At 48.3% G+C, this 57,671-nt stretch carries 47 protein-coding genes and 1 pseudogene (2 of these 48 running past the window's edge); 11 read left to right on the top strand and 37 right to left on the bottom strand.

What is annotated here, in order from left to right:
* The 21 genes from GC097_RS14040 to GC097_RS13940 form a co-directional block, all read right to left on the bottom strand.
* On the bottom strand, positions 1–770 hold the 5' portion of the coding sequence (locus GC097_RS14040; protein WP_171683919.1) for an ABC transporter permease. It extends 229 nt beyond the left edge of the window; only the first 770 of its 999 coding nucleotides appear in the window; it begins with the start codon at positions 768–770; its stop codon lies off the left edge, out of view.
* Positions 771–786: 16 nt separating this feature from the next.
* Positions 787–2,286, bottom strand: a complete 1,500-nt coding sequence (locus GC097_RS14035) for a sugar ABC transporter ATP-binding protein (RefSeq protein WP_312875666.1) — start codon at positions 2,284–2,286, stop codon at positions 787–789.
* Positions 2,287–2,718: 432 nt separating this feature from the next.
* Complete coding sequence (locus tag GC097_RS14030; RefSeq protein ID WP_171683918.1) at positions 2,719–2,859, bottom strand: hypothetical protein; 141 nt, start codon at positions 2,857–2,859, stop codon at positions 2,719–2,721.
* Positions 2,860–3,320: 461 nt separating this feature from the next.
* The gene (locus GC097_RS14025) at positions 3,321–4,106 is read right to left on the bottom strand and encodes a DeoR/GlpR family DNA-binding transcription regulator (protein ID WP_171683917.1); all 786 of its coding nucleotides are present in this window, start codon (positions 4,104–4,106) and stop codon (positions 3,321–3,323) included.
* A gap of 78 nt (positions 4,107–4,184) precedes the next feature.
* Positions 4,185–5,807 carry an extracellular solute-binding protein gene (locus GC097_RS14020; protein WP_171683916.1) on the bottom strand — a complete coding sequence of 541 codons (1,623 nt, stop codon included), beginning with the start codon at positions 5,805–5,807 and terminating at the stop codon, positions 4,185–4,187.
* A 38-nt stretch (positions 5,808–5,845) separates the two neighbouring features.
* On the bottom strand, positions 5,846–8,203 hold the full coding sequence (locus GC097_RS14015) for a helix-turn-helix domain-containing protein (protein ID WP_246294223.1): 2,358 nt from the start codon (positions 8,201–8,203) through the stop codon (positions 5,846–5,848).
* A 147-nt stretch (positions 8,204–8,350) separates the two neighbouring features.
* A complete protein-coding gene (locus GC097_RS14010) occupies positions 8,351–9,232 on the bottom strand; it encodes a carbohydrate ABC transporter permease (protein WP_171683915.1) in 882 nt (293 codons plus the stop codon).
* Between the two features lie 10 nt (positions 9,233–9,242).
* Complete coding sequence (locus GC097_RS14005; RefSeq protein WP_376768387.1) at positions 9,243–10,199, bottom strand: ABC transporter permease; 957 nt, start codon at positions 10,197–10,199, stop codon at positions 9,243–9,245.
* 76 nt (positions 10,200–10,275) lie between these two features.
* Positions 10,276–11,895: an extracellular solute-binding protein gene (locus GC097_RS14000; protein ID WP_171683913.1), complete on the bottom strand. Its 1,620-nt coding sequence runs from the start codon at positions 11,893–11,895 to the stop codon at positions 10,276–10,278.
* A 221-nt stretch (positions 11,896–12,116) separates the two neighbouring features.
* Positions 12,117–12,545, bottom strand: coding sequence for a cell wall hydrolase (locus GC097_RS13995; RefSeq protein WP_171683912.1), 429 nt, complete (start codon positions 12,543–12,545; stop codon positions 12,117–12,119).
* Between the two features lie 73 nt (positions 12,546–12,618).
* Positions 12,619–13,266 carry a carboxylesterase family protein gene (locus GC097_RS13990; RefSeq protein ID WP_171683911.1) on the bottom strand — a complete coding sequence of 216 codons (648 nt, stop codon included), beginning with the start codon at positions 13,264–13,266 and terminating at the stop codon, positions 12,619–12,621.
* Positions 13,267–13,346: 80 nt separating this feature from the next.
* Positions 13,347–15,095 (bottom strand): DUF4352 domain-containing protein, encoded by a 1,749-nt coding sequence (locus GC097_RS13985; protein WP_171683910.1) that lies wholly within the window; start codon positions 15,093–15,095, stop codon positions 13,347–13,349.
* 19 nt (positions 15,096–15,114) lie between these two features.
* Positions 15,115–16,740: a DHA2 family efflux MFS transporter permease subunit gene (locus GC097_RS13980; RefSeq protein WP_171683909.1), complete on the bottom strand. Its 1,626-nt coding sequence runs from the start codon at positions 16,738–16,740 to the stop codon at positions 15,115–15,117.
* Between the two features lie 14 nt (positions 16,741–16,754).
* Positions 16,755–18,071: an efflux RND transporter periplasmic adaptor subunit gene (locus GC097_RS13975; protein ID WP_171683908.1), complete on the bottom strand. Its 1,317-nt coding sequence runs from the start codon at positions 18,069–18,071 to the stop codon at positions 16,755–16,757.
* A gap of 9 nt (positions 18,072–18,080) precedes the next feature.
* Positions 18,081–18,740 carry an HlyD family secretion protein gene (locus GC097_RS13970; protein ID WP_171683907.1) on the bottom strand — a complete coding sequence of 220 codons (660 nt, stop codon included), beginning with the start codon at positions 18,738–18,740 and terminating at the stop codon, positions 18,081–18,083.
* A complete protein-coding gene (locus GC097_RS13965; RefSeq protein ID WP_171683906.1) occupies positions 18,737–19,180 on the bottom strand; it encodes a MarR family winged helix-turn-helix transcriptional regulator in 444 nt (147 codons plus the stop codon). Before GC097_RS13965 ends, GC097_RS13970 begins: the two co-directional genes overlap by 4 nt.
* Positions 19,181–20,626: 1,446 nt before the next feature.
* On the bottom strand, positions 20,627–21,574 hold the full coding sequence (locus GC097_RS13960; RefSeq protein ID WP_312875665.1) for a nucleoside hydrolase: 948 nt from the start codon (positions 21,572–21,574) through the stop codon (positions 20,627–20,629).
* 2 nt (positions 21,575–21,576) lie between these two features.
* The gene (glpK, locus tag GC097_RS13955; RefSeq protein WP_171683905.1) at positions 21,577–23,091 is read right to left on the bottom strand and encodes a glycerol kinase GlpK; all 1,515 of its coding nucleotides are present in this window, start codon (positions 23,089–23,091) and stop codon (positions 21,577–21,579) included.
* 5 nt (positions 23,092–23,096) lie between these two features.
* Complete coding sequence (locus GC097_RS13950) at positions 23,097–24,038, bottom strand: transketolase family protein (protein ID WP_171683904.1); 942 nt, start codon at positions 24,036–24,038, stop codon at positions 23,097–23,099.
* Positions 24,035–24,883: a transketolase gene (locus GC097_RS13945; protein ID WP_171683903.1), complete on the bottom strand. Its 849-nt coding sequence runs from the start codon at positions 24,881–24,883 to the stop codon at positions 24,035–24,037. Before GC097_RS13945 ends, GC097_RS13950 begins: the two co-directional genes overlap by 4 nt.
* Before the next feature lie 13 nt (positions 24,884–24,896).
* The gene (locus tag GC097_RS13940; RefSeq protein ID WP_171683902.1) at positions 24,897–26,330 is read right to left on the bottom strand and encodes an L-fucose/L-arabinose isomerase family protein; all 1,434 of its coding nucleotides are present in this window, start codon (positions 26,328–26,330) and stop codon (positions 24,897–24,899) included.
* 273 nt (positions 26,331–26,603) lie between these two features.
* Here GC097_RS13940 and GC097_RS13935 point away from each other — a divergent pair, with 273 nt between their 5' ends.
* Entirely contained in the window at positions 26,604–27,653 is a 1,050-nt protein-coding gene (locus tag GC097_RS13935; RefSeq protein WP_171683901.1) for a LacI family DNA-binding transcriptional regulator, read from the top strand.
* Positions 27,654–28,073: 420 nt separating this feature from the next.
* On the opposite strand, the gene GC097_RS13930 is transcribed toward GC097_RS13935, so the two are convergent.
* Positions 28,074–28,496, bottom strand: a complete 423-nt coding sequence (locus GC097_RS13930) for a universal stress protein (RefSeq protein WP_171683900.1) — start codon at positions 28,494–28,496, stop codon at positions 28,074–28,076.
* A gap of 180 nt (positions 28,497–28,676) precedes the next feature.
* Here GC097_RS13930 and GC097_RS13925 point away from each other — a divergent pair, with 180 nt between their 5' ends.
* From GC097_RS13925 to GC097_RS13905, 5 genes are read left to right on the top strand one after another with little or no spacing between them, the layout of a single operon-like run.
* A complete protein-coding gene (locus tag GC097_RS13925) occupies positions 28,677–30,236 on the top strand; it encodes a spore germination protein (protein WP_171683899.1) in 1,560 nt (519 codons plus the stop codon).
* A 31-nt stretch (positions 30,237–30,267) separates the two neighbouring features.
* Positions 30,268–31,449 (top strand): Ger(x)C family spore germination protein, encoded by a 1,182-nt coding sequence (locus GC097_RS13920; protein ID WP_171683898.1) that lies wholly within the window; start codon positions 30,268–30,270, stop codon positions 31,447–31,449.
* Positions 31,450–31,454: 5 nt separating this feature from the next.
* On the top strand, positions 31,455–31,697 hold the full coding sequence (locus GC097_RS13915) for a hypothetical protein (RefSeq protein WP_171683897.1): 243 nt from the start codon (positions 31,455–31,457) through the stop codon (positions 31,695–31,697).
* 27 nt (positions 31,698–31,724) lie between these two features.
* Positions 31,725–32,828 carry a GerAB/ArcD/ProY family transporter gene (locus GC097_RS13910; protein WP_171683896.1) on the top strand — a complete coding sequence of 368 codons (1,104 nt, stop codon included), beginning with the start codon at positions 31,725–31,727 and terminating at the stop codon, positions 32,826–32,828.
* Positions 32,829–32,844: 16 nt separating this feature from the next.
* A complete protein-coding gene (locus GC097_RS13905) occupies positions 32,845–33,948 on the top strand; it encodes a GerAB/ArcD/ProY family transporter (protein ID WP_281364295.1) in 1,104 nt (367 codons plus the stop codon).
* Between the two features lie 1,319 nt (positions 33,949–35,267).
* On the opposite strand, the gene GC097_RS13900 is transcribed toward GC097_RS13905, so the two are convergent.
* The 7 genes from GC097_RS13900 to GC097_RS13870 all read right to left on the bottom strand — a co-directional run bounded on the left by GC097_RS13900 (position 35,268) and on the right by GC097_RS13870 (position 43,898).
* Positions 35,268–36,236, bottom strand: a complete 969-nt coding sequence (locus GC097_RS13900) for a 2-hydroxyacid dehydrogenase (RefSeq protein WP_171683894.1) — start codon at positions 36,234–36,236, stop codon at positions 35,268–35,270.
* Between the two features lie 70 nt (positions 36,237–36,306).
* Positions 36,307–36,963 (bottom strand): hypothetical protein, encoded by a 657-nt coding sequence (locus tag GC097_RS13895; protein WP_171683893.1) that lies wholly within the window; start codon positions 36,961–36,963, stop codon positions 36,307–36,309.
* Positions 36,960–38,582 carry a sensor domain-containing diguanylate cyclase gene (locus GC097_RS13890; RefSeq protein ID WP_171683892.1) on the bottom strand — a complete coding sequence of 541 codons (1,623 nt, stop codon included), beginning with the start codon at positions 38,580–38,582 and terminating at the stop codon, positions 36,960–36,962. The genes GC097_RS13895 and GC097_RS13890 overlap by 4 nt, the downstream gene beginning before the upstream one ends.
* 120 nt (positions 38,583–38,702) lie before the next feature.
* On the bottom strand, positions 38,703–39,935 hold the full coding sequence (locus tag GC097_RS13885) for a TolB family protein (protein ID WP_171683891.1): 1,233 nt from the start codon (positions 39,933–39,935) through the stop codon (positions 38,703–38,705).
* A 585-nt stretch (positions 39,936–40,520) separates the two neighbouring features.
* A complete protein-coding gene (locus GC097_RS13880) occupies positions 40,521–41,018 on the bottom strand; it encodes a hypothetical protein (protein ID WP_171683890.1) in 498 nt (165 codons plus the stop codon).
* 180 nt (positions 41,019–41,198) lie between these two features.
* Positions 41,199–41,717 (bottom strand): hypothetical protein, encoded by a 519-nt coding sequence (locus tag GC097_RS13875; RefSeq protein WP_171683889.1) that lies wholly within the window; start codon positions 41,715–41,717, stop codon positions 41,199–41,201.
* Between the two features lie 33 nt (positions 41,718–41,750).
* Positions 41,751–43,898, bottom strand: coding sequence for an ABC transporter transmembrane domain-containing protein (locus tag GC097_RS13870; RefSeq protein WP_171683888.1), 2,148 nt, complete (start codon positions 43,896–43,898; stop codon positions 41,751–41,753).
* A 227-nt stretch (positions 43,899–44,125) separates the two neighbouring features.
* On the opposite strand from GC097_RS13870, the gene GC097_RS13865 reads away from it, so the two are divergent.
* Positions 44,126–44,542, top strand: coding sequence for a GNAT family N-acetyltransferase (locus GC097_RS13865; RefSeq protein WP_171683887.1), 417 nt, complete (start codon positions 44,126–44,128; stop codon positions 44,540–44,542).
* A gap of 68 nt (positions 44,543–44,610) precedes the next feature.
* Here the strand turns inward: GC097_RS13865 and GC097_RS13860 are convergent, their stop codons facing one another.
* The 7 genes from GC097_RS13860 to GC097_RS13830 form a co-directional block, all read right to left on the bottom strand.
* The gene (locus GC097_RS13860; protein ID WP_171683886.1) at positions 44,611–45,075 is read right to left on the bottom strand and encodes a GNAT family N-acetyltransferase; all 465 of its coding nucleotides are present in this window, start codon (positions 45,073–45,075) and stop codon (positions 44,611–44,613) included.
* 233 nt (positions 45,076–45,308) lie between these two features.
* Entirely contained in the window at positions 45,309–45,818 is a 510-nt protein-coding gene (locus GC097_RS13855) for a GrpB family protein (protein ID WP_171683885.1), read from the bottom strand.
* A 422-nt stretch (positions 45,819–46,240) separates the two neighbouring features.
* On the bottom strand, positions 46,241–47,077 hold the full coding sequence (locus tag GC097_RS13850) for a nucleotidyltransferase domain-containing protein (RefSeq protein WP_171683884.1): 837 nt from the start codon (positions 47,075–47,077) through the stop codon (positions 46,241–46,243).
* A gap of 61 nt (positions 47,078–47,138) precedes the next feature.
* Positions 47,139–49,754 (bottom strand): GH116 family glycosyl-hydrolase, encoded by a 2,616-nt coding sequence (locus tag GC097_RS13845; protein WP_171683883.1) that lies wholly within the window; start codon positions 49,752–49,754, stop codon positions 47,139–47,141.
* Between the two features lie 52 nt (positions 49,755–49,806).
* Positions 49,807–50,685, bottom strand: coding sequence for a carbohydrate ABC transporter permease (locus GC097_RS34965; protein WP_171683882.1), 879 nt, complete (start codon positions 50,683–50,685; stop codon positions 49,807–49,809).
* Between the two features lie 17 nt (positions 50,686–50,702).
* Positions 50,703–51,596: a carbohydrate ABC transporter permease gene (locus tag GC097_RS13835; protein ID WP_216625764.1), complete on the bottom strand. Its 894-nt coding sequence runs from the start codon at positions 51,594–51,596 to the stop codon at positions 50,703–50,705.
* An 89-nt stretch (positions 51,597–51,685) separates the two neighbouring features.
* Positions 51,686–52,954 carry an ABC transporter substrate-binding protein gene (locus GC097_RS13830; protein ID WP_171683881.1) on the bottom strand — a complete coding sequence of 423 codons (1,269 nt, stop codon included), beginning with the start codon at positions 52,952–52,954 and terminating at the stop codon, positions 51,686–51,688.
* 396 nt (positions 52,955–53,350) lie between these two features.
* Between GC097_RS13830 and GC097_RS13825 the strand changes: the two genes are divergently transcribed.
* Positions 53,351–54,352: a LacI family DNA-binding transcriptional regulator gene (locus tag GC097_RS13825; protein WP_171683880.1), complete on the top strand. Its 1,002-nt coding sequence runs from the start codon at positions 53,351–53,353 to the stop codon at positions 54,350–54,352.
* Positions 54,353–54,400: 48 nt separating this feature from the next.
* Here the strand turns inward: GC097_RS13825 and GC097_RS13820 are convergent, their stop codons facing one another.
* Positions 54,401–55,192, bottom strand: coding sequence for a glycoside hydrolase family 2 TIM barrel-domain containing protein (locus GC097_RS13820; RefSeq protein ID WP_171683879.1), 792 nt, complete (start codon positions 55,190–55,192; stop codon positions 54,401–54,403).
* 79 nt (positions 55,193–55,271) lie between these two features.
* On the opposite strand from GC097_RS13820, the gene GC097_RS13815 reads away from it, so the two are divergent.
* The 3 genes and pseudogenes from GC097_RS13815 to GC097_RS13805 form a co-directional block, all read left to right on the top strand.
* Complete coding sequence (locus GC097_RS13815) at positions 55,272–55,715, top strand: helix-turn-helix transcriptional regulator (RefSeq protein WP_171683878.1); 444 nt, start codon at positions 55,272–55,274, stop codon at positions 55,713–55,715.
* Between the two features lie 218 nt (positions 55,716–55,933).
* A pseudogene (locus GC097_RS13810) lies at positions 55,934–56,056 on the top strand (transposase); the annotation flags it as partial.
* Between the two features lie 136 nt (positions 56,057–56,192).
* Positions 56,193–57,671: the 5' portion of an S-layer homology domain-containing protein gene (locus GC097_RS13805; protein WP_171683877.1), read on the top strand. The gene runs 2,469 nt beyond the window's last position; 1,479 of the gene's 3,948 nt are visible here — the first part of the coding sequence; the start codon lies at positions 56,193–56,195; the stop codon falls past the right edge of the window.

The raw sequence follows: 57,671 nt of genomic DNA, 5'->3' as shown, positions 1-57,671 counted from the left end.
CCAAGCGCCGGCTGAGCCGAGTCTAATCTTGAAGCAATCATGACTCCCGCAATCCCGCTGAATAAGCCTGTCAACACATAAATAGCAATTTTCCAAAAATGAATATGAACACCGGATAACCGGGTTGCTTCTTCATTGCTGCCTAATGCGAAGTTGTAGCGTCCGATGACCGTCTTGGTCAGCACCAAGCTCGAAATAATCGCCAGTCCAAAGAAAATGAGGATGGCATTCGGCACTGCGAATCCCGGAATCACCTTCTCCAGCACCGACCCCATCGCAATTTGACGAAAAGCCGGCGTTTCATTAAAATAAATCGGTTTGGCATGGGAAATGACGAGTGACAGCCCTTTGGTCATCATCATAACGGCAAGCGTTGCAATAAACGGTGGAATGCCCATCTTGGCTACTGCAAAACCGCTGAACAATCCGCAGAGGACACCAGTTAAAATCCCCGCCACAATTCCGATTGGAATCGGCAAATGCCATTCGGTGATGAATACACCCGTCATCACAGCGGAGAAGGTCATCACCGTACCGACACTTAGATCGATGCCTCCTGCGATAATGACGAATGTCGAACCTAGTGCCAGTACGCCGATAACGGCCGTAGATAAGAGAATCCCGACGATATTGGTAAATTGCAGGAAATTGCTGGAGGATACGGAGAAAATGACAACTAAAAGCGCCAAACTCGCGAAAGCTAATAGTTTCTGTGTCGCGGCTGTCTTTCGCAGGGGTGGCCTCGAAATTTTCAAAGAGCTTAACTGCATAGATGACCTTCCTTTCTTAATTACGGCTTGTCGCCAGTCTCATAATCTCTTCTTGATTGGCTAGTTCCCCCGGAAGCTCGCCGGTAATTCGGCCCTCGCACATCACCAGAACGCGGTGGCTTAAGCGCAAAATTTCGGGCAGCTCCGAGGAAATCATGAGAATGGCTTTCCCTTGCTTGGCCAAATCCTCAAGCAGCGCGTAAATCTCCGATTTCGCCCCTACGTCGATGCCTCTTGTCGGCTCATCGAAGATGAGCACCTGACAATCCCGGTGCAGCCATTTTCCAATGACGACCTTTTGCTGATTGCCGCCTGACAGAAACTTGGCTTTCTGCTGCACACTCGGCGTCTTTATTTTCAATGCTTCCACATATTGTCCCGATATCCGTTCGATAGAGCCATCTCTCATCCATCCGAAGCTGTTGCGGAATTTCTTCAGGGAAGGCAGCGCGATATTGGCTCCGAGCTCCATATCCACGACCAGCCCATAGCGCTTGCGGTCCTCCGATAAGTAACCGATTCCGTGTTTCACCGCATCGTGGGTGCCACGAATACTTACTTTCTTACCGTTCATGTAGACGTCGCCAGTGTCCATTCGATCTGCGCCGAAGATCGCTCTAGCCACCTCGGTTCGTCCAGCCCCCATCAAACCGGCAACCCCGACAATTTCACCGGCATGCACCGTAAAGCTAATCTCCTTAAAAACGTTCCCTCTGCCGAGATTTCTGACTTCCAGGACATTTTGCTTCGATCCGGCTTGCAGGCGCGGGCTCTTCTCTACCTGGATTTCTCTGCCTACCATCATCGAGATGATCGTGTCCATGGAGGTTTCCCTCGTTGGGACAGTGGCAATATAACGGCCATCCCGCATGACCGTGATGCGGTCGCTAATCCTTCTAAGCTCCTCCATGCGATGGGAAATGTAAACAATTCCCACGCCGTTTCGGCGCAGCTTCTCAATCATCCGGAACAATTCGTTAATTTCCGTTTCCGTCAAAGCCGCTGTGGGTTCGTCCATGATGAGCACCTCGGAATTGAACGACAATGCTTTGGCGATCTCAATCATCTGCTGCTTCGCTACGCTAAGCTCCGATATTTTCATACGCGGATCCAAGTTCAAATTCAGATGTTTCAGGAGCTCCGCCGTATCGTCGTTCATTTTCTTCTCATGCAGTAAAAATCGCAGTGATTTGCGCGGCTCCCGGCCAATGAACATATTTTGCGCGATCGTCAAATCGGGGATTAAATTAAGCTCTTGATGAATGATGCTGATGCCGAGCAATTGGGCTGATTTCGTATCCGGGATATGAACTTCTTGTCCTTTCAACAGGAGGCGTCCTCCGTCTTTCTGGTAAATACCGGTTAAAATCTTCATCATCGTCGATTTGCCGGCCCCATTCTCGCCGACTAAGGCGTGAACTTCACCCGGGTTCAGTTCAAATTGGCAGCTTGAAAGTGCTTGAACGCCGGGAAAATGCTTGTCAATCCCTTCCATTTGCACGAGTGGTTGTATCACTGCTTGTGTTCACCTCGATATCGTTTACTGTTATCATCTTAGCTGTAAACGGTTCATTTGAGAGTGGAGTATTTTCTTGAAAAAGTCGAATAATTTCCGATATTAGGTAAAAATGCCTGCAACTACCCCGTGTGCTTGGGACAGATTCAAGTTCGCCTTATTGAAGGGGAACTACAGGGCTTTATTTAGGCAAAAAAACGGAATTCCGGGGATCGAAGGGAACTCCAGGGTCTTATTTCACCTTGATCCTCCAAATATGTATGGGAATTGGCGAAATAGCGGACCGTAGTTCCCCCTTCCTCGCCCAAAGAGCTATTTGGGGAAAAATAGCGCCCTGTAGTTCCCCTACCTGCCTGCGGGGAGCGTTTGGGCAAAAAGAAAAACCCAGCCTGCGGCGGCTAGGTCCTTGTCTAAACCTATACATTTGTCTCATCACCCTTCGGACACAGCAGCCGTTATATTCGCGAAGAGCGACGTGTCTCTCTGCTGACGGACACCGGAGTCCTTATTTGCCAATTTCGGGGAGAAATCAGTCCCCAAGTGTGCAAGTAACAGCGCTGATGTCCGTTGCATGTTAGAAGAGGTTCTTTTCCATCGAATAAGGGCTACTCCGTCCGTTAGCGAGGACAAAACTGCGCTACCGCTATTACGTCTGCTCGACTAACTGAGCAAACATGCCACAATAGCGGCCCTCAGTTCCCTCTCCCTCACGTTTTTAGCTTGTTTTACAGCGTTAACTTCAACCTTTTCCCCACTCCGCCTGCTTTACGCTGAAAAACGACGTCTCAGCTGGAAAAACGAGGGGAGCAGCGCCTGTTCCCCAACTTTAAGCTCCTTTTACAGCGTTAACTTCAAACTTTTTCCCTCTCCGCCTACTTTAACGCTGAAAAGCGACGTCTCAGCTGACACATCGGAGGGGGAGGGGGGCATGGATTGAAAACTGCGTTTTGAAGATGCTGATTTTGATGTACTTTCCGCAGTCCGCATAAAAAAAGAACCCGAGGAGCACATCTCCACAGGTTCTTATCTATCTTTTATTCCGCTTGAAGCCATGTAATATCTTTGTGTTCCAATTGATCTTTCCATTCCTTCGGAGCGCCCACATTGCTGACGATAATATCGATCTTGTTCAAATCCGCAATTTTGTAGAATTGAACTTGTCCGAATTTCGAGTGGTCCGTTACGACAATGCTGATCTTCGATTGCTCAATCAGTTTTTTCGCAAATTGCCCCCGGTCTTCGTCGAAAGCGGTGATCCCTTTATCCAACATAATCCCGTCTATCGAAATAAAAGCTTTATCCACATAAAAGTTCTCGATCATTTTTTCAGCCATTGAACCAACGACGCGCGACTGCAGAGGGCTTACTTTGCCCCCGATAAAGAAAATATCACCTGTAAGCAGTTCCTTGTTCTTATAATCGATTAGCAGGTAAAGGGCCGGAACGGAATTCGTGAGCACAGTAATGTTCTTCTTATTCAGCAAATAATCAATTATATGCAGTGTCGTTGAACCGTCATCGATGAAAATGACCTCATTGTCTTCTACTAACGTAGCCGCTTTCCGGCCTATCATTTTCTTTTCATCGGCATGCAAAATTTCCCGCTTTAAATGGGACGGCTCCTCGCGCGAAATATTAATTTTCACTGCTCCGCCGTAAACCCGCTTCAATTTGTTCTCTTCTTCCAATTCCTCGAGATATCTGCGGACCGATTCAGACGAGACATTCAGACTTTCAACTAACTCTGTCGTCTTTACTTTGCCCTCAAGATTAAGAAGGTTTAATATGTAGTCTTTGCGCTCTTCTCCGATTAATGACATGCTACCTTCCTCCTGGTCAATTCACTAACTCATATGGTAGCAATATTAAGCAAGCGGTGTCAACATTTTCAATCGTATCTAACGTTTTTCATGGCGGTCGATGGCCAGCTTCTGTATCTGCAGCGCCCGATCTATTTTGGAAGATTTCATTTTGCTCACATAGCTGTCAAACGTATCCACGGATTCCACGCCAAGAATAATTTTCAAAGACATCTCGTCAACCAGTGTCGTGACATCGTTCATTATGGAGGACAGTTCCGCGTTCTCGAGCTCCGTTCTCGGAATTTGCGGCATCGTGTGTTGATCCACATTCGTGTTCGACCACTCCAGAACCGCCTTCCGTTGCTGGGGCAAGGTGTAATATTGCTCCATATACCGAACATCCTGGACGAAGGGGCCAAAATAGCTCGCCCGCGAATACATCGCAAGCGCTTGAGCCGGCGCCAGCTTATCGCGGTTGCGCAAAATGAAATCGGTATACGTCGGATATCCGTCTTCCATCGTATAGCTGGTTCCCTCGATGCCGAAGTTGAACAGCATGTGTCCTTCCTCGCTGTATCCGTAATCGAGCAGTTTGGCGGCCGCTTCCGCATGTTTGCTTTTGCTCGAAATCGCCACGCCGCCTGTTCCTACATAGGCATAACTGCGTTGGCCGAACTCCGGCTTGTCGCCTTTATTCAGCACCGGATAAGGAGCCGCTGCGAACATGACGCCTTTGTTCTTCTCTTCCACGATGGGCTGCCATTTTCCGAGCCCTGCGCCGGCATTCCAGATCGTGGCCCCGCTTCGTCCTGTTATCATGTTGGAGTCCATCGTTTTGGTGTCTACCGTGGCAATATTTCTATCCAGCAGCCCCTCGGCATACCATTTATGAAAGGTCGCCAGAAATTGTTTATAGCCTTGTTCCATCGGACCGAATTTCACTTGTCCCTTATCCAGATAGAACCCTTTTTTGATCCCGAATGCGCCAACGAAAGCACCGCCGTCAATACCGAATAGCGGATTTGGAACGCCTAGAAACGTTAAAGGGGCCTCGACGCCTTTCTTTTCCTTAAAAGCCTTTAATACGGTGTACCACTCATCCATAGTCGTCGGTATCTGAAGACCCAGCTCATCCAGCCAGTCCTTCCGGATAATGGGACCTTGATACGTGCGCAGCAAATTGTCGCCCCGAATGAACGGAAATACATAATAGCTGCCGTTGTCGGTTTTGACCTGTTTGTCTACGTCCGGATGCTCCGCTAAATATTTCTTAAGATTAGGCGCGTAGTTGTCGATAAGCTCATTTAATCTCAAAATATACCCGTCGCCGATCGCCTTTTCAGGGCCTCCTGGATAACTGTCCCATTCATATTCCATCATATCCGGCAAATCCCCGGACGCGAGCAGCACATTCATCGCTTCTTTGGCTTGATTCGCCGGAGGCTGGATGAATTTGAGGCGGACCCCCGTCCGTTTTTGCCATTCTTGAAAAAAGGGCACATCTTGCGTATTCGGCTTCACGCTTGCCGCATTGCCGTTAAGCTCCGCCCAATACGTCATCGTGTTCTTGGCTGTATCCGGTTGATCCTGTCCCTGTCCCGCTTCTTTTGGCGGGGCGGTTCCCGTCGGCGATGCAGAGGGAGCGGCAGCGCTGCAGGCTGTTAGCGCGAGGACGCCGACCGCCAAGATCAGGGATATTAATGGTTTGCGTAATATCATCGGGTGAACCTCCATAAGCTGGGATCTTGCAGCGAAAATCAGGGCATTTCCTTGTATTTCCCGGGCGTAATCCCCTCATATTTTTTGAAAACACGAATAAACGTAGCCGCTTCATTATAGCCAACGGACTTGGCGATTTCCGAAATGGAGCCCTGCTTGTGAACGATCATTCGCTTGGCCTGTCCTATTCGGAATTTCGTAATATAGTCCAGCAATCCTTCGCCGGTACCATCCTTAAACAGCTTTGAAACGTAGCTGCCCTTGAGCTCAAAACGCTCACCGATCGTATTGACATTGAGATTGGCGTCCTGATAATGTTCCTCAATATAACGGATCACATTCGTGATCAGCTCGCGCAGCGTCTCGGCGCGTTCCTTCGTTACATTCGTTTCCATTTTGGCGGCTGCATGCGCACAAACTTCTTTGAGCAAGCTCAGGAGCTCCTGCTGCATTTCAAGGATCGTATCGCATGCGATAATGGAATCCATCCATCGCGGATTGTCTCCCAGCAACCGGCTTTCCCCATCCCCAAGCTCATTAATCGCCTTCACCATCGTACCGACCAGATTAAAAATCAAACATCTGGCCAACGTCAGCGAGACCAGAGGTTTGTTAAAATTTCGTTCCATGATCTCGTTCATACTGGCAGACGCCTGCTCGAAATCGCCAATTTTAATCATATTAATAATTTGCTGCTCCACTTGAAGCGGATAATAGTAGCCAAGCGGCAGCTTATCCGCGGAATCAATCCGAATTTCATCGTAAGTAATAATTTCTCTTTTTCCCCGAACCATTTTATACTCCATCGCGTCCAATGCCTCGCTATAGGCTTTGGCCACGCCAAACAGCGAGGAATGAATGCCGCCGATCGAGATCGTGAGATCCATGTGAAAACGCATCAGAAACCGCTGGGCTTCGGTTGCAATCCAGTTCAGGTCTTCCTTCCGCTCGGCCGCTTCGTCTGCAGCAAAATTGACTAAACAAACCATCATGTCGTCGACTTCCGCGACGTAACCGGCATGATGACGGTGTCCAACAAGCTCTTCTACCACATTGGTGATAATGAATTGAATCAGCTTCCGCCTTTCGTTCATATCCATGCCCGGCAAATTGGCGGAAAGCTTCTCATTATTTTCAACGGCAAATAAAACAACCGCAAATTCATTGGAAATGAGTTCCATATGGAACGATTTGAATGCCTCTTCATACGAAATAAGCGTATCGCTCTTGCCTTTCAGGAGCCGGTTCAACATATTCGAGCGCAGCACATATTGATGAGACTGCAATTGCAGCGCGATTTGATCCTTTTCGCTTCGGGTATCCGAGATCGCCCGCTGAATAAAACTCAGCTCGTTCCCGTCTGTCCGCTCCTCTGCCGAATGCTTGTCCGAAACCGACTGAACAAGCCGTTGAATCGGCGAATAGTTGCGGCGCATGAAAAACCATGTTAACACACCTGCTCCAATGAGCGAGATGAGGATGCTGACATAAGTGAATTTACGGACATACTCCGCTTTCTCCCAATAAATCCGGCTGGGGATGACCAGCACGTACTTCAAGTCAGAAACTGCCGATTGCATATAAAAGAGTTCTGAATCCCCGTTCTTTGCCGGCGAATATGCCACATGATCCCGATCGAGCGCTTGCTCCAGATTGAGATTTGTATAGACCGACACAGGAAGATTGGAAAGCAGAACTTGATTGTCATGGTTAAGAATTAATAATTGCCCGCCGCTAAACCCGGAAATCGTTTCCATCGCCTTCTGGAATCTCGCCAAGTCCGCCATCACGACGACAGTCCCCGTTTGTTTCCCATTCAAATCTTTGGGCAGATGCGCAATATATGCAATAGAGGTTTGGGGACTGCCGGCATCTGAATGAGGCAGCAATAGAAACTGGTTATTAGCCGCGTTGTTGATCGTGTCGAGCCACTGCTCATAACGAAGCGTGCCCGTGTTGTGAAGCGTATCGAAAGCCGTTTTCATATCTCTGACATTGCCGGGCCGCAGAATCGAAGAGGATTGGTCCCAAGTGACGTAGAACTCATCAATCGCCGCATACGAGGTTTGGTACATTCTAAACTCTTTGACCAGTTGATAAGCAAGGAATTGATCATCGCTCTGCCCAATGTTGGAGTACATCAAGGATTGCAGCTTCGTATTCCATGTGATTTCCATATTCAATCGTTTCATCAAATCGATTTGGGTGTCAATCGTATACCGCACTTGTTTGAGCAAAGAATCGTTCGCCCGGTGAATCTCGCTTTTTAACGCGTCGCTGGATTGTGAATAAATAATTAAGCTCATCATCATGGGGATGAACAAAACGGCGCTGTAGGATATTAACCAGGTAAAAATAATGCTTTTTCTTTTTCGCCATAGAAATCCGATGTTCAATATGGATCTCCTCCCATTGGATGTTCGATATAGTCTGAAGGGATTGTCTCCACTTCCCTATATTATACCGCTATATGCAAGGGGAGGAATGTCCAAAATGACAAATTCGATTGACAAAAGCTCGATTCCGACCGGATTCGAAGCGGTTTATCCTTTTAAAGAACCGACCATGACCCCTTTGACAAAGAATCGTTGAACGAACGGATAAATGCAAAGCACCGGCAATGTGGCCACAACAATCGTGGCATATTTAATGGTTTCACCGATCTGAAAGCGGTCGCCCGCATCCGCGCCGACGGACATGCCATCCGTTGAATTCGCGATCAGAATCTCCCGGAGGACGAGCTGCAGCGGGAACAGATCCCGGCTTTTAATAAACACAGAGGCATAGAACCAGCCGTTCCATTTATCCACCGCATAATACAAAATCATAACGGCAATGACCGGCATGGAAAGCGGGATAATTATCCGGAACAGAATCGTGAAATGGTTGGCGCCGTCGATTTTGGCCGACTCCTCCAAGCTGTCCGGGATCGACATAAACGCTGTGCGCATAATGATCAGATTGAATGTGCCGATGGAGAAAGGGATGATCGTCGCCCAGAGAGAATCGAGCAGACCGATATTTTTGACAACCAGATATAAAGGAATTAAGCCCCCATTGAAAAACATGGTGAATACAATAATGAGCATGAACGCCTTGTTCCAGATGACATTTTTGCGGGAAAGCACATACGCGCCCAGCGCTGTCATCAGCAGATTCACGGCTACGCCAGCGATCACGATAAACAGCGTATTCCGGTAACCGATGAGAATGCCCGGGTTTTTCATTACGCCTCGGTAAGCTTCCAAACTAAAGCCAAGCGATTTCAGCAAAATCCCTTTGTGCGCAACTAATCGCCCCGCATCGCTTAACGAAGCAAAAAGCACGTATAACAATGGATACAAAGTGACGATGACGAGTGCGATCAGTATCAAATAGATCGAGGCATCGAACCATTTTTCTAGTATGCCGGTATGTTTTTTCATAGATTTCACCTCACCATAGACTGCTTTCGTTAACTTTGCGGCTAATATAGTTCGCTGTAATCAGGAGAATCAGGTTGATGACCGAGTTAAACAAGCCAACAGCCGAGCTGTAGCTCCATCCGAACTCCAAAAGCCCTTTGCGGTAGACGAAAGACGAGATCACGTCTGCTGTTTCATAAGTGACAGGATTATACAGCAAAATAATTTTCTCAAAGCCTACATTCAGCAAATTCCCCATCCGCAAAATAAACATAATCGCAATCGTCGGCATGATCCCCGGCAAAGTAATGTAGACAATCTGCTTCCATCTGCTCGCCCCGTCCATGCGTGCCGCCTCATACTGCTCCTGATCGATTCCCATTAAAGCGGCGATATAGATGATGGACTCCCAGCCGATTCGCTGCCATATTTCGGAGAGGATGTAGATCGGACGAAACAATTCCGGCTTCTGCAGCATCGCTTGCCCGTCGTAGCCGAATGCCATCACGATTTTATTAATGACGCCGTCCGCGTTCGTAAAATCAGTAATAATCCCGCAAATCACGACCATCGAAATAAAATATGGCATGTAGGTGATCGTTTGCGCTACACGCTTAAACATCTTGCTGCGCACTTCATTGATGAGGAGGGCCAAAATAATCGGTGCCGGGAACTCAAAAACCAAGGAATACAACGAGATGACAATCGTATTTTTCAATATCCGCCAAAAGTAATAGCTGCCGAAAAAGTCCTGAAAATTCTTAAAACCGATCCAAGGACTGCCCAAAATCCCTTTCATAGGCGAATATTCTTTGAATGCGATCAAAGCGCCGTACATCGGTGCATAGTGAAAAATAAAATAATAAGCAAGTACGGGAACCATCATCAAATACAAATATTTGTTTAAAACAAAGTCGCGGACATAGCGGTTTGCATCCGCTTTTTTCCGAACGAGCCGCGCTTTCTCAAGCGGTCTGGCTTTCTCCATCTTCATCCTCACCCCAATTCAAATTAGGAGAGAGGGCTTCGGGGAGCCCTCCCTTTCGTTCTGCTGTATGTTCTTCCTACCGCTTGTTGTAGCGGTCAAGCGCTGCTTTTTGAATCGCGATGGCGCGATCCAGGTTGAGCGATTTCATTTTCGCTATATAGCTTTCATATTGACTGACGGGCTCGTTGCCCAGAATGATTTTGAGCGTCATTTCATCGACCAGCGTATTGATGTCATTCATAATTTTCGCATACTCGGAGCTCTCTTCCGGCGTTGGCGTAAGCGGCGGCAAACTGTATTTGTCGGCATCCGTTTTCTTCCAAATGTTGACGGCATCGCGCTGCGAAGACATCGTAAAGAACTGCTCCGCATAACGCTTATCCTGGATAAACGGACCGTTGTAGCTTCCGCGAACGTACATCGACATCGCCTGTGCAGGAGCTAATTTATCCGGATTCTTCATTAACAGATCCGTATATTTCGGGTAACCGTTCTCCATTTTGTAGCTAACGCCTTCGGTTCCGAAGTTGAAGAACATACGGCCTTCCTCGCTGTAACCGTAATCCAGCAATCTCACAGCCAATTCCGGATCTTTGGCTTTGGAAGTAACCGCTACGATACCGCCGGAGGAATAGGGCTTATCCTTTTGGCCGAACTTCGGCATGTCGCCTTTTTTCAGCACAGGGTACGGAGCTGCGACCAATTGCGCTTTCGGGTCCTTCGCTTGGACCAGCGGCTGCCATTTGCCGATCCCGCCTCCAGCGTTACCGATACTAGCGCCGGTGCCGCCGGATGCGAAGCTGCCGTCCAGCGCTTTGTTATCTACCGTAGCAATATTTTTATCTAACAAACCGTCTTTGTACCAACTGTTGAACAAGCTTAAATACTCTTTGAACCCTTTTTCCGCCGGGCCGAATTTAATGTCTCCATTCTCCAGGTAGAAGCCGCGATTGACGCCGAACGCCCCTAAGAATGCGCCGTTATAGGATTCATTGAAGAACCGGGGCTTGGAAATAAAGGAAAGAGGTGCGGCTGCGCCTTTCTTCTCTTTGAACGCTGTGAGCGTCGCCGTCCACTCATCGATCGTTTCCGGCACAGGAAGTCCCAGCTCGTCCAACCAGTCCTTGCGAATAATCGGGCCTTGGAAAACTTGGAGATACTCATCCCCTCTTATGAAAGGAAACGCATAGTAGCTGCCGTTATCCGTTTTGACCATCTTGTCAGTTTCCGGGTGTTCCTTTAAATATTTTTTTAAATTAGGCGCGTATTTATCGATCAAATCATTCAATTTCAGAATGTAGCCATCCTTAATCGCTTTCTCAGGTCCCCCTGGGAAATCGCTCAGGAAGTTGTATTCAATCATATCGGGCAAATCCCCGGAAGCAAGCATGACGTTAAGGGCTTCTTTCGTTTGCCCCGTCGGAGGCGCCGTGAATTTAAGGGGCACGCCCGTTTTCTTCTGCCAATCTTGGAAAAACGGAACATCGCTATGCGTTGTTTTGACACCTGTTAAGTTGCCGTTCAACTCACCCCAGTAGGTAAGTGTTTTATCCGTTTTGATCGGATAAGTCGTGGCTGTTCCCGCCGCAGGCGATTGCGCATCCTTGGCAGCAGGCGTCGTTTCCGTCTGAGAGGAGCAGGCGATCATCGTGCTTGTCATCATGACGGTCATCGTTAAGGCTAACATTTTCTTCATTACATGGACCCTCCATTATGGTTATGGTGAGATGCATCTCTTCCTTCAGCCTAATGGAATACGGAGGTGGATCCTATGCGTAAAATAAAAAATCGCATGGCGAATTTATTCGCAGAAATCGATGATTTCTCTAAAAGCATCGTCGATTTCGCAAACAGACGCAGAAACAAGCCTCTGCGCATAAGAAAAAGGAGCCTATTGGCTCCTGAAGGTTCACTTTTTTAGAATGTGTTAAAAATGTTTTGGCACTCTTGCGTTGTCGGTTGGTAGAAGCAGTGCTTCTTCCAGCGTCCTACAAGCGGTTGATTGTACCAAGTGGAGGGGCAATCTCCCCCCGGTCTGAAATACCACAAACTGAATTCGGAAGGCCACAGCCGCTCACCATTAACGGATCTTTTGGCCAGCCGTTTATCCCGGTCTCTTGCTTTTTGATAAAAATAGCTATGTTGAACAGCTTCAAACGCATGCTCTTGATAGACCATTTGCGGAATCGTACGGAGATTCTTAAAATCGGAGCAGTTCGCTCTGATCCGGTTGATTCCCACGTTTCCGACCATCAACATCCCTTGCTCGCCCTCACCCTCGGCTTCCGCACGAAGCAACCTTGCCAAAAGGTCGATATCCTGATCTCTGGCTTTAACAACTGCCATGTTTTCACCTCAAATAGTTTGCATGATCAATGAATCCAGTCATTGGATACTGTATTTGTATGTGAAGTAGGCTTTAATGGTTCAAAAACCAATCAAATAACTCCCGATTACCGTACACTTCGTCCATAATGGCGTGCTTCAACCCCGGAAAGGTTGTGAAGGCAACTTCTGCTCCTACTTGCCGCAGCGCCTCCACCATCATCTTCGACCCTTGTATGGAAACAACATCGTCGTCTTCGCCATGAAAAGTCCAAACAGGCAGCTCTTTCAACAAGTGTGCCTTCTGGACGTCAAACCAACCGGCAAGCGGAGCAACCGCAGCAAACCGATCCGGGTAATGTGCAGCCAAGTCCCAAGCACCATTGCCTCCCATGCTAAATCCGGTAAGATAAATTTTCTCGGAATCCACTCGAAACGTGTTACAAATTTCATCCAATAAGGCAACCAGTGCGTCTCGTTCATACGGCCATGAAGAAAGCTCGGGGCATTGCGGAGTAAGAACAAAAAACTCAAAATCGCTTTGTTTCTCCGCCATCCATGTAAGCCCATAGCCATCAAGCAGATGAATATCATCCCCGCGCTTTTTAATGCCGTGCAGAAACATGATTAACGGCCACTTCTTATCCGGCTTCTCTTCATACGAGGAGGGAACAAACAACTGATAGCCCATATCTACCCGTTTGATAATCTCTTTGTTTAGCCTACGATGGTTAATTGGCATCCCTGTCTCTCCCTTTTAACATCGTGAAAAAAAGACCCTTACGAAGTAAAAGTAAGGGTCATCTCCACCTAGCACCGCTGTTATTTCAACTCTGTAATCAGACGATCCACCTCGCCCGCAGGCGTATTCAACGCTTCATATACGTTAACCATCACATTACTTTGAATTTGATCGGTTGTTAAATTGCTGAACGTTAACGTTTGTTTGCCATTCACTAAGCGGTCAGTGCCAGTGAACGGGAAGCTTTGGGAGCCTAGTATGCTTCCAGCAGAATCAACCAGCTCAAATTTTAATTTGGAGAAATTTTTGTCGACCAACACTTGAGGATCACGGATGAGATCCATATACAGCTGCAGCTTATAGGTGTAATTGATCGCAATTGTTTGTCCGGGAGAAACGATTCCCGTTAAGGTATAGTCTTTAATATTAATTTTGTACGGATACAAGGAAATTTGCTTCCTGTCTTCATTTCCCTGGACGGTTACCTGATAAGAAGCGATCGTTGATTTGAAGGCCGGTTTCGTTTCTCCGACCGCTTGCCCACGGACTTCGTTCTGCAATTTCATTGTGAATGTATCGCTCGTCTCAGCGACAGGCAGAACAAAAGCATAGCTCACAACCGTGGAGGTTCCAGGAGCGATGGACATCTGCACATTATTTTGTCTGTCACCTGTGTAATCAAAGCCTGTCGGACTCGACAACAGCGTTTGAAAAACGGGGACAGGAATATCGCTTAACCCCTTGTTCGTCAACGTAAACTTAGCAAAAGCAACTTTGCTTCCTTGATCTTTGTTGTCCGCAACATGCAGCTCTGCGAGTGCCACATCCAGATCCTTATTAATGACATCATTCCATTTTTCAAAAGCAATCGGCGTGGAATACGTATAGCTGCTAGCGGCTCCCGCAGTTTTCGGCATCTCAAGCTTCAGTTTTCCGATCGTGAATGCTGAAGTTTTCACAGCGCCTGCTGCATCCGCTTGGGTAAAGATTTCTGATGTCAGAACATTTATGCTGTCCAGCACGGTATCCATATCGGCCCGAATTGCATAATGCACATATTTGCTCTCACCGGCATCCAGCACGACAGGATTTGCTTCAACCTGTTTGCCTGTGTATAAGGTTGTTTTGGACTTGCCAGCCAATTCAAGCGAAGGCAATGTTTCGGATTGATCGCTCGGGTTCGTTACCAAAAGCTTCACAACATAAACAGCGCCTTCATTGCTGTTACTTTTCGTGATATCTACCGTCTTGTATTGCAAAGGCGATTCCACAGCAGGAATACGGAATGTTTCTCCCCACTTAACGGACGGCTGAGCCTCTTTAAACTCTCCGCGGTTTCCGTTCCATACCATCCCCGCGATTGGGGCCGTGAACAAAGCTGTTTCCACTTTCGGATACACATTATAGTTCACATCAATAAGCGAGAGATCGCTTATTTCAACTTCCGTTTGCCGGTTAATGACCTTCAAATAGGTCAATTCAACTTCTGACTGCGGCTGAACCCCGTGTGCATTGCTGCTGCTTGGACGCAGAGCGTACACGACACCATCCGTCGTTGTAACTCGAAGCTCATAGTCAGGAATGCGAAGCGTTTGAGTGCTTGTGTTCTTTATTCTTATAACAGAGCCAAGGCGCACGCCGCTGGCTGTTTTCTCGCTAGAGACACCTTCGATCGCAACTTGGAGGTTATCGCTTATCGCATAGACCGGAGCTGCGCTTGCCTGGGTAACGGTTGCCTCTATTCCATCAGCCAGCGCCGGGAGGCCCGACATCAGCAATGAGGATGACAGAACGAGCGTCATTGCAGCTTGTTTGAATTGAATTTTCATCTTTTATTTCCTCCTAAGTCTACATTTCAATCATTACATGATGCTGAGCGTCAGAAGCAGTGGAATTCTGCTCGGCTGCTTGATTTTTCTTTTTCTGGCGCATGAAGAAGACTAAGATGATCGCTATAAAAGCCGGAATCGCAGATATCATCAGTGTGTCTGCAATCGCTCTTGTCAAAGCCTCTTTTTGTACGAGTCCGAATAGAACGCCTGTAACACCGCCGGATGCTGAAGACGCGTCCGTTCCGAGCTCCAGGTAACGGTTAACGACATTCGTTTGAAAATCGGCAAATGCTGGCGTATTCGTAGAAATAGATTCATTGAATCTTGCTCCGAACTGTGTGGATTTGTTATTCATAAGGCTGGTCAACAGCGCAATTCCAAGCGATGCCATGACATTTCGGATGACATTCGATACGGAGGAAGCTCTGCCTATCAGATGGTTGGGCAGCGTGTTCATCCCCGCTGAAGATAACGGCATCATGCATAAGCCAATGCCAATACCTCGAATAACGAGCAATCCGCTTATCCAGTGAGTCGTCGTTTGTTGAGAAAGCACATGCATCTCTAAGGTCGTACAGCCAATAATAGCCAAACCCGCGATACCAAGAGGCACGACCCCGTATTTAGAAACAAGCTTGCCGGCAATAGGCATCATGAAAGCCATGGCGATCGATTGCGGCATCATGACCAATCCGGTTTGCATGGGCGTCAAACCCGTTACGTTTTGCATAAAGATTGGCATCATATAAATACCGCCCTGCATGGAAATCATGACAAAGCTTGATGCTGCCAAACTTAGCGTAAACACTGGATTTTTGAACAATCGAAAATCCATAATCGGATTATCTTTGCCCAGCTCGAACCAAATTAAGAGAACAAAACAAGAAATGGAGACGAAAAACAAACTTACAATATAGAAGGAAGTCCACCCGTCGGATTGGCCGTCCGTTAACGCCAGAAGCAGTGTGCTGAAAACAATCATACACAATATACTGCCGACATAATCAAACTTCAGTCCAGTGTGTCTAGGTGTCTCTTTTAAAATAATCAAACCAAGACCTACGGCAATAATCCCGATCGGAACGTTGATATAAAATAAATAACGCCAGCTAAAATTATCGATTAAATATCCGCTTAATGTCGGCCCCATCGCAGGCGCAGCCATGGCCGCTATCCCCCAGATCCCCATAGCGACTTGAATTTTGCTCCGTGGCATGATTTGGTAAAGCATGGCCATACCGACAGGCATAATAAAACCGCCGCCAAGTCCTTGAATGATCCGGAAAATGATTAGACTTGTATCGCTCCAAGCGATTCCGCATAATACCGAGCCGACAATAAAAGCGCTCACCGTTGTCAGAAACGTTGTTTTGTAACCGAAGCGGTCAGCTAGAAATCCGCCCATAGGGACAACAACCGCTGAAGCGAGCATATACCCCGTAACAACCCATTCAATTTCCGTCGACGTAGAGCCGAATACAGCCATGAGCTTCGGTATCGCAACGTTCATTAAGCTATTATCGAGAATTGCTAAAAATGTGCCTAAGATGAGTACTAGCAGCGCTAACCATTGGTAGACTGTAATTTTCTCCTCTTGCGGCTCAGCCGTGGGAGTAGCTGTTTCTGCCGTTGTTGTTGACATTGTTGCAGCCTCCTTTACTCGGCATGAACCTTGGCTCCGTCCGTCAGCTTGTCGCCGGGGTTCAAGACGATTTTATCACCCGGTTTCAAAGCGGAGTCTCCTTTAAGATATACCCAGTCTTGGTTCTTATCTTCGGTCTGGAGCACGACAGATTGGACAGTGTCGCCGCTGAGCTTGAAAGCGACCGATTTGCCGTCTTTTTGGATAAGCGCAACTTTAGGCACTTCCACACGACTTTCGCTGCCGCCATCTCCGAATGCCACACTGGCGATAGCCCCCGCATGCAAGGTGCCATCCGGATTGTTTACCGTCAGCTTCACTGGGAAAGTATTATTATTCGTATCGGAAACCGGACTTACGAAAGTGATCGTTCCTTCGAACGTTTTTCCTGGAATACTAGGGACCACAACGGTTCCTTTGGCTCCTTGCTTGATCGAATTAATCATTCCTTCGGGCACGCTGACTTCAACTTTCACTTTATCCACGTTGACAACAGTCAGTAATGCTGCCCCTGCTTGAGCCATTTCTCCTGCATTTGCGTTCTTTTTAACAATCACGCCGTCTATCGGGGACACGATACCCGCATTTTTGATAGCGATTTGAACGAGGTTCAAGGCGGCTTGCTTCGCTGATACATCGGCTTTTAACTGTTCTAACGTATTTGCCGTTGCGCCTTCTCTAGCTAAGCTCAGCTTAGCTTCGGCCGCAGTCAATTGCGCATTCGCTGCCTGTTGTGCCGAAAGAGCGGATTCATTAGCTCCTTTGGCTTTTTCGTAATCGAGCGTTGCTTTATCCAGATCGTCAGAGCTTACATCGCCTTGATCATAAAAATTCTTCGCATGATTGTACCCTTTGGTCACAAGATCATAAGCGGCTTGCGCTTGCGACACCCCTGCTTTGGCCTGGTTAACAGCCGCTTTGGCTTGCTCGACTGACGCCATTGCCGCCTGCAAATCCTGCGAACGGGCACCTGCTTGTGTATCGGCCAATTTGGCTTGCGATGCCGTCAGTCCCGCTTGTGCTTGATCCAGTTGTTGGACTAAGTCTTCGGTGTCGAGCTGTACGAGCAGATCGCCCTTTTTCACTTTTGCGCCTTCTTCTACAGCAACAGAAGCAATTTTTCCGCCTATTTTGGACACGACTTGAACGGTTTGATCACTTGCTAGCTTACCGCTTGCATTGGCAGCATTCGCACCGTTGATCGTAATCACCTTGACCGAGGGTACAGCTGCTTGGGCAGCACTTGTCGGTGAAGAACTGCAGCCGCTCGCAAGCAGCATGGAGCCGGCCAGAACACTTAAAGATAAAACTACGTTAAGATGTTTTTTCATGGGCAATCGTTACTCCCCTTTGATATGGATTTTGATCGACGCATTCATACCTGGCGCCAGATCCAATCCCTTATAGTCGTCTATAGATACCTTTACATTCATACGTTGTGTAACTTTGGTGAAGTTCCCGCTGGAGCTCGTTGTTGGAAGCAATGAGAACGTGGAAGCCGTCGCCTGACCGATCTCCGTTACTTTCCCTTGGAACTCGGTTCCGCCGTATGTATCGATATCGAATGTTACCAATTGCCCCACATGTATTTTTTTGATTTTCGTTTCATCAATGTCTGCCGATACGAATAAGGCGTTCTTATCCACAATCATCGCAACGGACTGACCGGGAGCCACTACTTCGCCAACCTTAGCCGAGGTTTGAATCACGGTTCCGCTGATCGGCGAGCGTAATGACGCTTGATCTAATAAACTATTCGATAAATTCGTAATATCCTGCTGTCCGACGATTTGATCAGCCACAACCGTATCGCCTATTTTAACGCCAAGGGTATTGATTTTGCCGGAAATTCGGGGCATGACCCGATAAATATCTCCCGAGATACGGGCATTGTCTGTCGCAACGTAGTTAGCGCCCTGATACCAGTAATAACCGCCGATATAGGCTCCGCTAATGACAATGACAGCCAGAATAACAATTAGAATTAATTTACGTTTCATTCCGTTCCCTCCAGCTTTTTCTCCAAATGTTTAATAAGTATTCCTACCACTTCTTTGCACGTCTGAATCTGCTCAGGAGTAAAGACGTTTTCTAAACCTGCGTAAAACTCGCTATTCATTGTCTCAATCTTCGTTTTCTTCATCTGCTGGCAGAAATCAGTCGTACCAATCCAGACCACCCTGCGATCTTGCTCATCTCTCTTGCGTTCCACCATCCCATCCCGTTCCAGCCGATCAACAATACCGGAAACTGTACTGTTACTAAGATTCACTGACTGAGCCAAATCCCCCAGCTTTCTAGGTTGTTTCTGAAACAATTCACGTAAAATAAACAACTGAGGTCCCGTCAGCTCCTCTCGCTGAAGTTCCCTATACAGTAAAGATCCCCTTACTTTGTGCAGCCTCGTTAATTCAGCCACAAGATCTCTAACCTCTTCCAACACGCGCCCCCCTCATCCAGCCTAAACGCTTAGATCTTTCGCATACGAAATATTATGACATCACCCATCATACCACGCTTTTATGCAACTGGATATATGTAGAATTGTGAGTTTCCGCACTCAAAAAATGGGCCGAAACCTGTTGTTTTCGGCCTTCGGAAGCTGCATGAAAGCTGGAGCTTTGAAGTATTCCTTTTGCCAGCTTTAAAAAGAAGAAAACAGAGCTGGCTAAGCGGGTTCCAGCTCTTGAGACGGCCTTTTGGGCTGTCTCGGCGCAGGAGCATGCCTTCACGGCTTCCGAGAAGGCCTTTTGGGTCCTCTCGCGCCGTGTTGCACAGCTCTACGGCCGATTTTTCCTCTTGAGACGGCCTTTTTGGCTGTCTCAGAGCAAAATTAGGCCTTCACGGCTTCCGAGAAGGCCTTTTGGGTTCTCTCGCGCCGTGTCGCCCAGCTCTACGGCCGATTCTTCCTCTTGAGACGGCCTTTTCGGCTGTCTCAGCGCAAAATTAGGCCTTCACGGCTTCCGAGAAGGCCTTTTGGGTCCTCTCGCGCCGTGTCCCCCAGCTCTACGGCCGATTTGGTCATTGGCACTAAGGAAAGCGCATAAGCATATATTCCATTCCGCTCAAGTGGGAACTATGGTCCCCTATTTACTCCAAAAACAGCTAATTAAAAAAGTAGAGGGAACAAAGATCCGCTATTCTGACGATTCTGAGTCAAATACACCTATCCGGGCACAAATAAGACCCTGTAGTTCCGTTTGCTTACTGAAATTTGTTGTTTTGGCTGAAATAGCGCCCTCTAGTTCCCTTTCGCAATAAGTTGCAGCGGTACTGCTAGAAGTTTGCGCGTCATGAAGACAAAAGAAAAAGCCGCCTACTAAGCAGAATAATCTACAGTACATAAGACTGATTTGTCGGCCACTCACAGCGATTCCACTTAATCACGGAGCCGCAAGACGGCCTTTCCAGCACTCTCCCGCAACAGAATCTCGCAGCACCACACTCACTAATCACCACTCACCACTCACTTCTCACTACCCACTACTCACCACTCACCCCTCCCCACTCACCACTCACTTCTCACTACCCACTACTCACCACTCACCACTCACTGCCCACCACTCACTACTCACCACTCACTCCTCACTACTCACTTCTCACTACTCACCACTCACTCCTCACTCCTCACTCCTCACTCCTCACTCCTCACTCCTCACCACTCACCACTCACCACTCACCACTCACCACTCACCACTCACCACTCACCACTCACTACCCTCCACTCACCACTCACCACTCACCACTCACCACTCACCACTCACCACTCACCACTCACTACTTACCACCAACCGCTCTCCACGATCCACTCCCCACCCACAAATACGAGAAAAAGCCGGCCACACAAAGTGGCCGACCTTTCTCCTCGCATCCGCTCATCGCCGGATCACGGTATTTGCTGCCCGCATCGCTGCGAATCCAGCTCTTTCTCATAGAGAGCAAACAATGCCAACTTGGCGTAGAAATCCTCCAAAATAAATCGGGCGTCCACGCTTCGATACACGCGAATTTGGCGGTTCCCCGGCTTAGCGATATAACGCATATCGGCATCGACATTCGGCGCCTCGACCATCTCATAGTCGAACCTTTGCTCTTCCAGCAGCAGGGAAACGGCCGGCGAATCGCCAAGCACCCAAGTTTCCCCTTTCGGCCACTGAGGACGATGTCCGTTGTTCATGTTGTGGCTCACGAGATAGTCGTACAAATAGCCGCCGATACGGCCATGAGGGCGAACCTTTAACGCAAGCTCGGCAATCCCCACGCGAACCATTTCGTACACATCCTTAGGCACCTGCCACAACGGGATAGGCGAATTAAAAACGACATTGACCGCAGCGACATCATTGGATAAGTTAAATTCTTCATGCCCCTCAGGATACGTACCTCCTCCGATCCAAACAGCGGTAAGGCGATCCGCGATTCTCGGCTCCTGCAAATAAGCGGAAGCCAAATCGGTTAGCGGTCCTTGAAATATGACAAATAATGGCCTCGGATCGTCCTTCATCGCCTCGTCGATAATAAGTTGACTGCCTTCGGATGGCACAGGTGTGTGGATATCCCGGATTTTGTGAGGCGCCCCCCGATAGACGTCATACTGCCCTCTCATCCCCATTAGCCGGAGCACATGCTCGACTTCCTCATAGGATTCTTCCATCCCCGTAGCGCTTCTAGCACCGAAATGTGCGCCTATGATCCCTTTAATTTGTAAGCGTTGCGATAAAATGGCATGTACGATCGCGTATTGATCGTCCGCCTCGTTTTTGGCATCGGTATTTATAATGACGCGTACCTGCTTTTGCTCTGGAACCTCATAGGGCATAAAATCGTGTGGCACCATCATCTCTCCCCTTCTTGCATCTTCCGTGTTAACACGGAGTTTACCGCCTTTTTCCAGCCTGAACAATGCGCTTCACGTACTTCCGGTTTCATTGTGGACGGATAGGTGACATAACCTTCTTGCTCTGAACGAACCGATTCAAGCGACGGCCAAAAGCCGATCCCGACGCCTCCCAAATAAACGGAGCCCAAAGCGGACAATTCCGCAACTTCGGACTTCACGACAGTTTTCCCCAGCAAATCGGCCTGAAATTGCATCAGGTTTGCATTATCGGAAGCCCCGCCATCTGCACGCAGCTCTTGAAGGGCGACCCCCGTTTCCGACTCCATGAGTTTAACCGCATCGTATACTTGAAAGGCAATGCTCTCAAGGGCTGCCCGGATGATGTGCGCTTTGGTCGTCCCCCGATTCATTCCGGTAAGGGATGCTCTGGCATAGGAATCCCAGTAAGGCGCGCCCAGACCGACGAACGCAGGCACCAAATAAACGCCCTCACTATCTGGCGTATGTTCGAGCATCTGCTCCATTTCCTCAAAGGTCCGGAACAAGCCCAAGTTATCCCGTACCCATACCAAGCTGTCGCCGGTAGTGCGGATTACGGCTTCTACGGCATACGTCACTTTGCCGCCTCTTCCCCAAGCGATGGCGCTCACGAGCCCGTTGCCGGATGAAATAGGCCGTTCGCCTACATTCATCAGCACCGAAGTGCCTGTGCCGTAGGTGGCTTTGGCCATCCCCGCATCGAAGCACTGATTGCCGAATAAAGCTCCTTGCGAGTCGCCGATCACCCCTGTTATGGGAACCCGGCATTCGCCGAATAAAGCCTTATCTTCCGTGTATCCGAAAATCTCATCCGAGGATTTGACCTCGGGCAGCAGCTCTGACGGCACACCGAACAAGCCGCACAGCTCCTCATCCCACTGTAAGGTGTGGATGTTGAAAAGCGAGGTGCGGCTGGCATTCGTGTAATCCGTCGCGTGCGCCCTCCCGCTGGTCAGCTTCCACAGCAGCCAGCTGTCGATCGTACCGGCAAGAAGCTTGCCTTCAGCAAGCTTCTCGCGCACTCCTTCGGCATGCTGCAAAATCCAGCCCCATTTCGCCGCCGAGAAATACGGGTCGAGCATTAGCCCTGTTTTCGCCCGCACCGTTTCCTCGTGCCCTGCCCTTTGATAGGCGGCGCACTGGTCAGCTGTTCGCTGACATTGCCATACAATCGCGGCATGCACCGGAAGCCCTGTCGTTCGATCCCAGAGAACAGCCGTCTCCCGTTGGTTCGTAATCGTTAATGCGGCCAGCGATTCCGGTGCGATCTCAGCAGAGGCCAGCGCTTCTAGAGCAGATCGAATCACATTATTGTAAATTTCCATCGGATCGTGCTCAACCCAACCCGGGCGCGGGTAATATGGCTGATGCGGGATTGCGCTACGGGCAATAATCTGACCTGAGCGGTCGATAACGAGCGCTTTCGTACTTGATGTGCTTTGATCGATCGCAAGCAAATAGGGCTTCTCCATCGCGGTTACTCCTGTCTGCCGAGCATGCCAAGCGCCACACGTTTAAGATTGCCGGCGCTGATTCCATAATGCCCGAAAACCTCGGCGGTTTTCCCGGCAATTGCCGGTTCGTCCGGGATGCCGATAATACGCATCGGTACCGGACAATGTTGAACGACCACTTCCGACACAGCTGCACCAAGTCCGCCATGAACGCTGTGCTCTTCCACAGTAATCAAATGGCCGGTTTCTTGCGCTGCTTGAATGATCGCCGCTACATCCAGAGGCTTTATCGTATGCATATTGATGACCCGGCAAGATACGCCCGCTTCTTTCAAGGCCTCATGAGCATCCAGTGCGACACGAACGGTTTCCCCTGCTGCGATGATCGTCACATCACTGCCTTCGCGCATCCTAACTGCTTTACCTATAATGAATTCATAATTATCCGATTCATACACGTCTTCAACTGCGTTACGGCCAATCCGGACATATACGCCGCCATCGTGATTAACGAGCGCTTCCGTCATCCGCTTCGTTTCATGACGGTCAGCCGGCATCATCACGGCAATGCCCGGTATGGCTCGCATAACGGCTACATCCTGCACCGAATGATGCGACATGCCAAGCGCGCCGTAACTGACGCCACCGCTGATTCCCACCAGCTTGACGTTCGTCGCCGAATAAGCGACGTCCACTTTGATTTGCTCGATGCTGCGCATGCTAAGAAAACAGGCGGGCGAAGTAACGAACGGCTTTTTGCCGCTGTGGGCAAGACCTGCGGAAATGCCGACGATATTTTGTTCAGCAATGCCCACTTCAACGAATTGTTCCGGCAATGCTTTGGCGAACGGCCCCATGGCTGCCGAACCTCGCGAATCGCTGGCAAGCACCATGATGGAACGGTCATGCTGCGCTTTTTCCAATAGTGTCTCGCAAATGACTTGTCGGTTTGGAATCGTATTCATATTCCCGCCTGCCCTTTCTGCTCGTAGTTGTCGAATGCGGCAGCGAGCTCTGCCAGAGCTTTCTCCAGTTCAGCTTGGTTAGGCACGTGATGATGCCAGTGCGGGACATTTTCTGCAAATGAAACACCTTTCCCCTTTACCGTATTCGCCATGACAAGCGTCGGTTTGCCTTCGTGCGCGGGGATGGCTTCGAACGTCTCGACCAAAGCTTGCATATCGTTGCCATCGATCGAAACGACATGCCAGCCAAAAGCCGTCCACTTGTCCTCAAGCGGGTCTAAGCCCATCACATCTTCCGTAGTGCCGCTGATCTGCAATCGATTACGGTCAATAATCCCGACAAGGTTATCTAGTTTATAGTGAGCGCCAGCCATCGCAGCCTCCCAAACGGAGCCTTCCGCTTGTTCCCCGTCTCCCATGAGACAGTAGGTTCGATAGGCGGCCCCGTCCTTCTTCGCGGCAAGTGCCATACCGACCGCAACCGCCAATCCATGGCCGAGCGCGCCTGTGTTCATCTCGACGCCCGGCACCTTATTGTTCGGATGTCCGATGAGCTTCGTGCCGAACTTGCTAAAGGTCGCCAGCTCTTCCTTCGGGAAAAACCCCCGGTCAGCAAGGATCGACCACAGTGATTCCACCGAATGCCCCTTGCTCAAAATAAAGCGGTCCCGGTCTTGCGCCTTCGGTTGCGCAGGATCAATATTCATCACACGATAGTAGAGTGCCGTTAAAATATCCGTATTGCTGAGCGAACCGCCGGTATGGCCGGTTTGAGCCTGGGCAATCATTTGCAATAAATCCATCCTGATTTGCGTTGCTTTTGCTTGAAGCGCTCTGATTTCCATACGTCCTCCTCATTTACAGGCCTTTGCCTCGCAGCCAAGCCTGAATTTCACTTTCCGTCGGATCAACTGGGTCAGGGGTCAGCCCGGGAATATAGGAACATGCTTCGTATAATGCAGGAATGACATTGGCATGAATGCCTACCGAATGATGCACATAAGGCCCTTTCACAAGCTTTTCTTCCCATAACGGCCAGTCGTTCACTTCAACCCACACATAAGATCCGCGCGTATAGGGCCCTTGGATGCCTTGAGCTTTGCCCAAGAATAATTGATAATCGCCATGATCCCCGTCAAAACGCGCCAGCGTCATGCCGCCGCCCTTAATCTCGCCTTCATGTGTTCCGGGCGCATGATCGTCGAACAAGAAATGCTTGCGAAGCTTAGGTTTATTCTCGACGGAAAGAGAGACTGGAAAATTCCCGCAGTGGAACAGCAATTCTCCGTTGGCATTCTCCGGATGGCGGACGGTTAAATCGGCAAAAAACGTCGGCGCTTCATTCATGGCCGCAGCCTGAACCATTACAGAGGTAATGGCGCCGTGAATGTCAGTTTCACACGTAACTGGAATCTGTTCGTCTGTCAAAATAGCGTTAGCGAGGCAAGGCATAATCCCCATCGCTTCCTGCAAGGATGACCAGCACTGTATGGCAATCGCCGTACTGCCTGTTTGCTGCGCATACTGTTTCATCGCCACTTTCAGTGACGCGATGCGCCTTACGTCCGCTTCCGTCACTTCGGACCAATCCAGCTTCTCTTTGATATAATCTATCGCTTGCGCCAATTCCGAGGATTGGCCGTTCTCGATGCGCTTCGTAGCGCGCTGAATGTCAACGAGCGTGATGGGGTGCAGTTCGATGCCGAACCGCTCCAGCAGCTCCCCTTCATTGCACATCATCGTCCAGAACGAAGACGGTCTTGGGCCGATTTGCAAAATACGCAGCGAACGGAATTGGCGGACGACATTGGCTGCGGAAATGAAGTTCGAGAAGCCTCTTTCAAAAACAGGATCATTCACTCGCGTATTCGTCACATAAGAAAAAGGGACATTGAAGCGCCGAAGCACCTTGCCTGTTGCGAAAAGTCCGCATTGTGTGTCCCGCAGGCGCATGCCGTCCTCGAGCGGAGCCTCGTCGCGCGGCCCCCAGAGCAGCACCGGCTTGCCGAGCGCTTTACCTACCCGCGCAACCGTATCCTCCGTTCCGAAGTTGCAGTGCGGGAAGAAAACCGCATCAACTTCCTCTTCCTTAAAACGTTTGATGATGAGGTCCGCGTTGATGTTATCGTCATACAGCAGCCCTTCCGAATTAATTCCTTCAAGATCGACAATATCGATGTCCAGCCCGAAACTTTGGATTTTCTCTCTAATGAGCACTTTGTACTTAAATGCATCTTCAGCACTAAAAACGAATCTGCGGGTGGGCGCGTAGCCCAGCTTTAATTTTTTCATCGAAGAGCCTCCTGATAAATTTAGCTAAACAATTAAAATGTACACCTAAATTTAAACTAAACTAAATTTGTGTTTTCGCGACGTTGTTTAGCTTATTTTATGAATAAACTTATGCTAACATGACAATAATAGGACGTCAATGCGGTTTTTAAATAAATTTAGTTCTTTTTTATATAAAATATTTAGTTCTATATGTATGAATTATTGCGTTTTATCTCGATTGAGTATAAACTAAACTCACTCAACTAATTTAGTAAATGGGGATTGTTCGATTTGAAAATGGAAGACATTGCGAAACTGGCCGGTGTATCCAAATCTGCCGTATCGCTGGCTCTAAACGGTAAATCGGGGATTAGCTCCGAAACTCGCGACCGCGTGCTTGAAATTGCCAGGGAAAGCGGATATTCCCCGAAGCCTCGGGCTGCTGCTGCCGAAAGCTCCGTGCGGTCGCTCTCTTTTCTGGTTTTTACCAACTCGGGCATCGTGCTTGAGGCGTATTATCAGCAGCCTTTTTTCAGAGAGCTGATTCATTATATTGAGGATCGCTGCCGCTCCAAAGGCTATTCCTTGCTTTTCTCATCTGTCGATATGGAGCATTTTGAACGTGAAATTCGGACGCTCGCGGATGATAACCAAAGCGACGGCATTATTTTGCTTGGCAACAACCTCAGTCCGGAGGAAATCATGGACATTTCGAATCGGCTGGGGCCGCACCTAGTTGTCCTCGACAATTGCTTCGACAAGCTGCCGGTTCATTTTGTCAGCATCAATAATTTTATGGGGGCTTATCAAGCCGGAACACATTTGTGCAGCATCGGTCACAAGGAAATTGGCTATATTGCCTCTAATGTACGGATTCAAAACTTCGAGGAGCGTAAAGTGGGCTTTTACGAGGCCTTGCAAGAGCAGGGGCTGGAGATTCATCCTGACCACATCTTTGCTGTGGCGCCGACGATGCTCTCCTCCCAGGAAGATCTTAAGGGCCAGCTGCAAGCATATATGGACACGGGCCGCCGGCTGCCGACAGCGATCTTTTGCGAATGTGACTACATCGCTATCTCTGCAATGAAAACATTAAACGAACTTGGCGTCCGGGTGCCTGAACAAGTCTCTGTCGTTGGTTTTGACAATATTTCGGAGTCCCGCATCATTTCGCCGGAGCTGACTACCGTCCACGTCGAGAAAAAACGCATGGCCCAATTGGCCGTCGATTTGTTAATCGAGTCCATCGAGCACGGCGTAGAGGCCACCTCCAAAATCAGAGTGGATACCCGGTTTGTCGAGCGGCACTCTTCTCATCCTCCGGGCACTGGCGCTAACTGAGGCGTCAGTCCCGCTGAGATGTGAGTCCCTTCTTGAAGACCCCATGGTTGCTGGCAGCTCTAATCGCTTGAGCATGAAGGAACTACAGGGCGCTATTTGAGAAAAATCGGCGATTTTCGGCTTTTATAGACACTACAGGGCCTTATTTGGCCCAAGAAGCTTACATTTAAACCAATTTTGGCGAAATAGCGGAACGTAGTTCCCACTAACAGCCGGAAACATAGATTCCATGGAAAATAGCGGATCATAGTTCCCACTGAGGCTTCCCCTTCCCCGATTTTCAGATAAGCACTAAGCTCGTCTCACAAAAAAGCTGCACCTTTTCGGCCCTACGGCCGTTAAGGTGCAGCTTTTTCGATATGTTTAGGCTCCTGCCTTGAACTTCAGTCAGAGCACACGCTCCTATCCGATTGCCATTCGCTATTTTATGATCAACACCGGGCAGTTCGCATGCTTGATAACACTATGACTTACGCTGCCTAAAAGAATTTCCGACATAAGACCTACTCCTCGGCTGCCCATCACGATCAAGTCGTGCCCGTCTGCATCCGCTATAGAGCAAATAACGGTTGAAGGATCTCCTGTCAACGTCACACCATCGAATAGGAGACCGCTCCCTGCTAATTTAGCTGACGCCGACTCAAGCATGCTGCGCCCTTCCTCGGCCAACGTATCGTTAAGCGGCACGCTAATTGGGGGCTCATTCAGTATCAACTGCTGATTCACATAAAGTACGGTAACTCGCGCGTTCGGGGAAACATGCTTGGCTAACTTTATCGCATGGTCCAGCGCTCTGTCGGATTGCCCGGAGCCGTCGATGGGAACAAGAATATGGTTGTACATATGTGATTTCCTCCTTTGATCTCTCGTCCTAGACATAAGTACCCCAATTTGCGTCCGTTCAAACCAAAATTCACCCATTTGGAACACGTCATCAAATTTACGGCGGCTATAGCACGCATACCTCAGGAAAGATAAGGAAATGATATTATCACGACACCTAGAGCTTGGAGACAATACCCTATGTTCGCTCATTGGCTCAGTACTAAAAAGAAAAAGACGCTCCCCCAACAAAGCACCATCGTTGAACCCGTGGCATTCATGCCTTTATTCGCAACCATTGAGGAAAATACGAATTATGTCAGACAAAGTCTCGGAAACAGCACGGACATCGTGATTCGAGAATTTACTTATAACTCGATTGCGGAAGACGTCGCTATTCTATATACCGATGGCCTTGTGGACGGGAACGTCATTAATGATTTTATCATGCGATCCATGATGACAGACTCCTTGGACATTATTCCTGAGCAAAACCCTTTCGACGTATTGGAGCTGCATACGCTGACAATCGGCGAAATCCAACATGTCTCCGATATGAAAAAATTGTTCCATCATCTCTTATCGGGCGACTCGATCATCTTGATGAACGGCTGCACGACTGGACTTGCCGCAAGTACGAAGGGCTGGAAAGACCGCGGCGTGACGGAAACGAATGTAGAAACCGTCGTGCGCGGACCGCGGGAATCTTTCTCGGAATCGATTCGAACGAATACGGCCCTTATCCGGAGAAAAATCAAAGATCCAAATTTGTGGATGGAAACAATCCAGGTCGGCAAGGTAACCCAAACGGACGTTGTGTTGATGTACGTGCATGGGATCGCGCATGATTCGCTCATTAACGAGGCCCGTAATCGGTTGACCCAGATTCAGATTGACGGTATTTTCGAAAGCAGTAATATTGAAGAACTTATTCAGGATGAAGTTATTACGCCTTTTCCAACCGTGTATAACTCAGAGCGTCCGGACGTTGTCGCCCTTGAATTGATCCAAGGCAAAGTGGCCATTCTTGTCGACGGCACCCCGTTCGTTCTGATTGCCCCCGCGCTGTTTGAGACATTTCTCAAAGCTTCCGAGGACTACTATCATCGCGTGGATATCAGCACATTAGTCCGCATACTCCGTTATGCCGGATTTCTCATTGCTTTGCTAGCGCCATCTTTCTATGTAGCCATCACAACCTTTCATCAGGAAATGCTGCCGACTCAGCTGCTCATCTCCCTTGCCGCTCAACGGGAAGGCATCCCCTTCCCGGCGTTCATCGAAGCGCTCTTAATGGAAATTACGTTCGAGGTGCTGCGGGAAGCCGCACTTCGTATGCCGCGGAGCATTGGTTCCGCGCTTTCCTTCGTCGGTACGTTGGTCATCGGACAAGCCGCCGTCGAAGCCGGCATTGTTTCCGCCGCGATGGTCATCGTGGTTTCCATTACAGCAATATCCAGCTTTGTTTTCCCGTCTTACGACTTGTCGAACGCCATTCGCATTCTGCGGTTCCCGCTGATGGCTTTGGCGGCTTCCTTCGGGTTTTTCGGGATACTGGCGGGTTTGCTTGGGCTAATTTTGCATTTGAACAGCTTGCAATCGTTTGGCGTGCCTTACCTCAGCCCTTTTGCCCCGTTGGAGTTAGACAAACAAAAGGATGCCTTGTTTCGGCTGCCATTTCAGTCTTTATTTTCACGAGTGCGTACCGTTCATACGAATAATGTCGTCAAGAAATCAAGTAGAAAGCCCTTCAAACCTTAAAGGGAGGCACGAGGCACATTTGATATCCTGGATGCGATTAACAGCTTGCTTACTTTCTATCGTCATTGTATTAAGCGGCTGCTGGAGCCGCAGAGAGCTGAATGACATTGCCATAGCCGAAGGTGTGGGCATTGATGTTACGGATGGTCAATTTGAGTTAACCGTTCAGATTGTAAATCCGGGGAGTGTGACTAAAGCAAAAGCGGAGCATGAAATGCCCATTATCGTGTATTCTTCCAAAGGTGTGACCTTGAATGAAGCTGTCAGAAGATTGACATCGTCCATCTCAAGAAACATCTATTTCGCCCATATTCGTATCCTTGTCATTTCGGAGGAATTAGCCTCCAAAGGCATTGTCAAAGCAATGGATTATCTCATGCGAGGGAGCGAATTTCGAACCGATTTCGACGTTGTCATCGCGAGGGAAAGCACAGCCAAAGACTTACTAAGCGTCATGACGCCACTCGAGAAAGTGCCGGCGAACTATATGTTCAATTCCCTTGAAGCAGCCAAAAAAGAATGGACTTCGGCAGTCACAATTAAACTCGATCAATTATCGAGCGGGCTCGTTACGCCTGGGAAAAGCTCGGTCATATCGGGCATCCAAATTATTGGCGACCCTGCTTCCGGCACGAACAACAGCAATATCAATTACACGACTCCTCGTGTGCGTCTGCAATATTCGGGCAATGCGGTCATCAAGAAAGATAAACTCGTCGGTTGGCTTAATGAAAAAGAGTCCCGCGCTTATTCGGTCATCACCAATCAATCCAAGCGTTCCTCCATCCACCTCGTTTGTCCCGAAGGAGGAAACATTGGCATTGATATCGCCCGTGTCAAAAGCAAAATATACGCCGTCGTCAAAAACGACAAACCCGAGATTTTTATTGAAACCCGTACGGAAGGAAACGTCTCCGATGTAGAGTGCCAAATCAACCTCTTCAAAACAGACACGTTCGCGTATTTGGATAAACAATATGTCGCTTTTTTAAAATCCAATATGGAGAATACCATTAAAAAAACGCAGCAGCTCGGAACGGATATTTATGGATTCGGCGAAGCCGTTCATCGTGCCGATCCGAAATATTGGAACAAAGTCAAACATAATTGGGAGCCGATTTTCAAACAAGTGGAGCCCCATCTGTATATCATTGCCAAAGTAAGAGGAGCGGGAACTATGGGGGATTCGGTTGTAAACGATGTGAAGGAGTAGCCGTTATGTTAGTTGGCATCAGTATATTTGCGCTATCCCTGCTTATCGCGTGGTATGAACTTCCGCGCTTGTGGAAACAAGGATGTAAAAAAGAGGTCTGGCTGTACATCTCAATCATGCTGCTTGGCAATATCCTTGCCACACTCAAAGGGATGGGTAAAACGCTGCCGAACCCGGCTGATTGGATTACACTGCTCATGGCGCCTCTAACCAAACTCTTATTGCAAATCGGGTTAATTAACAAGTAAAGTTGGGCTCGGTATAGGAGGCGGGGCATGAATAATGAAAGTACATTAACAGCTCGGCAGCTCATGATATTTATTTTTTTGATTTCGGTGGGTACTACTATTCTCGTCGTCCCCTCCATTTTGGCAGCAGAAGCGAAACAGGATGCCTGGATGGCCGGCGCAGCGGCGGTAGGCAGCGGTTTGCTTTTTATTTGGATGTATGTGAAGTTAGTCCAGATGTTCCCTGACATGACCCTTTTTGATATGAACGAGCGGCTGCTGGGGAAATGGCTGGGCAAAGCGGTCAATCTCTTATACAGCTTTATCATGTTCATACTGAGCGCGCAGGTCCTTTTCTATATCGGCACCTTTATGACGACTCAGATCATGCCGACGACACCGATCCAGTCCATTCATATACTGATGATTACGTTTGTCGTCATAGGCGTAAAGCTGGGCGTGGTCATCTTGGGGAGGACCGCTGAAATCTTTTTCCCGTGGATTATTTTGCTATTTGTCCTCTTAGTGATCTTTGTAGCACCGCAGTCCACTATGAAAAATCTTCTTCCCATGGGCGAAGCAAGTTTCATATCCATAGCCCGTTCAGCTTTGTTCATGGTCGTGTTTTCCTATTTTCCGATCGTGTTCACGATCTGCTTAATCTCGAAGGAGACTAAATTTCCTGCAAAATTTTCCAAATCCTTCTTCTATGGGGGCATAACGAGCGGGATCGTGATGATCACGATTACATTAGTCAGCGTCCTGGTGATGGGGGCGGACCAATCGTCACGACATGTTTATGCAACCTATTCGCTCGCCAAAAAAATAAGCGTCGGGAATTTCCTTCAGCGCATCGAGGTGACAGTCGCTTTCTTATGGTTTATTTCCATTTATTTTAAGCTAACGCTTTATTTTCACGTCACGCTGAAATCCATTGCCTCTCTTTTTCAACTCCAAAATTATAAAGCTCTCGCAACGCCTGCGGGTCTCATCGTGACCGTTCTTTCGTTAATGGTGTACCCAAATGTAGCTTATATCCATGAATGGGATGAATTCACCTGGGTACCGCTGGCGGTAACCTTCGGCTGCTTGCATCCTGCTTTGTTACTCGCTATCGGCTGCTTGCGCAGAAAAAAAGTTAAAAACGGCTAAACAAGGACGTGCTTGCATGGGCAATGAGTCCATTACCCCCCGACAACTCATGATTATCGTCATCCTTTATTCCATTGGCACAGCCATATTAGTCATCCCGGCGTCGGTAGCGGCAGATGCCAAACAGGATGCATGGATACCCATCTTACTGAGCACTGTTATGGGAGTTATTCTCACAATTCTCTACACGTCGATCGCTAAAAAGTTTCCGGATTCCTCCCTGTTCGATATCAATGACTTTGTTTTTGGCAAATGGCTGGGCAGGCTGATTACACTGAGCATTTCTCTTTTGACGCTTATTTTCAGCGCACAGGACGTTTTTTACGTGGGGCATTTCATGGTCACTCAAATCATGCCGACAACGCCTGTGCAAGCGATTAACATCTTATTCATATTGGTCGTTATTATGGGAGCAAAGCTGGGGATGGTTGTTTTTCTAAGAACGGCTGAAATTTTCTTTCCATGGCTCATCCTGTTGTTTATCATGTTCATGACTATGAATATTCCTAATATGGATATGAACAATCTTCTTCCGCTCGGGGAAGCGACAGCTGTCCCTATTCTTCGATCTGTCATCAGAATCACCTGCTTCACCTTTATCACCTTGTTTATTGCGATCAATCCCATCCTTCACCAAGTATCCAATAAGCAAAGGGCTAGGAAAGGTTATCTTGCAGGTGTTATTATAAGCGGCTTGACATTATTTCTCCTCGTCATATCCAGCATTTTAGTGCTGGGTGCAGATACTACGGCCATGGAATCTTTCCCCAGTTACGCTTTGGCACAAAGAATAAATATCGGCAATTTCTTGCAGCGGATTGAAGTGGTCGTAGCCTTCCTTTGGCTCGTTTCCATTTATTTCAAAGCTTCGATGTACTTTCATACAACGATTAGAGGCTTAGCACATGTATTTCGGGTGCGCGAGCCCAAAACACTCTGTTTACCAATTGGACTTCTCGTTACCGTCCTATCTCTTGTTGTTTATCCCAATGAAGCCTACGAGCAGGAATGGGATTACCTCACGTACATTCCACTTTCCCTCATCATGGGCATTCTTTATCCGCTTGTCATTGCGCTGATCGGTTGGGTGAAGGGGAGGAGACTGCATGGTGCCAAGTGAGATCTTAGCTATGGGCCGACCTTTGTGTCGGATAAAGGGTATGAAACGATTACCTTGACTAAGCTCGATTAGACCATAATGACATAACCTTGACTAGAGCCATACGTGAAACCTCGCTAAACTCGTACGTGAAACCTTGCTAGACCCATACGTAAAACCTTGCTAGACCCGTACGTTTGAGCGTGGGGAGGGAATTGGATATAGGGTTCCAACCGTTTCTTGAAATCGCGTTTCCATTGAATTGATTTTTATTGTTGGAACACGATTTCAAATACGGGCGCTACGCTTTTCCACCCCATATCCATTCCCTTTTTGTTCTACTTGGAGTTGACTGCTGCTTTTATTTTCACACACTTTGTTCCTTACCTTGGTGGTTGCTAGCTCACTTTGCACTTTTCATTTTGTTTGTTTTTTACCTTTTTCACTTCTCCTGCTACTTCCCTTACACTTCTATTTCTATTTTCTACTTCTTACTTTAACTTTTACTACTCATTCTACACTGTGCTGTCTCCTACATTCCTCCACCCACCTCAACTCTCTGCTGCATCCCACATTTCCGAGTGCCCAGACACGTTAGAATCTACTTTTACTTCCTACTTCTATTTCTTACTCCTTACTCCTTACTCCTTACTCCTTACTCCTTACTCCTTACTTTACTTTTACTTCTCTTTCCACACGGTGCTGTCTCCTACATTTCTCCACTCACCTTACACTCTGCTGCATCCCACGTTTTCCGAATGCCCAAACACACTAGATGTTAGTCTCCTACTGACTTTCATTGGACGAATTCCAATGAAAACGCCTTGCAGACGTGTTATTTCTTCATTTCGTTGGATGAAATCCAACAAGAGCGGCTAAAAATGCATTAAAACCTGCCAAATTCAATCACTCCGTTGGATTTTGTCCAATGTAATTGGCATTTAGGCATCCAAAATCGCATGTTCGTTGGAATTCGTCTAACGAGTCTGCGCCTCCTCTGGCGTAGCTCTCCCTTCGCCCCAGCACAAAAAAAAGGTTAAGCTTCGCTTAACCTTCACCTGCAAACTGCTTATATGATTGGGACCTGCTCATCTTGAAATCCGTCTGATTATCGGGAACTCCATTCCCCTATTTCAGCGGAATGTGGAGTTTCAGGCGCCATAGGGGAACTGCAGGGTCTTATTTCACCTCAATGATCCAACCATCTGGCCAGGATGGTGAAATAGCGGACTCTAGTTCCCTTCCCCTTGCCTAAAGGGCTCTTTTTAACAAAATAGCGCCCTGTAGTTCCCGCTAGCTGTTTCAGCAAGGGGAATCGCCGCACACCAGCTTCTCCACGATCACTTCAACTCCGGAACAAGGTTCGGAGGAACTTCCCCCTGCACGCCCTTCACCAGATTATGCGCAGCAAGCATCGCCATGTCGAAACGCGTTTGATGCGTAGCCGATCCGATATGCGGCAGGGTTACCACGTTAGGCATTTGCAACAACTTGTTAGCCGGATCTACCGGCTCTTGCTGGAAAACATCCAGACCTGCTCCGCGAATGCTTCCTTTTTCCAACGCTTCAATTAGCGCCTCTTCATCCACGGTTTGCCCGCGGGACGCATTGATAAAGATGGCTGTCTTCTTCATAAGCGCCAATTCTTCACGGCCGATGAATCGGGTTGTTTCAGGCGTTAACGGCGTCATGACCACTACAAAATCAGAATCCTGCAGCAATTCCTGCAAGGAGCGGTATTCGACCCCCAGCTTCTGCTCGGCTTCCGTTTTTCTGCTGCGGTTGTAGTACACTACGTCCATAGCGAATCCAAACTTCGCTCGTCTAGCAATCGCTTCCCCGATGCGCCCCATGCCAATGATCCCGAGTTTAGCATGATGAACGTCAATACCGAAAATAGGCTCATCGCTTCCTTTTTTCCACTTGCCGGCCTTCACGTAGGCATCGAGCTCCGGAATTCTTCTGGCAGCAGCCAAGATCAGTCCGAATACCGTATCCGCCACGGTTTCATCCAATACACCCGGAGTATGCGTCCCCATTACGCCCCTGGTCTTCATAGCCGCTGTATCTAAATTATTGTAACCAACGGAGACATTGCTAACAATTTTGAGCTTCGGCGCATGATCCAACAACTCCTGATCAATGCTTCCGCCAGAAATTAAAAGTCCATCCATATCGGACAGCTCCTCCAAAAGCTGATGACGGGGAATTTCTTCTTCCCTGTCCCACTTCCGGTAATCGCAGAACTGCGCAATGTACGCTTCCACTTCACTTGGAACTTGCTTTGCAAGAAATACTTTTGGTTTCATTCCAAAAACTCCCTTCCAGACTATGCATGCATCGTACCATAAATATCGATTTTCATAGAAGCTCTTTTTGCTAGAAGTCGCCAATAGCGTAGGTGAAAACCGTTTCAATCGGTTTAAAGTATAAATACCCGTTTTCTTCCCACGGCTGAAAATGCAAATCCATCCGCGAATCGTTCCAATTCTCCGGAGTCCCCTTCGTGCTCAAACACCCCGGCATAACCGGCTCTTCGATGACTTTGGGAAATTCCTGATAACCGAACAGGAGATTCTCATGCATCGCAATAATTTCGTATTTGTCACCTGTGAAAGCCCGCTCCTCCTGAAGCTGATAATGATAGTATATATAACTGCTGATCATCTCCGGCTTCAAATGCGCCACCCTCCCGACACGCTTTTCTACCGTTTGCTTTCGCAACCAGTGTTCGTTACTAGCCGGCTCGTTAAAGTGGAACACGTCGATCATCTGTATCCACTTGCGCGGTTCGGAATGGCCGGGCCAATCCTTCAGGAAGGGAACGGCGGATCCCGCGATTTCGTCGGGAGTCACTTGACAATCCATGCATTCATAATAGAGAAATAAATTGTTTCTCCACGAATAAGCAGCGGCCGTCATAACCTTCCCCCGCTCCACCAATTTAGGGGCTTGCCCGCTTCGTTCCAATGCTTCCCTGCCAATTGCTTCTTGCCCCTGCTTCCATTCCGCCCGAAATATCATTCGTATGATCATTTGTCATTGGCCTCAGCTTTCACTAAATTAGTTCCACCCGGATCATACAGGAAAATGGCATTCTTCCCGCTCCTTTTCACCGCATACATCGCTTCATCCGCCTTTCGCAGCAAAGCCGTGAGATCCGATGCATGACTCGCGTGCAGACTCACCCCGGCGCTAAAAGAAACAGGAATCAACATTTCCTTATAACAAAAAGGTGCGTCCGTAAGAGGGAATAAGCGCTCACGCGCTTCCTGATACACTTGTTTTTCATCAACGGAATGCAAGGGCATTAACAGGACAAATTCGTCCCCGCCGATTCTGCCTATAACATCTCCCGCTCCGGCATGCAATTCCATTAAAGCGGCAATATGCTTTAAATAGTCATCGCCGATCAAATGCCCATGCGTATCATTGACGGACTTGAAGTTATCTAAATCGACTAGAATGAGTGCGAATTGTTCGCCATCCGCTATTTTACGATTGACGTGTTCGTGTACCGCGGCCCGATTAAAGAGACCGGTCAGGGGATCGTGATACGCCAAGTGCCGGTAATTCCTTTCGGATTCAACCAACTGCCGTTCCGTAGCTTTAAGGGATGTGATATCGGTCAGATGAAGGATGATCAGCCCCTCCTCCGCTCCTTCGATATTTTCCATACTGACGATCATGTCTAGCCCCTCTTGGCCTGGGACCTTCAATTTCATTTCCCAATTGATCGCGTTGACTTGCTTCGCCGGAAGGTCGGACCATCTATCTTTTAAACTCGTACCATCTTCATAATACAGACTTGCAGCGATTTGCAGCCGCTCTATCCCATTCGCCGGAGAGCCGAATAATCTTTCGGCCCGGGGATTCATCTCTCTGACACTACCTTGCATATCCAATAGAAAAATAGCGGTAGGAGCGGATTTAAACAACGTATGAAACAAGTCACGATAACTGGGCAAAAAGTCGTATTTGCTAATTAATGCTCGAAGCGATATGACCCATAAAAGAGTGCCGGAAAAATAGAGCGCTATAGAGATCGAGCTCGTTATATAAGCCAGTGTTAACAGGAGAGTCACCACAAGAATCCAAACAAAAAGCAGAAATAAACTGAATAAAAGTCTCGCCAGCATTTGCTTTCGTTTCCGATGTTGGGTAGTCGCCCAAGCGGCTAACAAAATAATGATGGAGAGCAGGATATAGCTTCCGACAAAAAAAACCGCTAAGACCAGCATAAGCGGATTTAACGGACTGAGCCCATCCACCCTCGGTTGATATAAATGGTGAGGACCGAAGCGCAGCAGCATTAGCATCAACGAAAGCAGCGGCGCAGCGTATACCCAAACGACTGTTTTTCTTATAATGGATTTCCTAATGCCACCAACAAGCATGCTAAGATAAACTAAATGGCTAATGGTTACAAGCAGCATGGGCGCGTTCCAAAACAGCACGATCTGCCTTTCAAACTGCGGGAACAGGGCCGTTTTGATATACTCTCCCATAAAGTAAAAGAGCAACGACAACATCAGAAGCGATGCAACACGGTTCAGCAAGCGTGCCTTATTTCGAGCATACACAGAAATCGCCATATAAAAAAACATGTAAGACGGCAGCAATATCGTTAAAAAATCAAGCGAGATCTCGTTCATCTTGGGTTTCCTTTTGGCGCATATTTCACTAGAATTCTTCGTTTAATGTTATTCCAAATTTCGTCAAAATACAACAGCCCGAACGCCGGAAAGGCGAACGGGCTGAAACGATAAATGGCGCTAACGACGGGGATCATACCAGGCTAACACTGTGCTCCAGTCGCTCCATCCATAATAAGGAATGCCGATGTCTAAATCTTTGATGCCTATTTCCGCATAACTCCCATCCGGATTCGAGCTCCATACGTCCGCATGCTTCCCGTCCGATCGGATCCAAGTCAGCCTGTTATTTTTTCTAAGCATATAAGGTCCGAAGTCTCCGTTTTTCTCCGGCGGATTTGTGAGCTGCTTCTGCTCCTTGTTTGAAATGCTCACCTGAAACAATGCCGGAAGCGGCCAAACGGTATCCCCACTCAACTCCTTCGATCTTGAAACAATGATCATCCGGTCATTCTCCCAAGTAAAATCGCGATCAGCGTATCCCTGGGGCGTATAGGATGCTGGTTTCATGGCTGGGAGATCTTTAAGCTTCAGATGTTTATTCTGAACGGCCATTCGGCCCTCCCCTTCAATATAAGCAAGTCTGGATTTTACAGGCGCCCAACCAAACCATTGTGGGTAATGAAGCATGTTATCCAATTGTTGAAAATGATTGCCGTCCGAAGACAGCACGCATAACACATTGCCATCTGCTGATAATGATGCGGTTGGGTTCGCTGTGAATGAGATCCACTTCTTGTCGTTTGACCATTTGAACAGGCTGGTGCCCACTGCAAAAAAACGGGATGACTCCGAAGGAAGTGTATAAAAAGGTTTTATCTTGCTCCGATCCATATTGGCGTCTGCCGGAACCGTATACAACTCGACGTTCGTCCAACCGGACGGACGCAGCTGAGCAGGCGAGGAGACTAGAAAGCCGCTGCCATCGGGGAGCCACGAATAGTTGTCAACCCCCAAAGCAACGTTCTTAAAGGGTTCGACTTTATCGCGATCGACTTTTGCGGTATTTAAAACGCCATCGAGTTTAAAAGCGAGATAGTTCTTGGTAGGGGACCACCAGAAACGGTCGCCGCCAGGGTAGACGAGGTAGTGCTGTTTCGTCTCCAAACTGTACACCCAAATCTCATGCTGCCCTTCGCCAAGGGAATACGCGATGAATTTTCCGTCAGATGACCATTTGGGGCTGCTGACCTTCTTGCTTTCCGTTAACCGCATCTCTTGACCGTCTTTCTTAAGCCACAAATTATCGCCGCGAACAAAGGCAGCTTGCAGGGATGACCTCGGTTCGGCAAACCCGGTATTGCTCAATAAGAAAGACATCACGATACTCGTCACCAACATTTTTATCTTCATCTACGGACCTCCCTCATGCGTGCTATAAAAGTATTTTCTGCATTGGAATCCAATTTATTCCTGAGGGTAAGTATAAGAAAAACCGTCAGGGATGTTTCACCCTAACGGTCCTTTTGCGATTCTTTACTTTCTGTTTAGCTTTTGTCGTATTATTCAAGTTTGACCCCAGTAATTGGCTCCTCTTACATGGTCTCTTATTGTTCAACTTTGTGCTGCCTTGAGCTTCTCTCTTTCCCAACTGAGGTGGAACTTCCGGATCTCCTTCGACCATCCTATCCGTGGAACTTCATTCCCTTATTTAGGTAAAAAGCGGAAATTCGGGCGCCCGAGGGGAACTACAGGGTCTTATTTCACCTCAATGGTCTAACTAGCTGCTCTGATTGGTGAAATAGCGGACTCTAGTTCCCTTCCCCTTGACTAAAGGGCTATTTCTAGCAAAATAGCGCCCTGTAGTTCCCCCTCTCCTCCAGTGGGGCATGGAGACTCGCCATCCGTGCATTACATGACTTATTCACTCTCAAGTATTACATTATGGGGAAGCACAGCTTCCCCCAAACACTCAAAAAAGAGTAGTTGCCTATGCAACTACTCCTTGCTTATACCCGATCCAAACCGCCCACAGTAAGCTTCCAGCTCTGCGAACGGAATCGTATAGAACGCCAAGTTGTTCACAATCGATCGACTGTAACCTGGCAGAGAACTCCAACGGGAAACAAGCCGCTCCAGCTCTTCATTATCGGCAGAAGCCCAGAACTGGATTTGTTCAACGTCGGAGTTGCTCGCTTTTATCATGCGAATAAGTGCCTCTAATCCTCGTAGAAACAGCGAAGTTCGGCGGAACTGCTCCCGAATGAACGCAATCTCAATCTGGCATATATGACGATCCTCGTAGTCATTGGCTCCGGTACCGTACACAACACCTACAGCACCTACAAATTCGTAAGGCTCCTCGCTTAAGATCAGCATAGCTTTGCCGAACTCCAAAGGACTGCTCATGAAAGAAAGCTTCATAGCAAAAGGATACGGCAATTTTAACTGATCATGATGCTGCAGCAGAAACTTCATATAAGCTTCGTAATCCATTTCGAATTCGCAGGACCGGAATTGAAAGGCCATTAGCTAGGATTAGCCCGCAAACTCTCGTTGTCTTTAACGATTTTACCGAAGCTGCCGCCTTTTTTGTTCGAATTGTCTTTAATGCTTGGTGGAATCACGATCATGAGTAACGCCTCCTTCATTGATTTTTATACTGTCATATGAATATTATACCTTTTTATATTTATCTAAAAAAGCCTTCAGATTGTTAATTTTGACACTAAAAATGACTTGTTTGCCCATTTCGCTGTCGAATTCACGGCTAGAATCGGTAAACTTGGCATATAATCGGCATAAATATACATTGTCCGCAAGAGCCGCAAGCTGTATTTCTTGGACATCCGGTTCGCCGGCGGTGATTTCGTCAACCATGAAGGAAAGTCCTTTCAGGAACATCCGTGACCCCCGGTGAGTCCGGCTCAAAACAGCCATGTCCATTAATGCGATATGCTTATCTTCAAAATCATGTTCGGGAGTTCCGTGATAATAGGCGGATACCCCTATCATCCGTTCGTCCCGATCCAACGCCTGGATGATCCTGCCTTGCTTCATGTATCTGTACAACAACGTTATGGTATCGATTGTTGAATAGGAAGGATGCATGTCACGTCGGTTAGCTAGAAAAAATAAACTGGCTTGTGCGAAATCATCGTCGGTTACGCAGCGCTTGCAAGACATCGCCGTCATTGGGTTATCCTCCACTCCTCCGGAAGCGAGCCGTTACAACCGGCTCGCTAGTGTCTGTTCTAAAGTCCGTACAATTTGCGGATGTTCATCGGTCAACCGGTGAAAAGCTTCCCGTCTGACCGAAAGCAATACCGCAGGACTGAGTGCCTTCACGGTTGCATTCCTCGGCGTATTTCGAAGCAGCGCAACTTCGCCGAAATGATCCCCGTCCTGCAGGGCGGCAACTCGAATTTCCCCCTTGCCGGGCACATGTTTCAATACTTCGAACTTGCCACGGACGATAATGTAGCATTTATTGCCCTCTTCTCCTTCTCGGACGACCGCCTCGCCCTCCTTGCACATTTCCGTTGTGAACAAGGTTGCGATATCGCCGAGAAACGAGCGCTCAATGCCATGGAAGAATGGCAATTTGGCCAGCCGGTCGACATCCACCGTTGCATGAAGGCCGTCTTGAGACAGATGAAACCCCATCTGTTTCTCCCACATGCCTGCATAGTGCCCGTTTTGTTCCAGCAGCTCGCGATGGGTGCCTCTTTCGACGATCCGCCCTTCCTTAAACACATAGATGGCATCGGCCTGAACAACTGAAGCGAGCCTGTGCGTAACGGAAATGATCGTTTTGTCCTTTCGGCTTTGCCCGATTAACCCATTAATTTCGGCTTCAGTTCCCGGGTCCAATGCCGATGTAACCTCATCGAGCAGCAGCAGCTTCGGTTTTCGCAGAAGCGCCCTTGCGATGGATAGTCGCTGCCGTTCCCCGCCCGACAATGAGCCGCCCTCATGGTGGATTAGCGTGTCGTAGCCACCTGGCCAACCGGCGATGAGATCGTGGATTTTCGCCTGCTTCGCCGCCTCAACCATATCAGCTTCCGTAGCATCGGGGTTGTCCAGCAGCAAATTGTCGCGAATCGTTGCATTGAACAAAAACGTATCCTGAGCAACGAGCGTGGATAGCTTCCTCAATGATGCCTCGCTTACATCGCGAAGGTCGCAATTGTTAATCGATACCGTGCCTTCCTTAGGATCGTAAAAGCGTGAAATCAACTGCAGCGCCGTGCTTTTGCCCGATCCGCTCGGCCCGACGAGCGCTACATACGTTCCTGCCCGGATGTCCAGGCTTACTTCCCTCAATTGATCCGAATCTTCGGTATACCCGAACGTCACGCGATCCATTCGAACAGACGTAAAGGACGAAGGAAGCGTTAACGGGGACTCCGCCTCAGGAACGTCAGGCTGCTGCTCGAATATTTCCCCCACACGCCGGAAACTGATGCTCGCATCGATGACATTCGGAATGAGCGCCGACAAATTGGAACCAGACTGGCCTACGGCCATAAACAACGTAAAAAACGCCATAAAGCCGCCGACCGTAATCTCATCGTTAAAGATGAAATATCCGCCGAAACCGATCATAATGCCGTTCAAAATAAGCAGCGCCGTAAGCGGCAACCGCTCAATCAAAGATCCGGTCATATGCAGCTTAAATCCGAAGGTGAACAGATCTTTCATCTGTCTGCGCGCACGTTCCCGGATGCTTGCCTGCTGGTGCAAGCTTTTGATCGTTTTGTGTCCCTTGACGATCTCGTCAATCGTATTGGCGAAACGTTCTTGCGCATCCTTGTAGCCTGCGTTGGCGGCTTCCGCCCGCCCCTGTAGCAGTTTTGGTCCGACCAGCATGAGCAAAGAGCCAGCCAACATTGCCAGCGTCAGCTTCCAGTTAATTGCAAAAAGCATCGCTAGCCCGAGGACCACACTTAACGCTTCCTTCAGCATGAAAGGATACGTAATACGGACCACTCTTTCCATCGCGCCCATATCCGCAGCGAAGCGCGTGACCAGATCGCCGACCTTGTAACGTTGATAAAACGGGAGCGACTGTTTTTGCATATGATCGAACAATTCTACCCGCAATTTGCGGATAAATTCCCCGCTGAGCTTGCCTAGTGAGTAGTCGCCCATTGCGCTGGCGCAAATGTTAAGAAAGCCTCCGCAAAGCAGCAGCGTAAGGATGAAAATGAACGCATGGAGATCTTTAGGCGTGAATGCGTCATCCACCAAATATTTCAAACTTAACGGCGATGCAACCGCATACGCAATTTCAATGAACATACTGCCTAAGAATAGGACAGACAAAAGCTTATGCTGTGCACAATGGCGCAGCATCGTCTTGATGAACGGCAATGGATATCGCCACCTCCCGCTCTCCATAGATTACCTTAGTTCTTTTTGACTGTAAATCGCTTCGATCACTCCGAACGACAAAATCTGCCAATAAATCCTCGATTGCAAACCAAATTCTATTAACCTATACTTCATGATAAATGCAAAGCTTTGCCAAAGCCCATGTATCATTCAACGTTGACCGGAGGTGAAATATAATCGAAAACAAGGATACCGATCATAGACCAATGTCGACAATCAGAGAAATGACCATAGAGGATTATGAAAAATCCTTTCTGCTTTGGAGCCAAATTGAAGGTCTCGTACTCAGCGACGCAGATTCCAAACCAAATATTGAAAGCTATCTGCACCGCAATAAGGGATTCTGCTTCGTCTGCGAAGCGGAAGACAAGATTATTGGCACCATATTAGCAGGGCACGACGGAAGACGAGGGTTTATTTATCATCTGGCCGTAAATCCAAACTATCGTAAACAAAGCATTGGTCAGCGTCTCGTAGACTCGAGTTTAAGCCAACTAAGAGAACTGGGCATTGAGAAGTGTCACATTTTCGTACTTGAAAATAATGACGTTGGCCATTCGTTCTGGACGGCTGCGGGGTGGGAAAAAAGAAGCGGTTTCTTCGTATATTCAAAAACGCCTTAGGATTGACTTGCGATATAACGGCATTAAAAAGGCTGCCGAGACCGATGGGTCCCGCAGCCTTTTTATTTTTATAGCTCTTTTGTCATAAATGTGCTAAGTGGATCCTCTGTATAATTCGAAAACGGTCCGCAATATTGAAACCCGAAGCGCTCATACAGTTTTCTGGCTGCTTCGAATTCTATCATAGAGCCTGTTTCCAAACTTAGCCGGTTATACCCACGCCGTTTTGCTTCCCCAACGATATGTTCAAGAAGCTGTTTGGCGACACCTTTTCTTAGATGGGCCGAAGACGTTCGCATGGATTTTATCTCACCGTGTCCGGCATCAAGTTCTTTCATCGCCCCGCAACCGGCTAATTGATCCCCTTCCCATGCGCTCCAAAATGTCACTTCCGGCTTTTTCAATCCATCGATATTCAGAGCGTGCATGCTTTCCGGTGGAGAAAGTTCCGACATCCCCTTCAGATGTTCCAAGATTAATGCCGTCACCTCAGGTCCGGTTAAATCGTCAACTTTAATTTCAAAAGCAGTCATTCCCAATCTCTCCTTTTTTATTGCTCTCTATGGATACGTTATATTAGTTTACACGCCTATCCGATGTATGAGCCTCAACAGTCACTTGTTATGCAAATTATCGTTCCTTGCCTAGTATAATCCGCTCTACCTTCCATTATATCCTCTTTTTATATTTTAAAAAATACCCTTTTAAGATCAAAACATTCTAATCATGAGAACAATGCTGCCATGACGATTAGGCAATTGCGGATTCATTCATAGCTTCCGCTTATGGCGAGTATGCCTTCTACAAATTCGCTTTTGCCCTTAGAATAGGCTGACCGATCGTGATGAAAGCGCTGCGCGAGTTCAATTTTCAATCGACCGTATTCAACTGCGGCATTGGGATGCTTTCTCAAATAATCCCGAAAAGCGATATGCCGCTTATATTCTGCGTTGTTCAGCGTGCATACGTACAAATGATGCCAAATGACGCCATCCGGCGGAATAAAAGCCTCCCGTCCAGGCGTTCCCAAATCGCCTTCATGCACATATCCCAGTGTGGCGAGCCTTTGAATCGCAAGCTGGACATCCCGCCTAGTCGGCACAACAACGTCCATATCTACAATCGGCTTTGCCGCTAAACCCGGAACCGAAGTACTCCCAACGTGTTCGATGGTCACAATAAGGTCACTCAAAACCGGTAGAACGAAACTTCGTAATTCTTCAAATATGCGAACCCAATTAGGATTGTATTCTGTGACAATGACTTTGGTTGACATACAGCCCCTCCTTAGGAATGTTATATACCACATACACCGACTGATTGCAGCAAAAATAACGCTGGCCTACTCTTTATTCGCTTTCCCCCCATGGCCTGCCTTCCGATATCCGCAAAGCAAAATAAACAAATCCCGGAATTTTTTCCGGGACCCATCATCCGCACATTGAGGAAGCTGAAAAGGAACTATGATCCGTTATTCTCCCAAAAAGTGGCCATCTCACCTTGGGTAGGGAACTACGGTCCGCTATTTTGCCGAATTTGGCGAAATCCGGCCACCATCGGGCAAATAAGGCCCTGTAGTTCCGCCTAACCCGGAAAAAATACCCAAATGGGAAAAATAGAGTACCATAGTTCCTCTTTCTTACAGCACGGAACAGCGTCAGCGGATCTATTTCCCCATCCCCATCCTCTTCCCACGCTTCACTTGGAAGCAAAGGCTTGCGTTTCGCGAACGAGCGCTGCGAAAAGCGCAATCGCCTTCGTTAAATCCGAACGAGCGGCGGATAAACAGGCGAATCCTTCCTGGACGCGCCTTTCGAACTCAGCGGGAGCCGCTCCAAACCGCTTGCACGAAGCAACGGCCCCCTTCTCATTCAGCAAATACTCCCCGTTGCAGGCAAACAAGACTTGAACCATGCAGCTTACGGTTCGAAACAGATGCCCCGCCGCATAAGAAACATCGTTGCGGCTTAATGCTTTGCTAGCGTTAGCAAGCGAAAATTCAGCTTCCCAAAGAAATTTCGAGATTGTCGCTTGCCGCAGCGCATCCGGATAAGGCACTGTCTTCGCTTTCAGCTCAGCGACGAGTCCCTCCGGATCCCAGAGCGGCCGGCAGCGCGCGACTTCCCCCATATAGATCGATGTGCAGAAGCCATGCGGATGCCCGGGCTGATAATGGATATCGATCCTCCCCTGCCGGCAATCGTCAATGGCGCCAGACACTTTGGCGGCATCCCGATACAACACATCCAAGGGAAAACCGCCGGTTGTCAGCCAGCCGCCGCCGTTAATCCATGGCCCCCAACCGCCAATAGGCGTAATAAGACCGCTGCGGCGCTCGTCATCCATAGCCTCGGCTATCTTCTCAAGCGCCACAATGTCGATTGGCCGCTCAAGCCGGTAGTACACGCCGATGTCGATATCAGACTCCTGCGTTTCCGTGCCGCAGGCTCTTGAGCCGCCTAATACGATTGCGGCGATTCCTTCCACGTTTTGCAGCTGCCCCACGACTGACTGAATCACATCATTCGCTTCCATATGCCATCGCCTCCCTGGACAGGCCGCCCCTTGCCGGACCGTCTAATCGCATACCTTGATATTACAACTGTACGACAAGCGTCTTGTGCGGTTCAAGAACTAACTTTTCTTTAAATAAAAGTTTCCCTTCGTTGTGCTCAAACGCGATAGCAGCCCCGCCAAGCATGACGCTCTGAACATCTCGACCTGTCAACAATCCGCTTCCAAAGCTGGATAGCACAAGGCTCCCCATCTTAACTTCCAGCTCCAGTTGTCCGTCCGAGCAGCGGAACTCGCCCCAGCCGTCGTTCAAGCTCCAAAAAGAGCTGAAATCGCCCTCCTGCCATTTCGGACTAAAACCGATATGTCGTTGAACCATATCATACTCGAAACCGCTCAGCGCAAGCAGCAATCCGAAAGAGGCCATGGACCGCGCGTAATTGCTGCCGCATTCGAATTCGTTCCACGGGTTGCGGCGTTCTCCGTCATACCGGTCGCGAATCGACTTCACAACGCGCAGCCCTTCCGTCACATATCCCTCATAAATCATATGGCATGCAGCCTGATATTCAAAGCCGTTCATGCATTCTTCTGCATAGGGAACAGGTACAATCGGAGAGTTCGCGTCTGGCCAAGAGCAGATCACGAGACCGGATTCGTCATTTAACCCATAGATGCGGCAAGCGTTCGGGTGGTCGCCTAAATTCTCTATATAATTGTTCTCATAAATAGACTGGACCGCACGCTTTACTTTGGCAGAATCCAGCACATAGCCAAGGCCTACCAGATGAGCGAACCACTGGCCAAGCACCTGATCAATGCCGCAGCCTTCACCGATTTGATATTTATGCTCGCCAGCCTCTTCGTTCCAATACACGGTTTCCGCGCCATATTTTTCGAGAACAGACCGGTCTTTGAGATCGACCTTTTGATGGAAAAACCGGCCGTTGAACAAATTCTCATTCGTCCATGCCGCGCCCTTGCGCCTGATCGCATCGTACTCCGCCGCTTTCTCCGGCTCGCCGAGCGCATTCGCCATCTCTGCCGCTGCCTTCAAAGCCGTCAAGTACATGCTCGTCAGCCAGGAGTTCGGGCCGAACAATTCCATATCAAGCGTATGGTGCTGCCGCCCTTCCATCACGCCGTCCTTGTCGGCATCCCACTGGTCCTCGTTGGTTGGCTCCCAGGCAAATTCGAGCGCCTTGCGAATGTTGGGCCAAAGGGATCGCAGCCACTGCGTGTCGCCGGAAACTTTCCATTCGCGATAGGACTTAATGATGCCGCCCATTTGACCATCCGCAGCAGCTCTGAACTTGTTATCGTGCGTCGTCCTCTCGGCCGGCAGCATGAGGCGAAACGCCATTTTCCCATTATCGAACTGGGCATAGGTGTAATCGATGTTTCGCATCGATCGCGCCAGCGCCGGGAACAAGAAAGCCGTAGCCTGCTCGTAATTCCATACGTGCGTGCAAGAGCCTTCGCAAGAACCTTCATTGGTATGCACGCCCTCAAAACCGTATAATGTCCCATCCGTCAAACGCAGCACGGTAGGAGATTTCAGAATCGAAATATTTCCGCTGATCGCATCAAGAACGATATCGGGCAACGTAGACGCAAAAAGCGTATCCTTAAACAATCGCGACTCAGCATGCAATCGCTCATAGTTTCTCATGACGTATTTCGCCGTATCCGTAGAATCCCGGAAAATCGTCGAATAATAATTTTTCCATGAAGGCAGCTGGTTCCCGACCGGATTCCAGAAATTAACACAATTCGGAAAACTCCATGACAGGATGAATCTAAAAGTAGCTTTTTCTCCAGGCGCCACTGTACGATGGCCGCTCAGCAGGCCGACATCCTGGTGTTTTTCGTGCGCTCTTTTCGGATCGAGATCACTCGCTGCTTCATAATGCCGCTCCTGAAAGCGGCCCGGTCGCCGAAAATCTTTCCAAAATACGGTCAAGTTATCGAACCAGCTGCCACGGAACCAATAGGACTGATAGCTGACGTCATCATGATCGGCAAGCATTGTCAAATCACCGAAGTCGGCATCGTCCTCTTCATAATGAACGGAAGACATCCGAATCGCTCTTCGTCCATCCACCTCGACGGCCTCATTAACCGCGCCCTTACGAAGCGGATTCGTCAAATTACCTACCACACTGAGCGCTAGTTCATCCGTGGAGCGATTCGTCACCTCATACTCAAAAATAGCGCAGGGAATCGATGAATCCCGGTCATTGAGCGGTATGAACGGATTAAAAGCTGTCAACTTGACATGAATGGGGTCATCGCTATCGTCGAACGTCATTTCGGCAAACGGAAATTCACCGCGAAAAGACGTATTCGAAAAATGCGGGAATCCAGCCATGTTCTCCCGTCTAGGACCATAACCGTAGCCTTCAAATTTCCCTTTGCCTTCGCCTGTATATGGCGTCTGCAAATCTCCGTTCAGCACCTTGGTGAGGATCACCTCGCCTTGACGTTCCGCTTTTACAGCAAAAAAGGAGAAACCGTTAAAGCTCAGCTTATTCGGCCGGTTGTAAATCTCCCAATCGATCAGCCGCCCGTTTCCAGCCAAGCCGATGCTGCCCGTACCTATCCCGCCGAGCGGAAACGAGATTTGACTCGTTTTGGCACCTGAATATACAAAATTTTTCTCCATACCGAACTGCTTATTTGACCCATTATTGCTCATATGATTGCCTCCTCAAACTCCTCATGATAGAGATCTGGTTTCTAGTGCGCACTTACATTTTTAATCCGCCTGCCGTAATGCCATCCAGCAAATACTTTTGTCCAAATAGGTAGAAAAGCAGCGGCACGACGAGTGACAACGTCACCCCTGCAAGAATGGCCGAAAGGTTCCCAGTTCCAAACGCCCCGCTTAAAGCGGTCATGCCGATCGGCAGCGTCATTTTCTCAAACGAATTCAGAAAGATAAGCGGCCGGAAAAAATCGTTCCAATGCCCGATAAAGCTAATGACCGAAGTCACGGCTACCGCCGGATACGACATCGGAAGAATGACTTTCAGGAACACCCATATCCGGCTTGCCCCATCCATATAAGCGGCTTCATCATACGTACTAGATATGGACATCATCGTCTGCCGAATCATGAAAATACCGAAAGGATTAATAAGTCCCGGCAAAATAAGCGCCAAATGCGTATCGACGAGGCCTAACTTGGACATAAGAATAAACTGGGGGATGATCGTCACTTGTCCCGGAATCATAAGCCCGGAGAGAAAAATGAGAAACAGGGCATTGCGGCCCGGAAAAGCGATTCGAGAAAAGGCAAAAGCCGCCATACTGGAAATAAAAATATGCCCCAATACGATTATCAAGCATATTTTCAAGCTGTTGGATATGAAATCGAAAAACGGCACCTTCGCAAACACCTCTGCATAGTTGCCGATATGCCACGCTGTCGGAAAGATCGCAGGCGGCAGCGAGAACGAATCTTTCGGCAAGCGCAGCGAGGTGGAGAATATCCACAGGAAGGGGGTCAGCATGAGAAAGGATAACAACAGCAGTACGCCATCTAAAAAGATGCGTTCCGGCTTAAATCCCCGCATGGCGCCCGTTCTAGCTCCAGTCCCTGCCCTTTGCAGATTGGAAGCCTCCACACGTATCAACTCCTCTCCTAATCCCGATCGTAATTGACCCATTTATTGCTTATGGAAAATTGAATGACCGTAACGCACAGAATGATGAAGAACAGACTTAGCGAAAGCGTAGATGCGTACCCCATTTCATGATGCTGGAACGCCACTTCATATATGTACATATTCACGGAACGCGATGCGTCCCCCGGCCCGCCCGATGTGATCAGATACGGCTCATCAAAGATTTGTGTCGCTCCAATCAAGGTTGTTACCAAGACAAAGAAAATGGTTGGAGAAAGCATGGGCAGTGTGATGGAGAAAAAGCGCTGCGTCTTGTTCGCGCCGTCGATTTCAGCGGCTTCATATAAAGCGGCCGGAATGCTTTGAAGGCCAATTAAGTAATATAGGAAAGCATTGCCGATAAATTTCCAAAAGCTATAGATCGCTACAGCCACGTAAACCCAATGGGGAGACTGCATCCAGGGGATTGGACTTACGCCAAATTTGCCTAACACGTAATTCAGTATGCCAAAATCTTTGCTGAAGATATACTGCCAAGCAACCGCAACTGCTGCTGAAGTCGCTAACACCGGGAAATAAAAGATGGTACGGTACACATATTTCCACCCTTTGGCGATATTCCTGTTTACCGCTAATGCAATCAGGAGACCGCAGATCGCGTGCATAGGCGTTAAAATCAACACATACTTCAGCGTATTTCCATACGTTAGCCATAACCGGCCATCCGAGAACAAATGCTTGAAATTATCAAAACCGATCCACTTGGCTGGCGTAATGATGTTGTATTTCGTAAAGCTCAAGTAAAGAGTTGCCACAACCGGCTCACCGATAAATAGTACAAAAAATAGCAGGGCCGGCGCCAGAAATAACAAACCTGCAACCGTATTAGACATTTTGCGATAGGTTCCCACGCTTGACTCCTCCCATGAACCGTGAAGCCGGGCGATCCGATCTGACCGAGGCGTTCCGGGCGGATCGCCTGGCTGTCAACGATTCGGCGTCATTTTTTCAGGATAGCGTCGATTTCTTGTTTGGCCTTTTTCATCGCTGTCGCCGCATCAGACTGATTGGCCAAGATTTCGGATACATGCCGGTCGAATACGCCTTGAATTTCCCCGTATTGCATAGGAGCCTCTACCGCTTTGGCAATATCGGCGCTTTCTGCGTATACTTTCCAGTTTTGAGCCGGCGTTTTGGGCAATACTTCATTCATAACGGAAATGCGAGTAGGAATGGATGTGTTGGAAAGCGTTGTTTTCTGTGAATAGACGCCGCTGAGAAAGGCTGAAAGCTTATAGGCGGCTTCCGGATGTTTGGTCGATTTCAGTACGGGAAACGCACCGGAACCGAAAATAACTTTGTTCGTCTTGAGCGTCGGCAGGAACTGTACATCAATGTTTGTGAATTTATTTTTGTCATACGTTCCGAATGGCCATTTGCCTGCTGAAATCATCCCAACCTGCCCGTTGATCAGCATCTGGATTTGATCATCCTTCGGTCCAGGAACCGGGGCGACCTTATATGTATAAATGAGATCCTGGAAAAATTGCATCAATTCGATGGCATTTGGATCGTCTAGTTTACTTGTTGTCATTTCATCGTTCAGAACACTGGCATTATTGTTAAACAACCATGCGGAAGCGCCGAAATAATAGTTCGGAATCGCAAATCCGTATGTCTTTTTGCTGTCCTTTTCCGTGGTCAGCTTCTGTGCGTACTGAAGGAAATCATCTTTGGTCCAGCTTTTATTCGGCACAGACAATCCAGCTTGCTTAAGCATATCTGTGTTAAAGTGCATCACGACGTTATTCCAGTCCCAAACGAAACCGTATGTTTTATTATCGATGACAAAAGGCGACTGAAGCTTTGGATGCAAATCACTGTAATTTTCCAGTGCGGCCGGATCTGATTTCATGTAGGTATCCAGTGGGAGCAGCAACTCCTGTTTGGCAAACATCTGAATACCTTCGATCGCAACGCGAATGACGTCAGGCGATTTGCCGCCGGCAATCATCGTCTGAATTTTATTGAAATAATCAGCCCAACCGCTGCTGACGACTTCAACCCTCTTGACGGTAATATCCGGATTTTGCTTATTAAACTCAGCTAAAATATTGGATAATTGCTCATCGGAGGCTTCATTTTTGCTCCAAACTAACGTTAATTCGGCTTTGCCTGATTTCGACGAAGTGGTTGTACTTTCAGAACTGCATGCGACTAGCGACCACCCGAGGGCAAAAATGAGTACAAAGGTCCAAACCTTTTTCATACTGGGCACCATCCTTAACAGATTGTGGCGCCGCGCTTCCGGAATGGTTGAACCGGTGCGGCCTGATGCCTTTCTACGATGTGATTCATGTTCGGTCACACATCCCGTGCACGTGCACGGAGAAGGCGAAAAAAATTTACAACAGAATCATCGTGCCGTTAAGGGCGTCCCCCACTCCGGCTGTTCCAGCATTGGAGCTCCGCTCACACACACTTCGTGCACGTGAACGAAATCATCTTAACAAATAAGTTTTGCTTTGTAAACGCTTTAATTTAAAAATCGTTCCAAGTGCCTATATCCGCTCCTTCCCTTTACGTTCACGAGCACGGGTATTGACCTGCACGCTCTGTTAAGCTACGATAAGACCAGCAGAGCCTTTCACGGAGGTCCATCCACATGAACATAACCAGTAAACAAATTGCCGAACTATGCGGCGTTACCCGGGGAACCGTGGATCGCGCGTTAAACAACCGCCCCGGCATTCACCCCGAAACCCGCGAGAAGATCATGCGTGTGGCCGAAGAGCTGGGTTACCGTCCGCATTTTCTAGCGCAAAGCCTGGTAAAAGGACATACGAAAACACTTGGCATTGTTTTGTTCGACATCCATAACCAAATATTTTCCCAACTGTTCCATGCCTTTGAGGCGGAAGCACGGAAACGGGGGTATATCGTTTATCTTGTGCTTTCCAACCGGGACAAGGAGCTGGAACTAGAATATATCAACAACTTGTTGGATCGTAGAGTCGACGGGATTGCACTGCTTCCTGCCAATGACAACAAAAAGTTCGAGTCTTTCCTCCTTCGCTCTCGTACGCCGATTGTCACGTTCGGCAACCGGCTATCCGGCCCGTTTCCATACATTTGGATTAACGATAAGCAGGCGATTTGCGATTCTGTTGCCTTTCTTGCGAGCCAAGGCTACCGCCGTATCATCTACTTAAGTCCGCCGTTGATGCGGAAAGGGAAAGAAAACATTTATGTGCCCGAACAAAGGTACCAAGGTTTTGTTAGCGCGTGCGCAGACATACCGGACATGCGGTTTGACGTCATCGCACAGAAGCAATATTTAACCGAATTAGAATCGTTACTGGATCATAACGACAGCAAATGCGCCATCCTGTGCTCCAGCGATGTATATGCCTTGGAAGTTCTTAAATGGCTAAAAGCCCGTAAAATCCGAGTGCCTGAACAAGTCGGCCTCATGGGATTCGATAATATCGACTTTCTCACCTATATTAATCCGGCGCTGACAACCGTGGACTATAATGTCAACGAGATCGGCACAAAGCTCGCCGATTTGTTAATTCGCCGTATTCATAATGACGAGGTGCCCGCCGAGACGCTGATCGATCATCACGTCGTGCAGGGTGAGTCTGTGATGTTGCATTGTGACTAGCCAAATAAGCCCCGAGTTCCACTGTTGAAGTGGTCCTCGGGGATTATGTTATTGTGACTTCAGCGAAAACTTTGCGGCTTGCAGCCCTGCCGCCGTTCCCGTTATTACGATCTCTCCGGATACAGAAGTGGTTTGAACGAGCAATAAACAGTATCCGTTAAAAGCTCTGCGCCGATTCGCCTTATCCGGCTCATGGCTGCTCGGATTGCCATTGCCGACACCTAATAGGCTGCCCGGGGTTGGCGGATGGTGAGCGCTCCGATACGCGTTGCTTCCCATTTCTTTCAGCAGCTGAAGCTTGTATTCGATCAGCCGGTCCGGCAGTGCGACCCCGACACCGGCGAAGTCTTGATGATTGCACGTACCTTTAATGACTGTCGGCACGCCGTTTAAAAGGAACCCGTTTTCCGTAAATGCAATCGTCCGAATGCCGAAGACTGTTTCATAAACGTCCACAATGCTGCCTTCCATAGCCACTTCCGTGATCAACCGATACAAGCGGGGATGCTCCGGCGACCAAAGCTGTGGGTCCGGTACGGTAATGGACTGTTCCGTTTCCTTCTTAGCCAACCAGGAGGCGCGAATAGAAATGGCATCCGAAGCGATTCTTTCTCCTTCGGCGTTTACGATGGTCGATATCAGCTCGCATTCCCGGTCCTCTTCATATTCATTGTGCAAAACCGTACGGATGACGACGCTCGCGGCTTGTTCTGTCACGATAGGCGTTGTCACGTATGTACCCCAATGACCGACGTGGAGCCGGTCCGTTTTTTGCAGCCACGTATGACGGTAAATGCCGCCGCCTTCGTACCACCAGCCCTCGCACCGCGATGCATCCACCTTAACGACAATGACATTGTTGCCTTCATCGCCGTAACGAAGAACATCCGAAATGTCATAATGATAGCCGGTATATCATATGTTCAGCATCCGCAAAAATGGAGTCAGCTACGAAGGGTCGCAGCTTCTTTACGGCTTGCTGATCGATTTGTTCCAGCATACCTCAACATCGGAAACACGTTCCGTTCAAGAGCACTACGAGCACTTGAAACCGGTGATCGACTATATCGGGAACCATTTCGATCAACCGATTACGCTGCAGGATTTGGCGAATTGCCTTTCCGTGACCCCCCATTATATCTGCGTCCTCTTTCAGCAAACGTTTAGTACGCGACCGTTCGAGTACATTAACCGTTTTCGGATTCAGAAAGCAAAGGAATATCTCCAACAATTTCCTACCTGGGAAATCCAAACGATTGCACGGAAAGTTGGCTTTGAAAGCCCGAGTTATTTTATTAAAGTATTCAAAAAAAACGAAGGTCTTACGCCGAATGATTTTCGAAAATTGCATGTGATCCGCTAATGTCCGGTTCTCCGTTTTTACCCCTTAACAATATCTTAAAACCTATTTTACATTGGGATGATATTCACTCTTTTTATCAAAAATAACAAAAAAGCAATAGAAAACAACAGAAAAATAATTAAAAACAACAAAAAAAGATTTAAAATAAAAGATTTAATTGTTTTTAGTTGTTTTGCAATGTAAGATGGTTTGTGTACGGCGATTTGTAACCTACTCGGATTTATCTTGGCATGTTGTACGTCAAGCTGAAGCGCAGTACGGTCAGTGGCGAAGTCATCTATTTTGCCATGGGTATTGATGAAGATGGCCATCGACAAATCCTCGGCTTCTACGTTGCCGGTTAGGAGAGTGCTAACGGCTGGCGAGATGGTCCTCAAAGACCTGTATTCACACCCTCGAGAAAAGTCAGAATATTTAAATATTTTCGTATTCCGTGTTGAAAAAATCATTATTCTCTATTTTTAGGAGGTCATCCTGTTGGTTTTTCCATTGAAAAAAGTGCTCGTTTCTTCGCTAGCAGCTGCTACTGTTATCGCAACGCCAAGCTTTCTTATTTTTAGTCAAGCCCTAACTGCATCAGCGGCAATCGCATCCTCTGATTATGCTTTGCATCTGCTTTTCGATAACGGATTTACGGATAGCTCCACAAGTTCGTTGACTGCAACTCCCGTCGGGAACCCGACTTTTGTTACCGGCCGGATAGGGAGCGCCTTAAGTATTAATTCTACAGGCTCAGCCAAACAATATGTCAATATGGGAAAGCCGGACAACCTGCAATTTGGCACGAGTACGAACTTTACCCTGTCATTATGGGTGAAATCTACTGGGGTTACGTCTGACCCTGCTATTTTATCGAATAAGAACTGGTCCAGCGGAGGTAATGTAGGCTACGCACTCGCTTTACATTCAGACAAGGGTCTGATCTGGAACTATAATACGGCTGGAGGTTCAAGAGTTGATGCTAAAATTCCAAACGTAGCGGATGGAGCCTGGCATCACATCGTGGTCACGCACGATCGCTCGACAGGACGCGTTGATTTCTATAAAGACGGCATCCCTGCAGCGGTAACTAACTCGAAAGGAAGCCATTATAATAACATTGCAAGCACAATGAGCATTGTCGGACAAACAGGCACCATAGATTCCGGATTGCCGACGATTATAGGCAATGATGGCACGGGCAATTATAGTGCTGCTTTGCAAGTTCAGCTTGATGATCTTCAGATATTGAATAGAGCTGTAACAGCGCAAGAAGTTTTAGACAGCTATAACACGGCTCCTCCATTAGCCGTTGAAAGGTTCAATGGCTCTGTGAACTTGATTGGTGCCCAGCATACCGTTCAAGGCTCGCAGTTCCGTTACAATCTGGATCTTCGCACGCCGACGATGAGTACAGTCATTAATAAAGCAGAGGTTGAACTCGCCTATGACAGCAATTTATTTGAGTTTGTCAGCGCATCGCGAGCGACATCTGTCGATACTTCGGTACCCGGCATTGTGAAGTTGAGTTTACCCGGAGGTTCTGTTTACAACAATACCAATCCGCTCGAATACGCCACTTCAAGAATTTCCGAGCTGATATTTAACGCGAAGTCATCTTCCGGACAAGGATCCATTCAAGTGAAGAGTGCGGATTTTTATAACGGATCAACGAAAATGGACATTGAATCCTTGAATAAACAAACAGCTACAATCCAAATCCATCCCAAAGCATCAGAAGATCTCAATAAAGACGGTCATGTGACGATCGGTGATGTCGTTTTGGCTCTAGGCGATGCAAATGATATCTTGCAAGGAATAGCCAAACAAGTCAAATTCACTCCCTATAAGCGCGTCGTCGTCATAGGTATTGACGGTGGAGGCGTTTCAGTTTCACCGAATGCTCCTTATTGGGAGACGGCCAGCTCCGTCAAGGAAACGGTCGGTAGCCGTCTGGTTATCCCGGCGATTAGAAAC

Origin of the sequence: Paenibacillus planticolens (assembly GCF_013141725.1) — a bacterium.
Taxonomy (GTDB): domain Bacteria; phylum Bacillota; class Bacilli; order Paenibacillales; family NBRC-103111; genus Paenibacillus_E; species Paenibacillus_E planticolens.
This window is presented reverse-complemented; position numbering and strand designations above follow the sequence as displayed.

What these genes read in the sequence shown, in the direction of transcription:
- GC097_RS14030 (WP_171683918.1), bottom strand. Translation starts at nt 2,859, where the DNA reads ATGCAACGGACATCAGCGCTGTTACTTGCACACTTGGGGACTGATTTC.
- GC097_RS14025 (WP_171683917.1), bottom strand. Translation starts at nt 4,106, where the DNA reads ATGTCATTAATCGGAGAAGAGCGCAAAGACTACATATTAAACCTTCTT.
- GC097_RS14020 (WP_171683916.1), bottom strand. Translation starts at nt 5,807, where the DNA reads ATGATATTACGCAAACCATTAATATCCCTGATCTTGGCGGTCGGCGTC.
- GC097_RS14010 (WP_171683915.1), bottom strand. Translation starts at nt 9,232, where the DNA reads ATGAAAAAACATACCGGCATACTAGAAAAATGGTTCGATGCCTCGATC.
- GC097_RS14005 (WP_376768387.1), bottom strand. Translation starts at nt 10,199, where the DNA reads ATGGAGAAAGCCAGACCGCTTGAGAAAGCGCGGCTCGTTCGGAAAAAA.
- GC097_RS14000 (WP_171683913.1), bottom strand. Translation starts at nt 11,895, where the DNA reads ATGAAGAAAATGTTAGCCTTAACGATGACCGTCATGATGACAAGCACG.
- GC097_RS13995 (WP_171683912.1), bottom strand. Translation starts at nt 12,545, where the DNA reads ATGGCAGTTGTTAAAGCCAGAGATCAGGATATCGACCTTTTGGCAAGG.
- GC097_RS13990 (WP_171683911.1), bottom strand. Translation starts at nt 13,266, where the DNA reads ATGCCAATTAACCATCGTAGGCTAAACAAAGAGATTATCAAACGGGTA.
- GC097_RS13985 (WP_171683910.1), bottom strand. Translation starts at nt 15,095, where the DNA reads ATGAAAATTCAATTCAAACAAGCTGCAATGACGCTCGTTCTGTCATCC.
- GC097_RS13980 (WP_171683909.1), bottom strand. Translation starts at nt 16,740, where the DNA reads ATGTCAACAACAACGGCAGAAACAGCTACTCCCACGGCTGAGCCGCAA.
- GC097_RS13975 (WP_171683908.1), bottom strand. Translation starts at nt 18,071, where the DNA reads ATGAAAAAACATCTTAACGTAGTTTTATCTTTAAGTGTTCTGGCCGGC.
- GC097_RS13970 (WP_171683907.1), bottom strand. Translation starts at nt 18,740, where the DNA reads ATGAAACGTAAATTAATTCTAATTGTTATTCTGGCTGTCATTGTCATT.
- glpK (WP_171683905.1), bottom strand. Translation starts at nt 23,091, where the DNA reads ATGGAGAAGCCCTATTTGCTTGCGATCGATCAAAGCACATCAAGTACG.
- GC097_RS13950 (WP_171683904.1), bottom strand. Translation starts at nt 24,038, where the DNA reads ATGAATACGATTCCAAACCGACAAGTCATTTGCGAGACACTATTGGAA.
- GC097_RS13945 (WP_171683903.1), bottom strand. Translation starts at nt 24,883, where the DNA reads ATGGAAATCAGAGCGCTTCAAGCAAAAGCAACGCAAATCAGGATGGAT.
- GC097_RS13940 (WP_171683902.1), bottom strand. Translation starts at nt 26,330, where the DNA reads ATGAAAAAATTAAAGCTGGGCTACGCGCCCACCCGCAGATTCGTTTTT.
- GC097_RS13930 (WP_171683900.1), bottom strand. Translation starts at nt 28,496, where the DNA reads ATGTACAACCATATTCTTGTTCCCATCGACGGCTCCGGGCAATCCGAC.
- GC097_RS13925 (WP_171683899.1), top strand. Translation starts at nt 28,677, where the DNA reads ATGTTCGCTCATTGGCTCAGTACTAAAAAGAAAAAGACGCTCCCCCAA.
- GC097_RS13920 (WP_171683898.1), top strand. Translation starts at nt 30,268, where the DNA reads ATGCGATTAACAGCTTGCTTACTTTCTATCGTCATTGTATTAAGCGGC.
- GC097_RS13915 (WP_171683897.1), top strand. Translation starts at nt 31,455, where the DNA reads ATGTTAGTTGGCATCAGTATATTTGCGCTATCCCTGCTTATCGCGTGG.
- GC097_RS13910 (WP_171683896.1), top strand. Translation starts at nt 31,725, where the DNA reads ATGAATAATGAAAGTACATTAACAGCTCGGCAGCTCATGATATTTATT.
- GC097_RS13905 (WP_281364295.1), top strand. Translation starts at nt 32,845, where the DNA reads ATGGGCAATGAGTCCATTACCCCCCGACAACTCATGATTATCGTCATC.
- GC097_RS13900 (WP_171683894.1), bottom strand. Translation starts at nt 36,236, where the DNA reads ATGAAACCAAAAGTATTTCTTGCAAAGCAAGTTCCAAGTGAAGTGGAA.
- GC097_RS13895 (WP_171683893.1), bottom strand. Translation starts at nt 36,963, where the DNA reads ATGATCATACGAATGATATTTCGGGCGGAATGGAAGCAGGGGCAAGAA.
- GC097_RS13890 (WP_171683892.1), bottom strand. Translation starts at nt 38,582, where the DNA reads ATGAACGAGATCTCGCTTGATTTTTTAACGATATTGCTGCCGTCTTAC.
- GC097_RS13885 (WP_171683891.1), bottom strand. Translation starts at nt 39,935, where the DNA reads ATGAAGATAAAAATGTTGGTGACGAGTATCGTGATGTCTTTCTTATTG.
- GC097_RS13880 (WP_171683890.1), bottom strand. Translation starts at nt 41,018, where the DNA reads ATGGATTACGAAGCTTATATGAAGTTTCTGCTGCAGCATCATGATCAG.
- GC097_RS13875 (WP_171683889.1), bottom strand. Translation starts at nt 41,717, where the DNA reads ATGACGGCGATGTCTTGCAAGCGCTGCGTAACCGACGATGATTTCGCA.
- GC097_RS13865 (WP_171683887.1), top strand. Translation starts at nt 44,126, where the DNA reads ATGTCGACAATCAGAGAAATGACCATAGAGGATTATGAAAAATCCTTT.
- GC097_RS13860 (WP_171683886.1), bottom strand. Translation starts at nt 45,075, where the DNA reads ATGACTGCTTTTGAAATTAAAGTTGACGATTTAACCGGACCTGAGGTG.
- GC097_RS13855 (WP_171683885.1), bottom strand. Translation starts at nt 45,818, where the DNA reads ATGTCAACCAAAGTCATTGTCACAGAATACAATCCTAATTGGGTTCGC.
- GC097_RS13850 (WP_171683884.1), bottom strand. Translation starts at nt 47,077, where the DNA reads ATGGAAGCGAATGATGTGATTCAGTCAGTCGTGGGGCAGCTGCAAAAC.
- GC097_RS13845 (WP_171683883.1), bottom strand. Translation starts at nt 49,754, where the DNA reads ATGAGCAATAATGGGTCAAATAAGCAGTTCGGTATGGAGAAAAATTTT.
- GC097_RS13830 (WP_171683881.1), bottom strand. Translation starts at nt 52,954, where the DNA reads ATGAAAAAGGTTTGGACCTTTGTACTCATTTTTGCCCTCGGGTGGTCG.
- GC097_RS13825 (WP_171683880.1), top strand. Translation starts at nt 53,351, where the DNA reads ATGAACATAACCAGTAAACAAATTGCCGAACTATGCGGCGTTACCCGG.
- GC097_RS13815 (WP_171683878.1), top strand. Translation starts at nt 55,272, where the DNA reads ATGTTCAGCATCCGCAAAAATGGAGTCAGCTACGAAGGGTCGCAGCTT.